58 protein-coding genes (2 of these 58 cut by a window edge) are annotated in these 53,761 nt (G+C 64.8%); 28 read left to right on the top strand and 30 right to left on the bottom strand.

Annotation, left to right across the window (positions count from 1 at the left end; genetic code table 11):
* From GTK01_RS04290 to GTK01_RS04270, 5 genes are all read right to left on the bottom strand, one after another.
* Nucleotides 1-172: the 5' portion of a hypothetical protein gene (locus GTK01_RS04290; protein WP_252924612.1), read on the bottom strand. The gene continues 392 nt to the left of window position 1, outside the view; 172 of the gene's 564 nt are visible here — the first part of the coding sequence; it begins with the start codon at nt 170-172; the stop codon falls past the left edge of the window.
* Nucleotides 169-471 (bottom strand): hypothetical protein, encoded by a 303-nt coding sequence (locus tag GTK01_RS04285; protein WP_252924611.1) that lies wholly within the window; start codon nt 469-471, stop codon nt 169-171. Before GTK01_RS04285 ends, GTK01_RS04290 begins: the two co-directional genes overlap by 4 nt.
* Complete coding sequence (locus GTK01_RS04280; protein WP_252924610.1) at nt 468-749, bottom strand: DUF6074 family protein; 282 nt, start codon at nt 747-749, stop codon at nt 468-470. Before GTK01_RS04280 ends, GTK01_RS04285 begins: the two co-directional genes overlap by 4 nt.
* A complete protein-coding gene (locus GTK01_RS04275; RefSeq protein ID WP_252924609.1) occupies nt 746-1,543 on the bottom strand; it encodes a hypothetical protein in 798 nt (265 codons plus the stop codon). Before GTK01_RS04275 ends, GTK01_RS04280 begins: the two co-directional genes overlap by 4 nt.
* Before the next feature lie 157 nt (nt 1,544-1,700).
* A complete protein-coding gene (locus GTK01_RS04270; RefSeq protein ID WP_252924608.1) occupies nt 1,701-1,886 on the bottom strand; it encodes a DNA-binding protein in 186 nt (61 codons plus the stop codon).
* Between the two features lie 102 nt (nt 1,887-1,988).
* Between GTK01_RS04270 and GTK01_RS04265 the strand changes: the two genes are divergently transcribed.
* The 3 genes from GTK01_RS04265 to GTK01_RS04255 all read left to right on the top strand — a co-directional run bounded on the left by GTK01_RS04265 (nt 1,989) and on the right by GTK01_RS04255 (nt 4,165).
* The gene (locus GTK01_RS04265) at nt 1,989-2,588 is read left to right on the top strand and encodes an Arc family DNA-binding protein (protein WP_252924607.1); all 600 of its coding nucleotides are present in this window, start codon (nt 1,989-1,991) and stop codon (nt 2,586-2,588) included.
* Nucleotides 2,585-3,781 (top strand): site-specific integrase, encoded by a 1,197-nt coding sequence (locus GTK01_RS04260; protein ID WP_252924606.1) that lies wholly within the window; start codon nt 2,585-2,587, stop codon nt 3,779-3,781. Before GTK01_RS04265 ends, GTK01_RS04260 begins: the two co-directional genes overlap by 4 nt.
* Before the next feature lie 183 nt (nt 3,782-3,964).
* The gene (locus GTK01_RS04255) at nt 3,965-4,165 is read left to right on the top strand and encodes a hypothetical protein (RefSeq protein WP_252924605.1); all 201 of its coding nucleotides are present in this window, start codon (nt 3,965-3,967) and stop codon (nt 4,163-4,165) included.
* 47 nt (nt 4,166-4,212) lie between these two features.
* Here the strand turns inward: GTK01_RS04255 and GTK01_RS04250 are convergent, their stop codons facing one another.
* From GTK01_RS04250 to GTK01_RS04240, 3 genes are all read right to left on the bottom strand, one after another.
* Nucleotides 4,213-4,713, bottom strand: a complete 501-nt coding sequence (locus GTK01_RS04250; RefSeq protein WP_252924799.1) for a ferritin-like domain-containing protein — start codon at nt 4,711-4,713, stop codon at nt 4,213-4,215.
* Nucleotides 4,714-4,812: 99 nt separating this feature from the next.
* Nucleotides 4,813-6,366: an exodeoxyribonuclease VII large subunit gene (xseA, locus tag GTK01_RS04245; protein ID WP_252924604.1), complete on the bottom strand. Its 1,554-nt coding sequence runs from the start codon at nt 6,364-6,366 to the stop codon at nt 4,813-4,815.
* 63 nt (nt 6,367-6,429) lie between these two features.
* Complete coding sequence (locus GTK01_RS04240; RefSeq protein ID WP_252924603.1) at nt 6,430-7,395, bottom strand: LysR substrate-binding domain-containing protein; 966 nt, start codon at nt 7,393-7,395, stop codon at nt 6,430-6,432.
* Between the two features lie 193 nt (nt 7,396-7,588).
* On the opposite strand from GTK01_RS04240, the gene GTK01_RS04235 reads away from it, so the two are divergent.
* Complete coding sequence (locus tag GTK01_RS04235) at nt 7,589-7,876, top strand: DUF1127 domain-containing protein (protein WP_252924602.1); 288 nt, start codon at nt 7,589-7,591, stop codon at nt 7,874-7,876.
* A 199-nt stretch (nt 7,877-8,075) separates the two neighbouring features.
* Here GTK01_RS04235 and GTK01_RS04230 read toward each other — a convergent pair whose 3' ends face one another.
* On the bottom strand, nt 8,076-8,882 hold the full coding sequence (locus GTK01_RS04230) for a DUF937 domain-containing protein (RefSeq protein ID WP_252924601.1): 807 nt from the start codon (nt 8,880-8,882) through the stop codon (nt 8,076-8,078).
* 142 nt (nt 8,883-9,024) lie between these two features.
* Between GTK01_RS04230 and GTK01_RS04225 the strand changes: the two genes are divergently transcribed.
* Nucleotides 9,025-9,708, top strand: coding sequence for a hypothetical protein (locus GTK01_RS04225; RefSeq protein WP_252924600.1), 684 nt, complete (start codon nt 9,025-9,027; stop codon nt 9,706-9,708).
* Between the two features lie 9 nt (nt 9,709-9,717).
* Here GTK01_RS04225 and GTK01_RS04220 read toward each other — a convergent pair whose 3' ends face one another.
* The 4 genes from GTK01_RS04220 to GTK01_RS04205 all read right to left on the bottom strand — a co-directional run bounded on the left by GTK01_RS04220 (nt 9,718) and on the right by GTK01_RS04205 (nt 13,372).
* Nucleotides 9,718-11,091, bottom strand: a complete 1,374-nt coding sequence (locus GTK01_RS04220; protein ID WP_252924599.1) for a glutamate--cysteine ligase — start codon at nt 11,089-11,091, stop codon at nt 9,718-9,720.
* Between the two features lie 346 nt (nt 11,092-11,437).
* On the bottom strand, nt 11,438-12,172 hold the full coding sequence (locus tag GTK01_RS04215) for a 16S rRNA (uracil(1498)-N(3))-methyltransferase (RefSeq protein ID WP_252924598.1): 735 nt from the start codon (nt 12,170-12,172) through the stop codon (nt 11,438-11,440).
* Nucleotides 12,173-12,228: 56 nt separating this feature from the next.
* Complete coding sequence (locus GTK01_RS04210) at nt 12,229-12,651, bottom strand: hypothetical protein (RefSeq protein ID WP_252924597.1); 423 nt, start codon at nt 12,649-12,651, stop codon at nt 12,229-12,231.
* A 73-nt stretch (nt 12,652-12,724) separates the two neighbouring features.
* On the bottom strand, nt 12,725-13,372 hold the full coding sequence (locus GTK01_RS04205; protein ID WP_252924596.1) for a DNA-3-methyladenine glycosylase I: 648 nt from the start codon (nt 13,370-13,372) through the stop codon (nt 12,725-12,727).
* Between the two features lie 172 nt (nt 13,373-13,544).
* On the opposite strand from GTK01_RS04205, the gene GTK01_RS04200 reads away from it, so the two are divergent.
* Nucleotides 13,545-14,315 (top strand): L,D-transpeptidase, encoded by a 771-nt coding sequence (locus GTK01_RS04200; protein WP_252924595.1) that lies wholly within the window; start codon nt 13,545-13,547, stop codon nt 14,313-14,315.
* A gap of 101 nt (nt 14,316-14,416) precedes the next feature.
* On the opposite strand, the gene glcF is transcribed toward GTK01_RS04200, so the two are convergent.
* Genes glcF through GTK01_RS04185 form a run of 3 tightly spaced genes read right to left on the bottom strand, consistent with a single transcriptional unit; the run spans nt 14,417 to nt 18,502 of the window.
* Nucleotides 14,417-15,796, bottom strand: a complete 1,380-nt coding sequence (glcF, locus tag GTK01_RS04195; protein WP_252924594.1) for a glycolate oxidase subunit GlcF — start codon at nt 15,794-15,796, stop codon at nt 14,417-14,419.
* Nucleotides 15,796-16,998 carry an FAD-binding protein gene (locus GTK01_RS04190; protein WP_252924593.1) on the bottom strand — a complete coding sequence of 401 codons (1,203 nt, stop codon included), beginning with the start codon at nt 16,996-16,998 and terminating at the stop codon, nt 15,796-15,798. Before GTK01_RS04190 ends, glcF begins: the two co-directional genes overlap by 1 nt.
* Nucleotides 16,999-17,005: 7 nt before the next feature.
* Nucleotides 17,006-18,502, bottom strand: coding sequence for an FAD-linked oxidase C-terminal domain-containing protein (locus GTK01_RS04185; RefSeq protein WP_252924592.1), 1,497 nt, complete (start codon nt 18,500-18,502; stop codon nt 17,006-17,008).
* Nucleotides 18,503-18,623: 121 nt separating this feature from the next.
* Between GTK01_RS04185 and GTK01_RS04180 the strand changes: the two genes are divergently transcribed.
* From GTK01_RS04180 to GTK01_RS04165, 4 genes are read left to right on the top strand one after another with little or no spacing between them, the layout of a single operon-like run.
* Complete coding sequence (locus GTK01_RS04180) at nt 18,624-19,397, top strand: (Fe-S)-binding protein (protein WP_252924591.1); 774 nt, start codon at nt 18,624-18,626, stop codon at nt 19,395-19,397.
* Nucleotides 19,397-20,833 (top strand): LutB/LldF family L-lactate oxidation iron-sulfur protein, encoded by a 1,437-nt coding sequence (locus GTK01_RS04175; protein ID WP_252924590.1) that lies wholly within the window; start codon nt 19,397-19,399, stop codon nt 20,831-20,833. The genes GTK01_RS04180 and GTK01_RS04175 overlap by 1 nt, the downstream gene beginning before the upstream one ends.
* Nucleotides 20,830-21,498, top strand: a complete 669-nt coding sequence (locus GTK01_RS04170) for a lactate utilization protein (protein WP_252924589.1) — start codon at nt 20,830-20,832, stop codon at nt 21,496-21,498. The genes GTK01_RS04175 and GTK01_RS04170 overlap by 4 nt, the downstream gene beginning before the upstream one ends.
* Nucleotide 21,499: 1 nt before the next feature.
* Nucleotides 21,500-22,240: a metallophosphoesterase gene (locus tag GTK01_RS04165; RefSeq protein WP_252924588.1), complete on the top strand. Its 741-nt coding sequence runs from the start codon at nt 21,500-21,502 to the stop codon at nt 22,238-22,240.
* Between the two features lie 3 nt (nt 22,241-22,243).
* Here GTK01_RS04165 and GTK01_RS20945 read toward each other — a convergent pair whose 3' ends face one another.
* Both GTK01_RS20945 and GTK01_RS04160 read right to left on the bottom strand, forming a co-directional pair.
* On the bottom strand, nt 22,244-22,378 hold the full coding sequence (locus tag GTK01_RS20945) for a hypothetical protein (RefSeq protein WP_256483505.1): 135 nt from the start codon (nt 22,376-22,378) through the stop codon (nt 22,244-22,246).
* A 236-nt stretch (nt 22,379-22,614) separates the two neighbouring features.
* The gene (locus tag GTK01_RS04160; RefSeq protein WP_252924587.1) at nt 22,615-23,319 is read right to left on the bottom strand and encodes a type 1 glutamine amidotransferase; all 705 of its coding nucleotides are present in this window, start codon (nt 23,317-23,319) and stop codon (nt 22,615-22,617) included.
* Between the two features lie 70 nt (nt 23,320-23,389).
* On the opposite strand from GTK01_RS04160, the gene GTK01_RS04155 reads away from it, so the two are divergent.
* Complete coding sequence (locus GTK01_RS04155; protein ID WP_252924586.1) at nt 23,390-24,022, top strand: hypothetical protein; 633 nt, start codon at nt 23,390-23,392, stop codon at nt 24,020-24,022.
* Here GTK01_RS04155 and hisG read toward each other — a convergent pair.
* The 9 genes from hisG to groES form a co-directional block, all read right to left on the bottom strand.
* Nucleotides 24,017-24,712, bottom strand: a complete 696-nt coding sequence (gene hisG / locus GTK01_RS04150; RefSeq protein WP_252924585.1) for an ATP phosphoribosyltransferase — start codon at nt 24,710-24,712, stop codon at nt 24,017-24,019. The genes GTK01_RS04155 and hisG overlap by 6 nt on opposite strands.
* Before the next feature lie 214 nt (nt 24,713-24,926).
* Entirely contained in the window at nt 24,927-26,045 is a 1,119-nt protein-coding gene (locus GTK01_RS04145) for an ATP phosphoribosyltransferase regulatory subunit (protein ID WP_252924584.1), read from the bottom strand.
* The gene (gene hisS, locus GTK01_RS04140) at nt 26,042-27,490 is read right to left on the bottom strand and encodes a histidine--tRNA ligase (protein WP_252924583.1); all 1,449 of its coding nucleotides are present in this window, start codon (nt 27,488-27,490) and stop codon (nt 26,042-26,044) included. The genes GTK01_RS04145 and hisS overlap by 4 nt, the downstream gene beginning before the upstream one ends.
* Before the next feature lie 172 nt (nt 27,491-27,662).
* Nucleotides 27,663-28,037, bottom strand: coding sequence for a DoxX family protein (locus GTK01_RS04135; protein ID WP_252924582.1), 375 nt, complete (start codon nt 28,035-28,037; stop codon nt 27,663-27,665).
* Nucleotides 28,038-28,282: 245 nt separating this feature from the next.
* Nucleotides 28,283-29,674 (bottom strand): class II fumarate hydratase, encoded by a 1,392-nt coding sequence (fumC, locus tag GTK01_RS04130; RefSeq protein WP_252924581.1) that lies wholly within the window; start codon nt 29,672-29,674, stop codon nt 28,283-28,285.
* 47 nt (nt 29,675-29,721) lie between these two features.
* Nucleotides 29,722-30,159 (bottom strand): YqaA family protein, encoded by a 438-nt coding sequence (locus GTK01_RS04125; RefSeq protein WP_252924580.1) that lies wholly within the window; start codon nt 30,157-30,159, stop codon nt 29,722-29,724.
* Between the two features lie 114 nt (nt 30,160-30,273).
* On the bottom strand, nt 30,274-30,444 hold the full coding sequence (locus GTK01_RS04120; RefSeq protein ID WP_252924579.1) for a CsbD family protein: 171 nt from the start codon (nt 30,442-30,444) through the stop codon (nt 30,274-30,276).
* A gap of 290 nt (nt 30,445-30,734) precedes the next feature.
* The gene (gene groL / locus GTK01_RS04115; protein ID WP_252924578.1) at nt 30,735-32,387 is read right to left on the bottom strand and encodes a chaperonin GroEL; all 1,653 of its coding nucleotides are present in this window, start codon (nt 32,385-32,387) and stop codon (nt 30,735-30,737) included.
* Between the two features lie 62 nt (nt 32,388-32,449).
* On the bottom strand, nt 32,450-32,746 hold the full coding sequence (gene groES / locus GTK01_RS04110) for a co-chaperone GroES (protein WP_252924577.1): 297 nt from the start codon (nt 32,744-32,746) through the stop codon (nt 32,450-32,452).
* Nucleotides 32,747-32,924: 178 nt separating this feature from the next.
* Here groES and GTK01_RS04105 point away from each other — a divergent pair, with 178 nt between their 5' ends.
* The 6 genes from GTK01_RS04105 (at nt 32,925) to GTK01_RS04080 (ending at nt 40,286) form a co-directional block, all read left to right on the top strand.
* Nucleotides 32,925-33,317 carry a hypothetical protein gene (locus GTK01_RS04105; RefSeq protein ID WP_252924576.1) on the top strand — a complete coding sequence of 131 codons (393 nt, stop codon included), beginning with the start codon at nt 32,925-32,927 and terminating at the stop codon, nt 33,315-33,317.
* Nucleotides 33,318-33,386: 69 nt separating this feature from the next.
* Nucleotides 33,387-34,238, top strand: coding sequence for a TIGR01459 family HAD-type hydrolase (locus tag GTK01_RS04100; RefSeq protein WP_252924575.1), 852 nt, complete (start codon nt 33,387-33,389; stop codon nt 34,236-34,238).
* 5 nt (nt 34,239-34,243) lie between these two features.
* A complete protein-coding gene (locus GTK01_RS04095; protein ID WP_252924798.1) occupies nt 34,244-35,236 on the top strand; it encodes a bifunctional riboflavin kinase/FAD synthetase in 993 nt (330 codons plus the stop codon).
* A gap of 69 nt (nt 35,237-35,305) precedes the next feature.
* Nucleotides 35,306-36,106 carry a MipA/OmpV family protein gene (locus GTK01_RS04090; RefSeq protein ID WP_252924574.1) on the top strand — a complete coding sequence of 267 codons (801 nt, stop codon included), beginning with the start codon at nt 35,306-35,308 and terminating at the stop codon, nt 36,104-36,106.
* A gap of 364 nt (nt 36,107-36,470) precedes the next feature.
* Nucleotides 36,471-39,473: an isoleucine--tRNA ligase gene (gene ileS, locus GTK01_RS04085; protein WP_252924797.1), complete on the top strand. Its 3,003-nt coding sequence runs from the start codon at nt 36,471-36,473 to the stop codon at nt 39,471-39,473.
* A gap of 168 nt (nt 39,474-39,641) precedes the next feature.
* Entirely contained in the window at nt 39,642-40,286 is a 645-nt protein-coding gene (locus GTK01_RS04080; RefSeq protein ID WP_252924573.1) for a hypothetical protein, read from the top strand.
* 4 nt (nt 40,287-40,290) lie between these two features.
* On the opposite strand, the gene GTK01_RS04075 is transcribed toward GTK01_RS04080, so the two are convergent.
* The gene (locus GTK01_RS04075) at nt 40,291-40,722 is read right to left on the bottom strand and encodes a nucleoside deaminase (RefSeq protein ID WP_252924572.1); all 432 of its coding nucleotides are present in this window, start codon (nt 40,720-40,722) and stop codon (nt 40,291-40,293) included.
* Between the two features lie 97 nt (nt 40,723-40,819).
* On the opposite strand from GTK01_RS04075, the gene GTK01_RS04070 reads away from it, so the two are divergent.
* From GTK01_RS04070 to GTK01_RS04050, 5 genes are all read left to right on the top strand, one after another.
* Nucleotides 40,820-42,652 carry a pseudouridine synthase gene (locus GTK01_RS04070; RefSeq protein ID WP_252924571.1) on the top strand — a complete coding sequence of 611 codons (1,833 nt, stop codon included), beginning with the start codon at nt 40,820-40,822 and terminating at the stop codon, nt 42,650-42,652.
* Nucleotides 42,649-43,203, top strand: a complete 555-nt coding sequence (gene rsmD, locus GTK01_RS04065; protein ID WP_252924570.1) for a 16S rRNA (guanine(966)-N(2))-methyltransferase RsmD — start codon at nt 42,649-42,651, stop codon at nt 43,201-43,203. The genes GTK01_RS04070 and rsmD overlap by 4 nt, the downstream gene beginning before the upstream one ends.
* Nucleotides 43,204-43,317: 114 nt before the next feature.
* Nucleotides 43,318-44,700 (top strand): pitrilysin family protein, encoded by a 1,383-nt coding sequence (locus GTK01_RS04060; protein WP_252924569.1) that lies wholly within the window; start codon nt 43,318-43,320, stop codon nt 44,698-44,700.
* Nucleotides 44,697-46,091: an insulinase family protein gene (locus GTK01_RS04055; protein ID WP_252924568.1), complete on the top strand. Its 1,395-nt coding sequence runs from the start codon at nt 44,697-44,699 to the stop codon at nt 46,089-46,091. Before GTK01_RS04060 ends, GTK01_RS04055 begins: the two co-directional genes overlap by 4 nt.
* Before the next feature lie 8 nt (nt 46,092-46,099).
* Complete coding sequence (locus GTK01_RS04050) at nt 46,100-46,993, top strand: patatin-like phospholipase family protein (RefSeq protein ID WP_252924567.1); 894 nt, start codon at nt 46,100-46,102, stop codon at nt 46,991-46,993.
* Nucleotides 46,994-47,120: 127 nt separating this feature from the next.
* On the opposite strand, the gene GTK01_RS04045 is transcribed toward GTK01_RS04050, so the two are convergent.
* Entirely contained in the window at nt 47,121-48,575 is a 1,455-nt protein-coding gene (locus GTK01_RS04045) for an MATE family efflux transporter (protein ID WP_371924264.1), read from the bottom strand.
* Nucleotides 48,572-48,988, bottom strand: coding sequence for a VOC family protein (locus tag GTK01_RS04040; protein WP_252924566.1), 417 nt, complete (start codon nt 48,986-48,988; stop codon nt 48,572-48,574). Before GTK01_RS04040 ends, GTK01_RS04045 begins: the two co-directional genes overlap by 4 nt.
* A gap of 148 nt (nt 48,989-49,136) precedes the next feature.
* Here GTK01_RS04040 and GTK01_RS04035 point away from each other — a divergent pair, with 148 nt between their 5' ends.
* From GTK01_RS04035 to lpxK, 6 genes are all read left to right on the top strand, one after another.
* Nucleotides 49,137-50,477: a TldD/PmbA family protein gene (locus tag GTK01_RS04035; protein ID WP_252924565.1), complete on the top strand. Its 1,341-nt coding sequence runs from the start codon at nt 49,137-49,139 to the stop codon at nt 50,475-50,477.
* Nucleotides 50,464-51,261 (top strand): 3'(2'),5'-bisphosphate nucleotidase CysQ, encoded by a 798-nt coding sequence (locus GTK01_RS04030; protein WP_252924564.1) that lies wholly within the window; start codon nt 50,464-50,466, stop codon nt 51,259-51,261. Before GTK01_RS04035 ends, GTK01_RS04030 begins: the two co-directional genes overlap by 14 nt.
* 103 nt (nt 51,262-51,364) lie before the next feature.
* Nucleotides 51,365-51,598 (top strand): DUF4170 domain-containing protein, encoded by a 234-nt coding sequence (locus tag GTK01_RS04025; RefSeq protein WP_252924563.1) that lies wholly within the window; start codon nt 51,365-51,367, stop codon nt 51,596-51,598.
* Between the two features lie 12 nt (nt 51,599-51,610).
* Nucleotides 51,611-52,393: a lysophospholipid acyltransferase family protein gene (locus GTK01_RS04020; RefSeq protein WP_252924562.1), complete on the top strand. Its 783-nt coding sequence runs from the start codon at nt 51,611-51,613 to the stop codon at nt 52,391-52,393.
* Entirely contained in the window at nt 52,390-53,718 is a 1,329-nt protein-coding gene (gene waaA, locus GTK01_RS04015) for a lipid IV(A) 3-deoxy-D-manno-octulosonic acid transferase (protein WP_252924561.1), read from the top strand. The genes GTK01_RS04020 and waaA overlap by 4 nt, the downstream gene beginning before the upstream one ends.
* Before the next feature lie 3 nt (nt 53,719-53,721).
* On the top strand, nt 53,722-53,761 hold the start of the coding sequence (gene lpxK / locus GTK01_RS04010; RefSeq protein WP_252924560.1) for a tetraacyldisaccharide 4'-kinase. 986 nt of this gene lie beyond the right edge of the window; 40 of the gene's 1,026 nt are visible here — the first part of the coding sequence; the start codon lies at nt 53,722-53,724; its stop codon lies beyond the right edge, outside the window.

Genomic DNA, 53,761 nt, shown 5'->3' with positions numbered 1-53,761 from the left:
CGGCGCACACTTTCCGTGCCGCCCGGATGAGCGAGACACGATGCTTTTTCTCCACCCGGTTGGCGCCGACGTAAACGACGTCGATTAAGTCTTCCGTCGTAAACGCCTCGTCAGGCTTCGCATCGAACGCCGCGGCTATCGCCCGCTCAATTCGCCCCGGTCCTCTGCTCATAAGTGTTTCCCTTCCGCCGACGTTTTCCGGATGGAAACAGTTACCTCTGGCCCGAACAGGTCCTCACCGCGCGAATGCAGGAGATTGTGGTGCTTGCGGCAGAGCCACCGCACCTTGAGCGGCTTCGAATAGTCGTCGTGGTGGGCATCGATGCGGCCCTCGGTTGTCTGGCAGACCTCGCAGGGCTGCTTGACCAGTTCACCCCGAGCCAAGGCTTTGCCGACCGCGACATGCGCCCGGTAGCGGCTTGGGTTCTCGTTCCGCCAGCGCGTCTGGCGCGTATCGCTGGTGAGGTTCATGCAGCACCTCCGGTTTCCCGGTTCTCGCCGGCCATGCGGACCATTTCGCGCTGGACGGCGTAGAAGAACTCGCGAAGCTCGCGCCGGATGTCGTCTTGGTTGACGCCGTTCCGATCCATCTGGTTGGCAATGGTCGCGACCGTCTGTTTCCAATAGGCCTCAGCAGCACTGCCGTTCTTGCCGGCTAGGGTGGTCGCCACCGCCCGAATTTTCCCGATGCGCCGGGTGAGCGGGAAGGCGACAATCGCCGCCGATTTCGTCTCGATGAGGTTCGTCATGCTGCCCGAAGCCTCCGCTGTTCTTCGACCATGTTCATGGTGAGCCGACCTGCCAGCAGTTCCTGCTTGAAGTAGGTCACCACGACAGGCGAGCAGCCGATCATCACGAAGTCCGCGATGGCACTCGCCAGTTCCTCGTCGGTTTCTGGGATTGGGAAGGGCTCGTCAGGGTCGAGGTCGGGGACCTGACCGTACGACTGCACGTTGAGGTCGAGGACAGTGTTGTCCTTCTTCGGAGCCATATCCTGAGGGGTATCTGCGGGGATATTACCAGCACTCGTTGCGGGGACGTCACACTCACCTAGCGACTGTGACAGGGCATGGTCTGTATCGGCAACGGCTGCGGAGACACGCTTCAGCCTACGTCGCTCGGCTTGCCGTTCAGCCTGTGACTCCCGAAAATGTTCAGTCCTAATGGCGACGTGCTGGCGGCAATCCTCCCGCCATGGGTTTTCGATCCGGAACACCTGCGTCAGCCCCGACTTGCGGACCGGCTTGAGATACACGCGGTTCATTTCGTTTTTGCCGCTTAGACGGCGTCGGCTGTCCGTAACCGCTCTCTCCGACAAACCCGTCATGGCGCGTGCCCGACTGGTCGATAGCCATGCCTCCCGCTTTGGCCACTGCATGAGCGCAGCGTAAGCAGCGATTAGCTTCAGGTCGCTCGGCTCCATCATCGGGTCTGCGTTCACCGTCTCGATCAGGTCGAGCTTGAACGACGCCTTGGAGGCGTTCTCGGCGCGAGTGCCAGCGGTGTCCTCGTGGATGACACCATCCTCATCGACATACTCCATTAGCACCCCCTCATTCGCGGGGGCCGGGTTGCCGACTCGGCAGCGGCGGCGCTATAACTGCCGACGTTCAGAATAATATCCTTTTGGGAGGGATTGTTTGAACACCGGCTCGGCATTGAGGCTGCAACCTCTGCCGGGCCTTTTGTTTTCGCGAGCATCAAGCAGCGTCCTCCATGAAGAAGGCGACGAGCTTGCCGCGCTCAGCGACCCAGCGATTACCAACCTGTTTTGCCGGCAGATTGCCTGTGCGCAGCATATGATAGGTCTGGCGCTCGGTGCGGCCAATCAGTCGGGCGATTGCTTCTATGCCCCAAACCAAATCGAGGGCGGTTTCCGTTTGCATTTGCGTCTCCGTTAGCTACCGTACCCCTGTAATGTCCAATGGCAATCATTGCGGGTCAAGGGGTGATCGTGTCATTTGGACATCATTCACAGGAAGAGTTCGATGAACGCGAAAAGAACGAAGTCAGACGGCTTCATGCTGCGGCTTCCAGACGGTATGCGCGACCAGCTTCGAGAAGCGGCCGATAACAACGGGCGCTCTATGAATTCAGAGATTATCGCGAGGATTGACCGCAGCTTTGAAGACGGTCTTCCAATGCCGATCGGACTCAAACTTCAACTCAAGTCGGCGGCTGAAGTGAACGAGCGCCCTGTGCGGGATGAAGTAGTCGCTCGGCTTGAAGCCAGCTTCGAAGAACGGTCGCAGGCTGATATCAGCGCTCTAAATGAAGCCAACGCCCGGGCGGAGAAATTCGAGAGGCTCATGCGACAGGCGCGCAGCCGGTTGGGGCAACTGCGATATGAGCGCGATAGACTTGCTGCCTACGTCAAGGTCGTCAACGAAGGCATCGAAGAGGACTTCATGGGCCAACTCAAGGTCCGCGATCTGGACGAAAAGAGCCTTCTTCTGAAAACGTACTTTCAGGTTATGCGACTGAACACTGAACTGCTCATGCAGCGAGGGTTCGTTCCCCCGGCCGGACCCGACGTCGCGCAAATTGAGATGTGGGAACGTGAAGCCGACCAGGACGCAGAAAAATGAGCGTCCGCAAGCGAACTTGGACAACGCCTAAGGGCGAAGAGCGCAGCGCCTGGGTTGTCGACTACACCGACACTGCCGGCAAGCGTCGCCTGAAAAGCTTCAAGCTGAAAAAGAAGGCGGACGAGTTCGCGGCCACCGCGTCCGTCGAGGTGAGAGAGGGTATTCACGTCGCGGACAGCGCCAGCGCGACCGTCAAGCAAGCTGGTGCATTCTGGATAACCAGTGCCGAGTCGGCAGGCTTGGAGCGGACAACCGTTGACAGCTACCAGTCGCACCTCAAGCTCCACATCACGCCTTTCATCGGCGACCTGAAGCTGACAGCGCTCAACATCCCGGCCGTTCGCCAATTTGAGGACCAGTTGCGCGACGGCGGCAGGTCGCAGGCCATGGTGCGGAAGGTGATGGTCAGTCTGGGATCGCTGCTTGCCGACGCACAGGAGCGTGGCCTGACCGGCCGGAACGTAGTGCGCGATATACGCGGCCGGCGCAAAGGCGGCGACAGGCGGCAGGAGAAGCGTCAGAAGGGGCGGCTGAAAGTCGGCGTTGACATTCCAACACGCGAAGAGGTCAAGGCGATTGTCGGCGTCCTGGAAGGGCGCTGGCGACCGCTGCTGCTCACGGCCATCTTCACAGGCCTGCGCGCTTCCGAGTTGCGCGGGTTGCGTTGGAAGGATGTCGATCTCGACAAGCGGGTTATCCACGTTCACCAGCGCGCAGATCGCTTCAACGAGATCGGCAAGCCGAAGTCGATTTCGGGGGAGCGCGCGGTGCCGGCCCCGCCGATGGTCATCAGCGCCTTGCGTGAATGGAAGCTCGCCTGCCCGAAGGGGAAGGCCGATCTTGTATTCCCAAATGGCTTGGGGAAGGTCGAGCAATTGAACAATATCGTCCGGCGTGGCTTCCAGCCGGCGCAGGTCGCGGCCGATGTAGCGGATGAAACAGGCGAGACCGACAAGGACGGAAACCCGATCAGCGTGGCGCGGTATAAAGGCCTTCACGCCCTCCGGCACTTCTATGCGTCGTGGTGCATCAACCGGCCAGCGGACGGCGGGCTCGGGCTACCCCCGAAGGTGGTGCAGGAGCGCATGGGGCACTCATCCATCACGATGACCATGGACGTCTATGGACACCTGTTCCCGCGAGGCGATGACGCCGAGGAACTGGCCGCCGCCGAGGCCGCATTACTCGCTTGATGCAACATGGACGCAACATGCGACCAAAAAGCACAATGGAAACAATGAGTGAATTCGGATTGTGGATCCGGAGGTCGCTGGTTCGACCCCAGCCAACCGTACCATTTCTTCTTTCTCCCATGTCGACAGTTGCCGCGCTTTGCGCTTTGCCCCATCTGGTCAGGGATCATGACGGAGCGATCAATGTCGGGTCTGGATCATCGTGTACGTATCAGCGGCGTCGCCATAATCCTCGCGGCGGCACTCGTCCTTACGGCGTGCGGCGCGGGCGGGATGGCGCGCGCGGTTACGAAAACGGGCGAGGGGTTCGATCGTGGCGAATGCCTGTCCGAACAGTTCCGCACCGGCGAGCCCTGCGATCAGGGCCAGTTCTCGGACGACTAAAAAGAAGGGCGCCACTTGGGCGCCCTTCACTTTCAGATCGTCGCGTCTCAGGCCGCTTTCATGGCGGCGGGATTTGCCGTCTTGTCGGCGAGCGCGGTCAGATCCTCGTCGGTCTGCGATTCTTCCTGAAGCGTCGCGTCGAGAAGCTTGGCGGCGTCCTTCATGCCGAGCGTTTCCGCCCAGCGCTTCAAGGTGCCGTAGCGCGTGATCTCGTAATGCTCGACCGCCTGCGCGGAGGAGATGAGACCGGCGTCGAGCGCGGCCGTTCCCTTGAACTCGTCGAGGATTTCCTCGCCCTCGGCGATGATGCCTTCGATCGCGTCACAGGTCTTGCCCTGCGCCCGCTTGCCGATGATGTCGAACACCTGCTGCAGGCGCTCGATATGCGTCTCGGTCTGCTCCTTGTGCTTCTCGAAAGCCTGCTTCAGCGCCGGGGCGGAAGCGCCCCGTGCCATCTTCGGCAAGGCTTTCAGAATCTTGCGCTCGGCGTAGTAGATGTCCTTGAGAGTATCGTGGAAGAGGTCTTCGAGTGTCTTTTCCTTGGCCATGCTCATTCCTTTCGCATCGGTCAGATTGCTCACGAGGCTGTGAGGAACCTCTCGAAGCGCCAGGAACGTGCGATGTTCCATGCTCATGATCCGATTGCCCTAGAAAAGCGATCCTTGTCCGCCGGCCGGTGGCTTCGGCCTGGATGACTTCGGCCGGGCAGCGGTTTCGTTGGCTGCGATCGCGTTCACCTCGCCATCGGCAAACCGGATGGCCAGCGCATCGCCGGTTGCGATGTCCGACGCGCGCTTGACGAGCTGGTCGTCGGCGTCGAGCACCACCGCGAAGCCGCGTTCGAGGATGCGCTTGTACGAGAGCGAGCCGGCCAGGCGCGCGGCCTGTTCGAAGCGCTGGCGCCGCCGCTCCAACGTGCGGTCGATGGACTGGCGCTGCCGTCGCTCGAAGGTTTCGAGCCGCTGGCGGGCCATCTCGATACGTTGCACCAGCGCATTCGCCGTCACCCGCGCGGCGTCACGCGCCAGCCGGTTGCGCCGGTTGGTCACCATCGCCGAAAAGCATCCGGGAAGACGCCCTGCCGCGCGCTCGCTGCGCAGCTTCGCATCCGCGAGCCGCCGCGACAGGACAACCGGCGACAGACGAAGACCGCGAAATTTCTGCTTCTTCGCCTCGGTGTTGGCGATCAGCGCCCGCTGCAGGCGGCTTGCCGCCTCGTCGAAGCGTCGGCGCGGCAGGGCCAGCAACGCGTCGGCAGACGGCAGCGCGCGTGCCGTCGCGCGCAGCGCGTCGCGCTTGCGCTGCGTGCAGCGCGAGACCGCGCCCTTCAGCCGCGCCGAAAGCCGCGCAACCGCAGCTTCCAGTTCCGCCTTGACCGGCACCGCCATTTCGGCCGCGCCCGTCGGTGTCGGCGCACGCCTGTCGGCGACGAGGTCGATCAGCGTCCAGTCGGTCTCGTGGCCGACCGCCGAAATGACCGGAATGGACGACGCCGCCACCGCGCGCACGACAGCCTCGTCGTTGAAGCCCCACAGGTCCTCGAGGCTTCCGCCGCCACGGGCGACGATCAGGATGTCCGGCCGCGCCATGCCTTCGGGCAGCGCATTGAAACCAGCCACCGCGTTCGAGACCTCCGCCCCCGTCGTCTCTCCTTGCACGCGCACCGGCCAGACGAGGACATGGACGGGAAACCGGTCCGTGATGCGATGAATGATGTCCCGTATCACGGCCCCGGTCGGCGAGGTGATGACGCCGATCGTGCGCGGCATGAAGGGCAGGGGCCGCTTGCGGCCCGTCTCGAACAGCCCTTCCGCGGCAAGGCGGCGTTTGCGCTCTTCCAGGAGCGCCATCAGCGCGCCGGCGCCCGCAGGCTCGATATTGTCGATGACGATCTGGTATTTCGACGATCCGGGATAGGTGGTCAGCTTCCCGGACGCGATCACCTCCATGCCCTCTTCGGGCCGGAATTTCAGCTTCGAGAACGTCCCCTTCCAGATCACGGCCTCGATCCGGGCCCGGTTGTCCTTCAAGGAGAAATAGGCGTGGCCCGAAGAATGCGGCCCGCGATAGCCCGAAATCTCGCCGCGCACGCGCACATTGCCGAACGTGTCTTCGACGACGCGCTTCAGTGCGCCGGAAATCTCCGAGACGGAATATTCGGCCGCGTTGGTTTTCGAATCGGTGGCGAGAAGATCAGACATGCCGCTATTGGTAATTCCTCGATGACCCGCTTACCAGCCCGCCCCGTCTGCCAGCCCGCCCGTCTACCAGCCCGGCAGCATCTGGCTTGGCCGCAGCCGCTTGCCGCGCCCATAGGCGACTCCGGCGAAGTCGAAATGCGCGCCGCTCTCCTCTGTCGCCGGCGGGACCACCGAGATGTTGTCGAGGCTTTCGGAAATGTGCCGCGCCAGCGCGTCGACGATGTGTGGCTGGCTGGAGTGTCCGCGCAATATGCCGATCCGGCAGTCGGGCAGGGCGCCGAACCCGTCCGATTCGCCAAGGATGCGCATGCCGGGCCTGAGCGCGCATTCGGGCAGCACGGAGACGGCAAGGCCGGAAAGCACCGCGGCCATAATGACCGTCGCCGACCAACTGGTGAAGATGATGCGGTAGTCGCGGTTCATCTGGTCGAGCACGTCGCAGGCCGTGCGCCGCCACAGGCAACTCGGCCGTCCGAGCGCCAGCGGGAGGACGTCTTCCTGGTGCACCTCGTGGTTCATCGATCCGACCCACAAGAGCGGCTCGCGCCGCACCACTTCCGAGCCCCGCGCATCGTCATGCGTGATCAGCGCAATGTCGAGCTGCCCGCGCTTGATCTGCTCGACCAGATTGGCCGTCGGCTCGCACACGACCGACAATTCGACGCGCGGGTTGGAGCGCAGGAACCGTGCCATGATCTCCGGCAGGAACCGGTCGGCATAGTCGTCCGGCGTACCGATGCGGATATGACCTTCCAGCGAGGCGTCGTCGAAAGCGGCCAGCGTCTCGCGGTTCAGCCGGATCAGCCGGCGCGCATAGGCAAGCAGCCGCTCGCCATTCTCGGTCAGCCGGTTGGTCCGGCCGTCCTTTTCGAACAGCGGCTTGCCGACGCGCTCCTCAAGACGCCGCATCTGCATGGAAACGGCCGATTGTGTGCGGTGGACTTCCTCCGCGGCACGCGTGAACGAACCCATGTCCGCGATGGTGATGAAGGTCTGAAGCTGGTCGAGGTCGAGCGGGGCGGCAGGCATCGGATCAATCCATCATGATTGTTGATGCTAAATATTAGAAACATTCGTTCGACTAATCAATCGAAGCGGCTCATCTTCCCGTTCGTAAGCACAACTTCACCCGCTTGGCTTTCATTGCCCGGCCGCGCCCTCTCGGGGGTCGTCCGAATGACAAGCCGTGCTCCATCGACGACTGACGAAAAGGAGACCAGTCATGACCGCCCTCGATCACCAGACCGCATATTCCGCCGTCGCCCCGACGCGCACGGATGTGACGTCGCGCGTGGCGAAGGGCCTCAAGACGGTCTTCCGCGCGTTCTTCAATCGACGTCATATCGGCAATCTGGCGGAGCTTTCCGACCATCACCTCGCCGATATCGGCCTCTTGCGCACCGATCTTCATCAGGCAGCGCGCACCGGCATCGTCGCCGATCCGACGGCCACGCTGGCGACGCTGCGCCGCCGGCGCGAGGACGAACGCTTCGCGCGGCATGTCTGCTGACGCAGAGCGACCCGCCGGCCTGATAGCCACCCATATTGCGGGCGCTCCCACTTCCCGCCGATCCCCATCGGCCGCCTGCATCCTTGCCCGGTCTCTTCGCGAGGCCGGGCCTTTTCCATAGTGGCGCGTCCCATGAAGCCGTGACCCGCGTGCTTGGCACAAGGGCCAGTTGCGGGCGATCGAACCCGACGTGTCAAGCTTACGACGTCTTGCCCGCTCGTCCCTGCGCGAGGAAGTCGTCGACGAGCTTCGTCATCGCCTTCTGGTAATCCGCTTGCTGCTTTCGGCCGGTCTCGAACATCTCGCCGAAAAAATTCTCGAACGGGAATGTCTGGGCGTCGGTCACCTGCTCGGATGCGGCATTGGCACCGGGCTGGCCCATCTGGACCATCTCTTCGAACATCTTCATGAACGGGTTGTGCGCATAGGGATCGGGCGCCGCCTTCGGCTTTTCAGTCGCCTTCGGCGCGAACATCTCCTGCATCATCTTCGCATATGGGTTGGCGAACGGATCGGCGCCTGGCGTCTGCGGCATCATCTGACGGAACGCGTCGAGGAAGGGATTGGGGCCGGCACCCGGCATCTGGCCGGTCGCCTGCTTGAAGAACCCGCCCATCATCATGGCGGCGAGCGGCGGCATCATCTGGCGGTAGGCCTCCTGCGCGATGCCGGTCGCCTGCGCGGCCTGCGCCGCCACCGCGCTTGCCAGCTCGCTGGAGCCGAAGATCTTGCCGAGCGCATCATTGCCCGCCGACATGCCCTCGGGTGTAAAGGCCCGTGCCGCGTCCTCGAAATATTTCGCATATTGCCCGCCGCCCATGGCGGTCATGAACTGCGAGAAGCCGAACGGGTCGGCCGTGTTGCGTTTCAGCGCCTCCGAAAAGGCCGGCAGCAGCGCCTCCAGCGCCAGTTCCCCTTGCTGGCGCGTCAGGTTCATCTGCCGCGCGAGAAGATCGGCAGCCCGCCCGTTCTGCGCCTTCATCATCATGTCGTAGAGCGGCAACATGTCGTCCTCCCGGGTTTGTGTCGGGAAAGACTAGCTGAACCGGCGGACGACACAAGTTGCGGAATTGCCGGCCTTGACCTCTGGGGCCGTAGAACGCACACGTCGCGGCACAACAGCAAAGTTTCTGGGAACAATTATGCGAATGGGTTGGGCGCAGGCTGCAATACTTGGAATTTCGATGCTGGTCCTTTCGCTAGGACCTGCCGCGCTGCTTGTTTATGCGGGCTACATCGAGCGCATCGATCTGGCAAATCTGGATTGGACAGGCGTTGGATCGCTTGCGGCGATTGTGACGATCCTGATCAATCTCGTCCTGCTTGCTTCCGTGGTTGTTGGCTTTCAAACCGTCCGCGAGGGACAAAATACGCGTACGGCGGAGCTCATGCGTTGGGCAATGGAACAGATGGACAAGGTCAAGGATGACGAGAGGGTTGTGAAGACCTTCTCGACGACGCCGTACTCAACCTGGAAGAACGATCCCGCAGCGACCAGGAGCGCCCAGCAAGTGACGAACGCCTATTCGCGAATGGCTTATTTCGTCAATCATCAGCTTGTCGACATCTCCCACTTCCGCAAGCTGTGGGGCGTCAACATCTGTCTCTACTGGCTCTTGCTCGAAGAGCACATTTGCTCCGAGAGGGAAAAATTCTCCGACAAGAAGACTGCCGGAGAGGGGGCTTTCGTGCGCTCCGATTTCGAACTTCTTGCGCACCGGCTGATCGCGCATTTCGACCGAACCAATCCCAAGATGCTCGACGCTTATCTCAAAACGCTGGGAAGGAAGCGGAGCGGCAACCTGCTCCATCTCGAACCGATCGTCGAATAGGCGGCGTCCTCAATACGCATACTCGAGGAACGCCGGCTCGATCGATCCGCCCCAGCGGGTGTGGTAAGCCCGCACCATCTCTTCCGCGCTGGTCGTCCCGCGAGCGATCACCTCGTCGAGCGGCGCGAGGAAGCCGGTCTCGTCATAGCCTTCGTGGTTCTTGTGCGCCCGGTTTGTCAGGCCCATGCGCGAAATTGCCAGAACCTCTCGACCGATCTCGCGCAGCGTGTGGTTGCGGAACGGCGTCGCCAGTCCCTGAGCCGGCACGGCGTCGCGCTGGGCAAGGCATTCCTGATAGGTCCAGTCGGCCGTCAGTTCTTCGGCGGCGTCGAGCGCGGCGTCGTCGTATAGCAGCCCGACCCAGAAGGCCGGCAACGCGCAGATGCGTCGCCACGGTCCGCCATCGGCACCACGCATTTCAAGAAAGCGCTTCAGCCGCACATCGGGGAAGAGCGTGGAAAGGTGGTTCGCCCAGTCGCCCATCGTCGGCAGCCCGTTCGGAATCTCGTCCTTCAGGGCGCCGTCCATGAACTGGCGGAATGTCACATGCGTGACGTCGAAATAGCGGCCCTCACGAATGAGGAAATACATCGGCACGTCGAGCGCCCATTCGACATAGTTCGCAAAGCCGAAATCGGGCGAGAAGCACATTTCAAGCATGCCGGCGCGCTGATTGTCCGTGTCGCGCCAGATCTCGCCGCGCCAGCTTTGCAGCCCGTTTGGCTTGCCTTCGGTGAAGGGAGAGTTGGCGAAGAGCGCGGTCGAAAGCGGTTGCAGCTTCAGCGAAACCTGCATCTTGCGGCGCATGTCTTCTTCGGAGGAGAAATCGAGATTCACCTGGATCGTGCAGGTCCTGTACATCATGTCGAGGCCGTGGCTGCCGACCTTCGGCATGTAGGCGGTCATGATGTCGTAGCGCGACTTGGGCATGCGCGGCGTTTCGGCCAGCGTCCATTTCGGGCTGCCGCCAAGGCCAAGAAAGCGGATGCCGAGCGGCTCGGCGATCTGGCGAAGCTGCGCGAGATGCGCGTTGCCCTCGCGGCACGTCTGATGGATCGTTTCGAGCGGCGCGCCGGAAAGTTCGAACTGCCCGCCCGGCTCAAGCGAGATCGCGCCCTGTCCCGTCGGCTCGACGAGCCCGATGATATGCCCGGCATCCACGATCGGGTCCCAGCCGAGCGTCTTCTGCATCCCTTCCAGCAGCGCCCGGATGCCGTTGTCTCCGCCATAGGGCACCGGCGCGTTGCCATCGACATAGAAGGGGAACTTCTCATGCTCGGTGCCGATCCGCCATTTCTCCTTCGGCTTAGAGCCTTCGGCGAGATGAGCGACGAGCTCCGATTTTTCTTCGATCGGCCGGAAATCGGTCGTGTCGCGTGCCATGAAATGTCCCCGGGTCCCGAGCCTTGCGTAAGAATGTGGGTGTGTTGGCCGCAAATGCCATCGACGATCAAGCGAAAAATCCTGACCGCTGCGTCAATGGCGGTTGATGGATCGGCCAGTGCGATGCTGCGTCGTCTCGAAACGGCGGCGATGCGTCGGCGTCGGGCCACGTTCGGAACCCGTCGCGTGACATTCAAATTCGCGGAATGGATCTCGCTTCGCTCGATCTCGGCCGGCTGTCGATGTACCTGCCTGCCTTAATCGTCGCGAATGCCGCTGGCCGCATATTCGACCTAGAAGGGTGGGGTCACTTCGTGAAGAACGGCAGCATTTCACCGCCGCTGCCCTACCAATCCCCGATCGTCGCCTGGATCACTGCCAGCGCCGCGACCGCCGCCGTATCCGCCCTCAATATCCTCGGCCCGAGCGGAATGGCGGTGACGAAATCGAGCGCGTGCAGCTGCCGCCGCTCGCCGTCGGAAAACCCGCCCTCCGGCCCGACGATCAACGCCAACCTGCGCCCCTTCAAGCGAATCAGCGTCTCCACCGGATTGTCCCCGGTCGCGCTCTCGTCGCAGAAGATCAGCGCCCGGTCCGTGTCCCACTCCGCAAGCAAGCGGTCGAGCTTCATCGGTTCGCGAATCTCTGGCACCGCGAGCACTCCGCATTGCTCGGCTGCCTCGATCGCATTGGCCTGCAGCCTTTCCGTGCCGATCTTTGCCATTTGCGTATGCTGCGTGATGACTGGCTGCAGCGCGCCTGCGCCCATCTCCACCGCCTTTTGCACCATGTAGTCCAGCCGTCCGGCCTTGATCGGCGCGAAACAGTAGATGAGATCGGGGGTCGCCGGTTGCGGACGTGTCTGCTCGGCGAGCGACAGTGTCACGCTCTTTTTCGAGATCGCCGCCACGCTCGCGCGCCATTCGCCGTCGCGCCCGTTGAAGACCAGCAACTCGCCGCCTTCACGCATGCGTATGACATTGGTCAGGTAGTGGCTCTGCTGCGCGGAAAGGGCGACCGTCCCGTCACCGGAAAGGCCGCCCTCCACGAAGAGCCGTTGCATCTTGTAGTTCGCTCGCATGGCGAACCAGATGGGGCAGGGGCCGGCCCGCGGTCAAGTGGGGCCGGCCGCAGGCCTTATTCGGCCGGTGCGTCGTTCGTCCGCTCGGCCGGTGCCGTGCGCTCGGCCTTGTCGGCGCGCTGGCCGCGCTCGCCGCGCATCCCGCCGCGGAACGGACGGTCCTCGCTGGTCAGCATCCCGTCATCGTTACGATCCATCCGCGCGAACTGGCGCTCGACGCGGTTGTCGATGTTGGCCAGGAATTCCTCGCGTGAGATCTGCCCGTCGCCATCCGCGTCAAGCTGGTCGAATCGGGCTTCGGCGCGCGCGGTGACGACCTCCGCAAAACGCGCCTGGTCGACCCCGTCTGCGCGTATCTCCTTATGCAATTCACGCATCATTTGGCGCGGCGAACGGTCGGTCTGCGTTGCGTCCTGCGCGAAGGCGGCGGTGGAGGCCGCGAAGCTGGTGATCAGCAAGGTGACGATGGTGGTTTTCATGGCAAGTCCTCGTATGCGTTGTCCCTGAACGCAACTGTGCCTGCCGCAACCTTACCGCGAACTGTCCGCCGGGTTAATTCGCGGTAAGGGGCCGCTTCAGCTTCTGCCGCTCGCCCTCCACCTGCGCGCGGCAGAAGCAGCCCTCGATATGGTCGTTGACCAGCCCCATCGCCTGCATGAACGCATACACCGTGGTGGGCCCGACGAAGCTCCAGCCCTTCTTCTTCAGGATCTTCGAGATGCGCGTCGACACTTCTGTCTTCGGGGTCGCCTTGAGGGCGTCGAAGTCGAACACGTCCGGCCGTTCATGCGCCTGCGGTTCGAACGACCAGAAGAACGCGGCCAGCGAGCCGTGCTCGTTGACGAGTTCCACGGCCCGCCGCGCATTGTTGTAGACCGAGGCGATCTTGCCGCGATGGCGCACGATGCCGGCATTTTGCAGGTGCCGCTCGATCTCGCTTTGGGGACGCGTGGCCAGCACGCGGAAATCGAATCCCTCGAAGGCCTCGCGGAAGTTCTCGCGCTTTCTGAGGATCGTCAGCCAGGAGAGGCCCGACTGGAAACCTTCGAGGCACAGCTTCTCGAACAGCCTGATGTCGGCCGTCACCGGCCGGCCCCATTCGGTGTCGTGATAGGTCAGGTAGTCCGGCAGATTGCCATGCCAGGCACAGCGCAGCTTGCCGTCCCCGCCTTCGATCAGCCCCGCAACATCTTGCGCCATCGCCTTGTTATTCCTCGTTAACGCCGCATTCACCACCGTCATGAACCGGCCGGTAACCACACCCGAAGCTTTACGCCAGGACGGGCATTTTATGAAAGCGGATTCATGCTTTCGTGGCAGCGCATCCTGACAATGCGCGTTGAAACGACAGTCAATTCAGGTGAGACCGTCCATGAAATCCATTCTTCTTTGCGCGGCTCTGGCCGTGCTCCTGCCGGCATCGGCGATGGCGCAGGACCGCTATGGCGAGCGCCCGCCGCTGGTCGTCAGTCCCGATCTTTCGGCCCCTTGGGTCATGCAGTTGCAGCGTGCGCCGCACGGCGCCCCGATCCGCGAGCGCACCGTCCGGCGACACGTCGCCCCTGGTGCCCGCATGGCCGTCGCGCCGGCGCCGATCATCCGCCAGCGCTCGCTCGTCGTCGCGCCCGATCCGGTTCACACGGCTGCAATGGCGCCCGCCGCGCCGCGCGATTCCGCGCCGCAGATGGACCCGATCTTCCTGCCGCAGGAGGTCGCCTACACCGGCTCCCACAAGCCCGGCACGATCGTCATCGATACCAGCGCCAAGTTCCTCTACCTCGTGCAGGAAGGCGGCACCGCGCGGCGCTACGGCGTTGGCGTCGGCAAGGAAGGCTTTTCCTGGCGCGGCACGGAAACAATCACCCGCAAGGCCGAATGGCCGGGCTGGACGCCGCCGAAGGAAATGATCGCCCGCGAGCGTGCCAAGGGCCGCATCCTGCCGGCGCACATGGTCGGCGGCCCGGAAAACCCACTCGGCGCCCGCGCGCTCTATCTCGGCTCCACGCTCTACCGCATTCACGGCACCAACGCGCCCTGGACCATCGGCCAGGCCGTCTCGTCGGGCTGCATTCGCATGCGCAACGAGGATGTCACCGACCTTTACGAACGCGTCAAAGTCGGTACAAGGGTTGTGGTGAGCTGATCAATTCCCGGCACGGTGGAAACTGCGCCTGCTGACGAAGAATTCCCGGAGAGGGGATAGCGGACATCGGGGGACGGTGACCGCGGCGACGGGTCGAACGATCAGGACCGTCGCTTGAAGGGCAGTGCGATTCCTCGCGCTGCCCTTTCGCTTTTACTCCGCCGCTTCCATCGCCCGCGCCTCGGCAGCCCTGCCGGCTTCGGCCCGCCATACGCCCAATCGAGCAGTGACACCGTATGCACGATCGGCAGGTGCGAGCCAGACGCGATCTGGGTCATGCAGCCGATATTGCCGGTTGCAACCAGATCGGCCCCGGTCGCTTCGATGTTCGCCACCTTGCGGTCGCGCAGCTTGAGCGAAATCTCCGGCTGCAGGATGTTGTAGGTTCCGGCCGAACCGCAGCAAAGATGGCCCTCGCGCGGCTCGCGCACGGCAAAGCCCGCCGCCTGCAACAGCGTCTTCGGCAGGCCCGTGATCTTCTGCCCGTGCTGCATGGAGCAGGCCGAATGATAGGCGACGGTCAGCTCAGGCCGAACCACCGGTTCCGGCAAATCGAGGCTCGCCAGATATTCCGTCACGTCCTTTGCCAGCGCCGACACCCGCGCCGCCTTCTCGGCATAGACAGGATCGAGCCGCAGCATGAAGCCGTAATCCTTGATCGTCGTCCCGCAGCCCGACGCCGTGATGACGATCGCGTCGAGCCCGCCCTGGTCGATCTCGCGCGTCCAGGCATCGACGTTCCTGCGCGCAAAATCGAGTGCCTGTTCCTCGCGTCCCATGTGATGCGTCAGCGCCCCGCAACAGCCTTCGCCCGCAGGCACGACGACCTCGATCCCGAGCCGGGTCAAAAGCCGCACTGTCGCCTCGTTGATGCCGGGATCGAGCACCGACTGCGCGCACCCTGTCAGGATCGCCACGCGCCCGCGCTTCTGCATCGAGGCGCCATGCACTGCCGGCCTCGACACATCCGACGCCGGCGGAATGTTTTTCGGCGCCAGCTCCAGCATCGCCACGATCGGCTTCAACCCCGGCACGGCACGAAACACCCCGGCAAAGGCGCGGCCGACACCGGCCAGTTTCAGGCTCGCGCGCATCCGGTCCGGATAGGGTAGGGTGGCGGCGAGAAGCCCGCGCACCAGCCGGTCCATCAGCGGTCGCTTGTATGTCTTCTCGATATGCGCCCGCGCATGGTCGACGAGGTGCATGTAATGGACGCCCGACGGACAGGTCGTCATGCAGGAAAGGCAAGACAGACACCTGTCGATATGCGTCACCACCGTCTCGTCTGCCGGCCGGTCGTTTTCCAGCATGTCCTTGATCAGGTAGATGCGCCCGCGCGGACTGTCGAGCTCGTTGCCGAGTGTCACATAGGTCGGGCAGGTCGCGGTGCAGAACCCGCAATGGACGCAGGTTCGCAAGATTTTCTCCGATTCCGCCACATGCGGATCGGCGAGCTGTGCGAGGGAGAAAGAGGTTTGCATCAGCCCATCCTTCCCGGATTGAGAATTCCTTTCGGGTCGAACTGGTCCTTCAGCCGCCCCGCCAGTTGGCCAAGTGCGCCGGCCTGCGGCTGGAACACCTGCGTCGCCGCGCGCACCGGCACGCTTGCGCGCACCAGCGTCGCATGGCCGCCGCCGAAATGCGCGATCAGCGCCCTCAGCCCTTCGGCGTCCGGCTCGGCTTCCATCCGCGCCCAGATCAGCCCGCCCTGCCAGTCGTAGAAGACGTCCGCGCCGGCATGGAGCCGCAGTTCGGCGACCATCTTCCACCCCTGGCTCGGCGCCATCGAAATGCGCCACACCGGACGGCTGGTGCCGTCGGCGTAAGGCAGGCAATCGCGGATTTCGCGCCACACCTGCCGCGACTGCGCCTGTTCGAGAACCTCGATCTCGCCTTGCGCGGCGAGCAGCCCTGTGAGCGTCTTGAGGCGGTATTCGACCGATGGCCCGAACCCTTCCAGCCGCAGCAGCGTCGAAGCCGGTCCCTTCAGCGCGCCGTCGAGGACGCGCCCCGTCACGCTGGGCGGCAGATGCGCGGCCGACGAAACCTCGGCGCTCGATCCCATACCCGCCGCCATGGCGAAGGCAGCCGGCCCGTCGTCGAGCCCGCGAATGACGAAACTCTTCTCGGTCTCGGCTGCCGGAAGCACCTTGAACGTCAGATCTGTGACCACGGCCAGCGTGCCCCACGAACCCGCCAACCCCTTGGACAAGTCGTAGCCGGTGACGTTCTTGACCACCCGCCCGCCTGACTTGAACGCCTCGCCGCGCCCTGACACCGCATGGACGCCGAGGATGTGATCCCGCGCCGCGCCCGATTTCAGCCGCCGAGGCCCGGAAAGGTTCGCTGCCAGCGCCCCGCCAACCGTGCCGCGCCCCGGCTCGCTTCCAAGCAGCGGCCCATAGTCCATCGGCTCGAACGCAAACTCCTGCCGATGCTCTTTCAGCAGCGCCTCGATTTCGGCGATCGGCGTGCCGGCCCGCGCCGAAAGGACCAGTTCCTCGGGCTCGTAAAGCGTCACGCCGGTCAGTCCGGAAAGGTCGATGGCATGTTCGCTCTGCACCGGCCGCCCGATCCCGCGCTTCGACCCATGCCCGATGATCTCGAGCGGCGCTTCCTCGGAGACCGCCCATTGCAAGGCGTCCAGCGTCTCCGCTGCGGAGGAGGGGGTGAAGGTGGTCATGTGATGATCAAAACCTTGGAATATCCGGAAACGCCACTTGGCCGCGACTGATGTGCATCCGGCCCATTTCCGCGCAGCGATGCAGTTGCGGAAACACCTTGCCGGGGTTCAGCAGATGCTCCGGATCGAACGCGCATTTCACCCGGATCTGCTGGTTGAGGTCGATGTCGGAAAACATTTCCGGCATCAGATCGCGCTTTTCCACGCCCACCCCGTGCTCGCCGGTCAGCACGCCGCCAACCTCGACACACAGTCGCAAGATATCCGAGCCGAAGGCCTCGGCGCGGTCGAGTTCGCCCGGCTTGTTCGCGTCGTAGAGGATCAGCGGATGCAGATTGCCATCGCCTGCGTGGAAGACGTTGGCGACTTCCAGCCCGTATTTCTCCGATAGTTCGCGCATCCGCGCTAGGACGGTCGGCAGTTCCTTGCGCGGGATCGTCCCGTCCATGCAGTAATAATCGGGCGAAATGCGCCCCACGGCCGGAAACGCCGCCTTGCGGCCTGCCCAGAAGATGGCGCGCTCGGAATCCGACGTCGAAATCCGGCTTGTCGTCGCGCCGTTTTGCGCCGCCAGCCGCTCCACCTCGCCGATCAGATCGTCGATCTCGGCGACCGGCCCGTCGAGCTCGACGATCAGAAGCGCCTCGACATCGAGCGGATAGCCGGCATGGACGAAGGCCTCGGCGGCATGGATCGCCGGCCGGTCCATCATTTCCATCCCGCCGGGAACGATGCCCGCGCCGATGATGTCGGCGACGCACTGCCCCGCCTGTTCGGAGGACGGGAAACCGACGAGCATCGCACGCGCCGCTTCCGGCTTTTGCAGGATGCGCACCGTCACCTCGGTGACAACGCCGAGCAGCCCCTCGGAGCCCGTCATCAGGCCAAGAAGATCGTAGCCCTCCGCATCGAGATGCTTGCCGCCGAGCCGAATCACCTCACCGTCGATCAACACCATCTCGAGGCCGAGCACATTGTTGGCCGTCAGCCCGTATTTCAGGCAGTGCACGCCGCCCGAATTCTCCGCGACATTGCCGCCGATCGAGCAGGCGATCTGCGAGGAGGGGTCGGGCGCATAGTAAAAGCCTTCCTCTTCGACGGCTTTGGTGATGCCGAGATTGGTCACGCCCGGCTGCGCGGTCACCGTGCGGTTGGCAAAGTCTATGTCGAGAATGCGGTTGAACCGGCTCATGACGAGCAGAACGGCGTCGGCCAGCGGCAGCGCGCCGCCGGAGAGCGAGGTGCCCGAGCCGCGCGGCACGACGCGGATGTTTCGCTCGTTGCAGTATTTCAGGATGCGGGAAACTTGCGCCGTCGTCTCCGGCAGGACGACGACCAGGGGAAGTTGCCGATAGGCCGTCAGCCCGTCGCTTTCGAAAGCGCGCATGGCATGCTCCGCTTCCACCACGCCTTCGCCCGGGACGATGACGCGCATGTCGGCGACAATTTCCGCGCGCCGTGAAAGCGTCGCCTCGTCGGCGGCCGGCATGACGGGTCCTGACATTGAAAGCTCCTCCCGTTCGGCTTCCCTTCCCTGCACTTATAGCGGCCGGTAGCCGACTGGCCACTTGAAAAAACGCCTCCCGGGTCTATCGTGCCGCCCAACGGAAAGACGGGAAACGCTCTTGCAACATCAATCGACGAAGCGACCGACGGTGGGCCTGTTCGTCACCTGCCTGGTCGATCTGTTCCGGCCCAGCGTCGGATTTGCGGCCGTGAAGCTGATCGAGGAGGCCGGCTGCACGGTCGACGTGCCGATGACGCAGACCTGCTGTGGCCAGCCGGCTTACAATTCCGGCGACCGCGAGGACACGCGCGAGATCGCGAAGGCCACCATCGCCGCTTTCGAGGAGTTCGACTATGTCGTCGCGCCCTCGGGCTCGTGCACCGGCATGCTGAAGAAGCACTATCCCGCACTCTTCGCCGGTGATCCGGCCTGGGAAAGCCGCGCGGCGGAGTTTTCGAAGAAGGTCCACGAACTCGTTTCCTTCCTCGCCGACGAGATGAAGGTCGAGGGCGTCACCGCCAAGCTCACCGCCACCGCGACCTATCACGATTCCTGCTCGGGCCTGCGCGAACTCGGCATTCACGACCAGCCGCGCAAGCTGCTTGCCTCGGTCGAGGGGCTTAAGATCGCCGAGATGCAGGAAGCGGACGTGTGCTGCGGCTTCGGCGGCACCTTCTGCGTCAAATATTCCGACATCTCGAACGCCATCGTCACGAAGAAGACCGCGAACATCGAAACCGCCGGCGCCGACATGCTGCTGGCGGGCGATCTCGGCTGTCTGATGAACATGGCCGGCAAGCTGAAGCGCGACGGCTCGTCCATCGAGGTCCGCCACGTCGCCGAAGTCCTGGCCGGCATGACCGACCAGCCGCCGATCGGGGGAGCGAACTGATGCAGATACGCTCTCCGGAATTCAAGGCAAACTCCGTCAAGGCCCTCTCCGACGCTCAGCTTCAAAAGGCGCTGGGTAACGTTCGCGCGGGCTTCATCGACAAACGCAAGAAGGCAGTCGACGCGCTGCCCGAATTCGACGCGCTGCGCGAAAACGGCAAGGCGATCAAGGATCACACGCTCGCCAATCTCGATCTCTATCTGGAGAACTACGAGGCGCAGGTGAAGGCTGCCGGCGGCCATGTCCACTGGGCCGAGACGGCCGAGGATGCGCGCAGGATCATTCTCGATCTTTGCGCATCGCGCGGCGTGAAGACCGTCACCAAGGGCAAGTCGATGATCTCCGAGGAGATCGCGCTCAACGACGCGCTCGAGGCAGCGGGCGTGCGCCCGGTCGAAACCGATCTGGGCGAATACATCATCCAGCTTCGCGGCGAGCATCCGAGCCACATCATCGCGCCGGCCGTGCACCTGAACAAGGAGCAGATCGAGGCCGATTTCCGCCGCGTTCACACACATCTGCCGGCCGACCGCGAACTCGTCGAGCACGAGAAGCTTCTGACCGAGGCGCGCGCCGTCCTGCGCGAGCAGTATTTCAAGGCCGATCTCGGCATCACGGGCGCGAACTTCCTGGTCGCCGAAACCGGCTCTTCGATCATCGTGACGAACGAGGGCAATGGCGACCTGACGCAGATCCTGCCGCGCATCCACGTCGTCGTCGCCTCGATCGAGAAGGTCGTGCCGACGCTGGAGGATGCCGCGCAGATCCTGCGCCTTCTCGCCCGCTCGGCCACTGGCCAGGACATGAGCGTCTACACCACCATTTCGACCGGCGGACGCCGCGAGGGCGACCCGGACGGGCCGGACGAATATCATGTCGTCCTTCTCGACAATGGCCGCTCTTCGATGCTTGGCACCGAGTTCCAGGAGATGCTGCGCTGTATCCGGTGCGGCGCCTGCATGAACCATTGCCCGGTCTATCACGCCGTCGGCGGCCATGCGTATGGCTGGGTCTATCCTGGTCCGATGGGCGCGGTGCTCACCCCCTCGCTGATCGGCGTCGACAAGGGCGGGCATCTGCCCAACGCCTCGACCTTTTGCGGCCGCTGCGAAAGCGTGTGCCCGATGAAGATTCCGCTGCCCAAGATGATGCGGCATTGGCGCGAGCGCGAATTCGAGCGCGGCCTGAACCCGGCCGCTGCCCGCTACGGCCTCAAGGCCTGGGCCTTCTTCGCCAGGCGCCCCTCGCTTTACCGCTTCTTCGCCTCGCTCGGTATTCCCGTCCTGTCGGCCGCCGGCGGCGCGAAGCACCGCTTCTCCTGGCTGCCCTTTGCCGGCGGCTGGACGAAATATCGCGAACTGCCAGCGCCGGAAGGCCGAACCTTCCTGCAGCAATGGGCACAGCGCGAAGCGAAGAAGCAGGAGCCGGTTCGATGAGCGCCCGCGACGCGATTCTGAACAAGGTCCGCGCCTCGCTTGGCGCCGGCAATGGCCCGCGTGCCAAGGTGGTCCGTGAGCGCCTCGACGGCGCCCCGCGCGGCCTCATCCCCGAACGCGGACAACTGCCCGATGCGGCCCGGATCGACCTCTTCGCCGCTCAGGCGGAAAAGGTCCATGCGACGACCGAGCGCCTTGCGTCCTACGCCGATCTCCCGGCGGCGGTCACCGCCTATCTGCGCTCCAAGAACCTGTCGGCCTCGATCCGCATGGGCGACGACCCGCGACTGAACGGTGCCGACTGGTCGATGCAAGCCGCGCTCGAAATCCGGCGCGGGCCCTCGGACGGCAATGACGAGACCGGCCTCAGCCACGCCTTCGGAGCCGTCGCCGAAACCGGCACGCTGGTGCTTCATTCGGGCGCGGAAAATCCGACGACCGTCAACTTCCTGCCCGAGCATCATCTTGTCATCGTGGATGCGAAGGATGTCGCGGGCGACCTCGAAACCGTGCTCGCCCGTGTCCGCGAGACGTTCGGCAAGGGGCAGATGCCGCGCACCTTGAACATGATCACCGGCCCCTCGCGCTCCGGCGACATCGAGCAGAAGATGCTGCTCGGCGCGCATGGCCCGCGCGCGCTGCACATCATGGTCGTCGGCAGCTAGGATGGAGCCGGGCGTCCGATACGAGGACGCCTGCGCCCCTGAAGGCATGCGCCTTTACGCCATCGGCGACATCCACGGCCGTGCCGATCTGCTGGCGAAGATGCTGGCACTGATCGAGGGCGAGATCGTCCGCGACAGACCCGCCGATTGGCGCGTCATCTATCTGGGCGACTATGTGGACCGCGGGGCCGACAGCGCCGGCGTGATCGACCGGATCGCCCGGCGCGTGGCGGCCAACGTGCGCCATGTCGCTCTTCTGGGCAATCACGACAAGGTGCTGGCCGAATTCCTCGCCGATGCCGAAACGTGGTGGCGGTTCGCGGATTTCGAGGGCGAGACGACCGCGCGTTCGTACGGCGTCAAAGTGGACTTTTCGTCAGACGCCGCCATCCGCCGGAGCCGCGACGCGCTGATCGGCGCCGTTCCGCCCGCGCACATCGCCTTCCTCAGCGGCCTCAAGCTCTCGCTTTCGATCGGCGATTTTTTCTTCTGCCACGCCGGTATACGCCCCGGCGTCCCGCTCGACGCCCAGGACCCGCTCGACCTGATCTGGATCAGGCGTGAGTTCTCCGACTATCGGGGGCTGCATCCCAAGCTGATTGTCCACGGCCACACGCCGCACGCCGAGCCCGAACTGCGCGCCAACCGCATAAATATCGACACATATGCTTTCGCCAGCGGCCGATTAACGGCGCTGGCGATCGAGGGTCGCGAGAAGCGGTTTCTTGAGGTGACCGGCTAGGTCTTAGTCCGCGACGACGCCATAGCCGTCGACCACGACGAAGTCACCGGCTGCGTCGGCCGTGTAGATGCCGGCGCCCCAGAACACGATTGCGGAAAGCATGGAGAGGGTGATCAGGGCGGTGCGCACGTGGTTCATCTCGGTTGGGTCCTGCAACTCTTACAACGGGTTCCGTTACAAATCGGTTTCAGTAGGAGAATCCATGGCGCAAAATTTCGTTCCCCGCGATTTGTTTCACGGTGGTTTCGAAAAGGCGCGTTTGGGCGGAATTTCCGTCTGATGCGGCCGCTGATCTAGGCTTCCAATCGGGCGAAAGCCAGACGCTGCAAGGCTTTGCCACGCCTATTTTTCATCAGTTGCATTTCTGCAACTTCTCAGCCCCGGATGGTGGAAACCCAGGCCTTCGCAAGCGCGGAGCCGGCCGCGTCCGCGTCAGGGCCGAAGCGCTCGGCCTCTGCTTTGTGGCGGCTGCCCCAATCGGGCTCGCGTTCCGCGATCCAGCCGGCGAATCGCTCGCTCCACTCGGCGACGAGCGACCGGTCGGCCTCGAAATGGAATTGGATTCCATAGGCCCGTTCACCGATCCGGAAGGCCTGGTTGTGCGAGACGAGGTTGCCGGCAAGGCGCGATGCCCCGCGTGGCAGCATGTAGTGGTCGTCGTGCCACTGGAAGATGGGGAAGCGCGCAGGCAGGGCGCCCAGGACCCGGTCTTCGATGCCTTCGGGCGTCAGCGCCACTTCGCGCCAGCCGAATTCGCGTGCCCCGCCGATCAGGTTCTGCGCCCCGTGCGCGCGGGCGAGAAGCTGCGCCCCGAGACAGATGCCGAGAACGGCCCGGCCGCTGGCGGTGAAATCGCGGATGAAATCGACGAGCTTCGGCAGGTAGGGATGCTCGTCGTCGGCGAGCGCGTTCTGCCCGCCTCCCAGCACGATGAGCGCGTCGTGACCGTCGATCCGCTCGGGCAGAACGCCGCCATCGTGCAGCGCGCGCATGTCGATTTCGGCGCCGGCCTCCTCGAGCGCGGTCCGCATCTGGCCAAGCCCGGTGCCGTCGAAATTCTGGATGACGAGAACGCGCATCTGCCTGCCTGATTTGCCCATCGATGTCCGGCGGTTAACATGGACGGCAAAGTTCTGCCAAGGGATCGAAATGACGCTCCAGAACCGTGCCGATCCCTTCGGCGCCCTTCACGCCGTGCCCGCGCGCGGGTTGTTCACCGGCAATCGCGGCATCCTGCACGATCCCGACGCCCGAGAACCCTCCGGTCGTCGCTGGACGACCCGCGCGTGGATCGTATGCTCCTGCGACTGGAAGGGAAGGCGGCGCGACGTTTGGGGCCGTAACGGCCGAGACGGCGGCGCGGGCTGGACCGAACTCTTCTTTGCCGACGAGGTCACGGCGCTCGCCGCCGGCCACCGCCCCTGCTTCACCTGCCGCCGCGACGATGCCCGCGCCTTCCAGTCCGCATTCGGGGCCGGAAACGATCTGGCCTCCGTCACCGCCCCGCAGATGGACGAGCGCCTTCACGCCGAGCGTCGCCTCTCGTCTCGGGCCACTCCGGTTCCTGTTGCGCCCGACGAACTCCCGGACGCCGCTATGATCGAAGTTGCCGGCCAGCCGTTCGTTCGCCGTGAAGGAAACTGGCTGCGCTGGACCTTCGAAGGCTACGTCCCGTCCCCCCGGCCAACGGCGCCCGCATTCGCCATCACGCCACCCTCGACCATCGCCGCGCTGCGCGACGGCTACCGTCCGGTTTGGGCAAGTGTCGAGGTTCGGCTATAAGCCCGCGACCGCGGTCACGATCTCGTCGACGATCGCCTGGTCCTCAGCGCCGCGCTGCTTGTTCGCGGAAAACAGGCACGCTTCCGATTTCAAGATGACGCCGTCGGCCAGCACCTTGAGATGATTGGCCTTCAGCGTCGAGCCGGTGGTGGTGATGTCGACGATGATGTCCGCCGAGCCCGCCGCCGGCGCACCCTCGGTCGCTCCCAGGCTCTCGACGATCCGGTAGACCTGGATGCCGTGGGTGCGCGAGAAGAACTGCTGCGTCAAACGCCAGTATTTGGTGGCGATCCGCAGCCGCCGTCCGTGCCGTTGGCGAAACTCGGCGGCGACGTCTTCGAGGTCCGCCATGGTTTCAACATCGAGCCAGGCATCGGGCACCGCGACCACCACGTCGGCGCGGCCAAAGCCCAGCCGCGCCCCGATTGCGACGCGGTCCTGCCAGCTTGCAATCCCTTCGCAAACGAGGTCTTCCCCGGTGACGCCAAGGTCGATCGACCCTTGCGCAAGCTCGCGCGAAATCTCCGAGGCGGAGAGGAACGCGACCTCGATATCGTCGCGTCCGTCGATCCGCGCGCGGTAGCGGCGGTCGTCGTCCGGCGTCGCGACCTTGAAGCCGGCAGCGGCGAGCTTTTCGAGCGCGGCATCCTTGAGACGGCCCTTGGAGGGGAGTGCGAGCGTGATGGTCATGCTGCGGGTCCCGTGTGCGTCGGTTCGGTTGCGGCGGCGCTGTACCCCCACCCTTTATCCCTCCCCACAAGGGGGAGGGAGTCGTGATCGTCGAGCCTCCAATTTGAATGGCGGGCCGGGCAAGTTATGCGCGACGCGGACGGCTTCCCTCCCCCTTGTGGGGAGGGATGAAGGGTGGGGGTCAATTCGGAAAAACCCTTCCGCCGCCTCCGCATCAAGCCTCTCCCTTCAAGGCTTCGATCCTGTCGAGCCAGACGGAAAAGCCGACGCCGGGGATCGGCGACTTGGCGCCGAGAAGCGTCAGCAGACGGTCGTAGCGCCCACCGCCGGCGAGCGGACGGTCGCGACTGCCGGCGGAGATCTCGTAGACGAGGCCGGTATAGTAATCGAGCGGGCGGCCGAAGCCGGCGTCGTAGTGGATCGCGGCTTCGGGCAGGCCAAGCTCGGAAATGCACCGCGAGCGGGCGGAGAAGATGTCGAGCGCCGCGCCGAGCGAAATGCCTGCATCGCCGGCGAAATCGCGCAGCGCGTTGCCGGCCTGGCGCAGCGGCGCGTGGATCGCGAGAAAGGTCTTCAGCGCGCCGAGCGCCTCTTCGGACAGCCGCACCGACCGCAGTTCGGCTTTCTCGATCAGCCGGTTGGCGATCTCGGTCGACGTGCGACCGGCGCTTTCGGCAAGACCCGTATCCGCCATCAAGCCGGCGACGTAGGACGCAAGCCCCTCACGGTCGCGCTCGGCGACGAGCGAGGCGACGGGTTCGTCGAGCGTCAATTTGCGCGCCGGATTGGCAAGGTCGTCGAGCGCGGCGTCGAGCATGTCCTTCGACCCGAAGGCGCGGGCAAGGCGCTTTTGCCAGCCGCGCGGCAGGCCCAGGGCGGCAAGCACGGCCTCGAAAACACGCTGGTCGCCGAGGGTGATCGTCAACTCGTGGGCGGGCAGGACCCCGGCGAGAAGGGCATGTGCATCGGCGATCGACCGGGCGTCGGCGCGTGCGATGTCGGTTTCGCCCAGATCCTCGATGCCGGCCTGGAAGAACTCGTTCCCCCCCTCGCGCCGCTGGCGGAAGACTTCGCCGAGATAGGCATAGCGCCGCGGTGTCCCTGCCTTGGAAGCGATATGGTCGATGCAGACGGGAATGGTGAATTCCGGCCGCAGGCACAGCGCCGCGCCGGTTTCGCTTTCGGTCAGGAAAATCCGGCGGCGAAGGTCTTCGCCGGCCATATCGAGAAACGGATCGGCCGGCTGCAGGATCGCAACGTCGACCATGCCAGCCCCGCGCGCAGCGAAGATGGCGCGGATGTCGTCGGCGATCTGGGGGATGCGGGACGTCATTCCCGCTCTGCCGCCTGGCCTTCGAGCACCTTGCGCACGGCAGCGACCAACTCGCTCTCCGGCACGGAGAACTGCGCGGGGCGGCTTTCGCGCCATTCGGTGTTGTCGGTGATGCCTTCGGCGGCCTTGGCGCCCGCGATTAGATCCTTGATCTGGACCTCGCCCGCCGCGCGCTCGTCGCCGCCCTGGATGACGACGCAAGGGGCGCCGCGCCGGTCGGCATATTTCATCTGCGCCTTCATGCCCGCGCCGCCCAGATACATCTCGGAGCGGATGCCAGCAGCGCGCAAATCCGCGACCATTTTCTGATAGCGACCGAGGGATTCGGTGTCCTTGTCCATGACGAGGACGACGACCGGCGCAACGACGTTGGCGGAATCGAGCTTGCCGAGGTTCTTCAGCGCCGTGACGAGGCGCGAGACGCCGATGGAAAAGCCCGTCGCCGGTACCGGCTCGCCACGAAAGCGCGAAACGAGGCCGTCATAACGACCGCCGCCCGCGACCGAGCCGAAGCGCACGACCTGCCCGTCCTCGTTGGTGACGTCGAAGGTCAGTTCGGCTTCGTAGACGGGGCCGGTGTAGTATTCGAGGCCGCGCACGACGGAGGGATCGATCTTGACGCGACCGTCGTCGTAACCGGCGGCAGCACAAAGAGCACGGATCTGCTCGAGTTCCGCAACGCCCTCATTGTCCTCGATTTCACCGGTCTCGATATAGGCGAGAACCCTGGCAACCGCGTCGTCGTTCAGCCCCGCGCCCTTGGTGAAATCGCCGCTTTCGTCGAGACGGCCCTTGCCGAGAAGCGCACGCACGCCTTCCGGCCCGAACTTGTCGAGCTTGTCGATGGCCCGTAGAACGCCCAGCCGCCGGCCGGCATTCTCGTCGCCGCCGAGGCCGATCGCCTCGAGAACGCCGTCGAGAACCTTGCGATTGTTCACGCGGATGACGTAATCGCCGCGCTTGATGCCGACGGCTTCGAGCGTGTCCGCCATCATCATCGCCATCTCGGCATCTGCCGCGACGCCGGGCGTGCCGACGATGTCGGCGTCGAACTGCATGAACTGGCGGAAGCGGCCGGGGCCGGGCTTTTCGTTGCGAAAGACCCATCCGGAGCGGTAGGAACGGTAGGGCTTGGGCAGGCGCTCGAAGTTTTCGGCGACGAAGCGGGCGAGCGGCGCCGTCAGGTCGTAGCGCAGCGACAGCCACTGCTCGTCATCGTCCTGGAAGGAAAAGACGCCCTCGTTCGGCCGGTCCTGATCGGGCAGGAACTTGCCGAGCGCATCGGTGTATTCGATCATCGGCTGCTCGACCGGATCGAAGCCGTAAAGCTCATACACCTCGCGGATTTTCGCGGTCATGGCGTCGACGGCCCGGATGTCGTCGGCATGGCGGTCGACGAAGCCCCGCGGGAGCCGCGCCTTCATTTTCTCCGCCTTGTCGACCATGTCTGAAATCCGCCTGCGATGATTGGAAATGCGCCCGAACCGGGCGCGCCGTGTCGTAACCGATAGGAACGAAGGCGGCAAGTGTCGGGGCTGGATCGCACCGACCCACCGCCAAACGGAAAAGGCGGGCCGAAGCCCGCCTTTGGCGACTGGAGATCGCCGCTCGAAAGGCTTAGCGGCGAACCGAGATCGCGCCGGGGCCCGAGACCGACAGCGCCAGGAAGCCGCCAGCCATCGAGAGGTTCTTGAAGAAGTTGTTGAACTGGTTCTGATCGGCGAAATCCATGTGGCCGAGCAGCGCGGTGGCGACGCAGAAGAGCGCGAAGGCATACGCCACGTAGCGCGTCTGGAAACCGACGACGATGGCGATGCCGCCGAGAACCTTGAGCGCGATGACGAGCCAGGTGATGAGCATCGGCGCGGGCAGGCCGAGCGAGCCCATATAGCCGGCAAAACCGCCCGGCGCGGTGAGCATGCCGAAGCCGGAAATGAGGAAGAGCGCAACCAGGAGGATGCGGGCGACAAGAAGGACGGCGTCGTTGGACATGAAAGGTCTGTTCCTTGGGAGGAGGAGTGGATGACCTCTATTTACGTGTGGCGCTGCGATTGCGCGAGCCGTCCGGTATGCGACGCTGCGTTCATGATTGGTGAACGATCTGGGGGAGGGTGTTCACATTGATAGGGCCGTTCAGACCGCTTCTCGCGAAGACGACCCCCACCCTGTATCCCCCCACAAGGGAGAGGGATTAAGGGTGGGGTAAATTCGGAAAAGCGCCTAATTCCGTCCAAACCTCATCCCGGATGGATCATGTTCTCCGGCCGCACGATACGGTCATAATCTTCGGCGCTGACGAGCCCGCTGGCGATGGCTTCCTCACGAAGGGTCGAGCCGCTCTTGTGCGCGGTCTTGGCGATTTTGGCGGCCGCGTCGTAGCCGATGGTCGGAGCCAGCGCAGTAACGAGCATCAGCGATTTCTGGACGAGTTCGGAAATTCGCTCCTCGTTCGCCGCGATGCCCGCGACGCAATTGTCGGCGAAGGAGTGCATCGCGTCGCCGGCAAGGCGGACCGACTGGAGGACGGCGTTGGCGATGACGGGCTTGAACACGTTGAGCTCGAAATGGCCTTGGCTGGCCGCCATCGAGACGATGGTCTGGTTGCCGAGAATCTGCGTCGCCACCATCGTCAGCGCCTCTGCCTGGGTCGGGTTGACCTTGCCGGGCATGATCGACGAGCCCGGCTCGTTTTCGGGCAAAAGGAGTTCGCCGAGGCCCGAGCGCGGGCCGGAGCCGAGAAAGCGGATATCATTTGCGATCTTGAACAGATCGGCGGCGAGGGCGGAAAGGCTGCCGTGGAAATGCACCGCCGCGCCGTGGCTGGCCAGCGCTTCGAATTTATTCTCCGCCGTGCGGAAGGGCAGGCCGGTCAACTCGGCGACGCGGGCGGCAAAGCCCTCGTCGAAGCCGGCGGGCGCGTTGAGGCCGGTGCCGACCGCGGTGCCGCCCTGCGCGAGGGCATGGACATCGTGCAGGCTCTCGACGATGCGGCGGCGGCCGGCGACGAGGGCGGCGACATAGCCGGAAAACTCCTGGCCGAGCGTCAGCGGCGTTGCGTCCTGCGTGTGCGTGCGGCCGATCTTGATGATGTCGGCGAAAGCGGCCGCCTTTTCCTGCAGGGCAGCGATCAGATGGTCGAGGCCCGGCAGCAGCGTCGCATGCGCCTCGCGCACGATCGCGATGTGGATCGCGGTTGGGAAGGTGTCGTTGGACGACTGGCTCATATTGACGTGATCGTTGGGATGGACCGGCTTCTTGGAGCCCATCTGGCCGCCAATCAACTCGATGGCGCGGTTGGCGATCACCTCGTTGGCGTTCATGTTGGACTGCGTGCCCGAGCCGGTCTGCCAGACGACGAGCGGAAAATTGTCGTCGAGCTTGCCGTCGATCACTTCCTGCGCGGCTTCGACGATCTTGCCCGCGCGTTCCGCATCGAGGATGCCCAAGGAAAGGTTCGTCTCCGCAGCCGCGCGCTTGACGAGGCCGAGCGCGTGGACGAGCGGCAGCGGCATCTTTTCCGTGCCGATGCGAAAGTTCTCGATCGATCGCTGCGTCTGCGCGCCCCAGTAACGGTCCGCCGGAACGTGGATTTCGCCGAATGTATCAGTCTCGGTGCGGGTCGTGGTCATTCATTGCTCCCTGAGTTGGTTGGGATATGGGGCATCGGCGGCGCAGTTCAAAGGAGCGATGCAAGACCGAGGACGAAGGCGTAGCGCCCGGTCTTTGCAATGGCGACGATGACGAGAAAGACGGGGAAGGGCACGCGCAAGATGCCGGCGACGACGGTCAGCGGGTCGCCAATGATCGGAACCCAGGAAAGGAATAGCGACCAGAGGCCATAGCGCGCGTACCAGCCTTCCGCCCGTGCGATCTGGTCCGGCGAGGCGGGAAACCAGCGTCGGTCGCGAAAACGCGCGACGAGGCGTCCGAGCACCCAGTTCACGGCCGAGCCGGCCGTGTTTGCGAGGCTGGCGACGAGAAGGAGGGACAGCGGCTCGGCGGCGCGGGCCGCATGCAAGCCGGCGAGCACGGCCTCGGACGTGCCGGGCAGCAGCGTGGCGGAGGTAAAGGCCGAGACGGCGAGCGCCCAAAGCGCAGCAAGCTCGGCGGTCATGCGGGGAAGCGGGATGCGATCATGGGCGCTTCGTGCCCGCCGCGGGGCGAACTGGCAAGCGCCCACGAAAAAGGGCGCCGCGGGGCGCCCGGAATTCGGTCGTGATGAAGCTTGCTACTTCACGCGTTCGCGCGCGTTGCCGACTTCTTTCTGGGCCTTGCCGGCGGTCTTCTCCGCCTTGCCCTTCATTTCGGTCTTGGTCGAGCCCGTTGCCTTGCCGACAGCTTCCTTGCCGGTGCCCGTGGCCTGCTTGGCGGCGCCCTTGACCTGATCCTTGTTCACCATCGTCATCTCCTTGGGAAATACCGACGAAATGTCGAGCGCGAAGTGAACGTGGCATGTGACCACTGGTTGCAGTGTGCGCGATCACGAAATCAAAAAGGGCGCCCCGAGGGACGCCCTTTCCGAATGCACCTGAGCTTGGACCTGGAAGTCCATACCGCCCCCGAGGCCGCTCGCGGGCCTCGGCACTTTGATGTTGGGCGAGCTTTGTGGACTTCTTGGAAGTCCATGCGGCCCCCGAGGCCGCTTGCGGGCCTCGGCACTTTGATGATGGGCGAAGCTTTATGGACTTCTTAGAAGTCCATGCCGCCCATGCCACCCATGCCGCCGGGCATGCCGCCAGGCATACCGCCGCCGGCCGATTCCTTCTTCGGAGCCTCGGCGATCATCGCCTCGGTGGTCACGAGAAGGCCGGCAACCGAAGCGGCGTCCTGCAGGGCGGTGCGCACGACCTTGACCGGGTCGACGATGCCCATCTGGATCATGTCGCCATATTCGCCGGTCTGGGCGTTGTAGCCGTAGGTCTCCGAACCGTTGTCGAAGATCTTGCCGGCGACGATCGAGGCTTCGGCACCTGCGTTGGTCGCGATCTGGCGGGCCGGAGCCTGCAGCGCGCGGCGCACGATGTTGATGCCGGCTTCCTGATCGGCGTTTTCGCCCTTGGCGGTGATCAGCTTGGAAGCGCGCAGAAGAGCGGTGCCGCCGCCGGGGACGATGCCTTCTTCCACGGCCGCGCGGGTCGCGTTGAGGGCGTCGTCGACGCGGTCCTTCTTCTCCTTGACCTCGACTTCCGTCGAACCGCCGACGCGGATGACGGCAACGCCGCCCGCGAGCTTGGCAAGACGCTCCTGCAGCTTCTCGCGGTCGTAGTCCGAAGAGGTCTCTTCGATCTGCGCCTTGATCTGCGCGACGCGGCCTTCGATTTCCGACTTCTGGCCGGCACCGTCGACGATCGTCGTGTTTTCCTTCGTGATGGAGACCTTCTTGGCGCGGCCGAGCATGTCGAGGCCGACATTCTCGAGCTTGATGCCGAGGTCTTCCGAGATCACCTGCCCGCCCGTGAGGATTGCGATGTCCTCGAGCATGGCCTTGCGGCGATCACCGAAGCCCGGTGCCTTGACGGCAGCGATCTTGAGGCCGCCGCGCAGCTTGTTGACGACGAGCGTGGCAAGAGCCTCGCCTTCGACGTCTTCCGAGATGATGACGAGGGGCTTCGACGACTGGACGACGGCTTCGAGAACCGGCAGCAGCGCCTGGAGGTTCGACAGCTTCTTCTCGTGGAGGAGGATGTAGGCGTCTTCCAGCTCGGCGACCATCTTGTCCGGATTGGTCACGAAGTAGGGCGACAGGTAGCCGCGGTCGAACTGCATGCCTTCGACGACTTCGAGCTCGGTCTCGGCGGTCTTGGCTTCCTCGACCGTGATAACGCCCTCGTTGCCGACCTTCTGCATGGCTTCGGCGATCATCTCGCCGATTTCCTTCTCGCCATTGGCCGAGATGGTGCCGACCTGGGCGACTTCAGCCGAGGTGTTGATCTTGGCAGCCGACGAGACGAGGTTCTTGACGACTTCCGACACGGCCATGTCGATGCCGCGCTTCAGGTCCATCGGGTTCATGCCGGCAGCAACGGCCTTGGCGCCTTCCTGGACGATCGACTGCGCCAGAACGGTCGCGGTCGTGGTGCCGTCGCCGGCGATGTCGTTGGTCTTCGAGGCCACTTCGCGCACCATCTGGGCGCCCATGTTCTCGAACTTGTCCTCGAGTTCGATCTCCTTGGCGACGGTGACGCCGTCCTTGGTGATGCGCGGAGCGCCGAACGACTTGTCGATGACGACGTTACGTCCCTTGGGACCCAAGGTGACCTTCACCGCGTTGGCGAGAATGTCCACGCCGCGCAGCATGCGCTCGCGGGCGTCGCGGGAAAACTTGACTTCTTTTGCAGCCATTTGTCTCTGCTCCCGGGCCTAGTGGCCCATTGAATGAGTGGATGGTTGAACGGGACCGGCTATCAGCCGATGATGCCCATGATGTCGGCTTCCTTCATGATCAGAAGGTCTTCGCCGTTGAGCTTGACTTCGGTGCCGGACCACTTGCCGAACAGCACGCGGTCGCCCTGCTTGACGTCCAGGGGAACGAGCTTGCCGGCTTCGTCACGGGCGCCCGAGCCGACGGCGATGACTTCGCCTTCCTGCGGCTTCTCCTTGGCGGTGTCCGGAATGATGATGCCGCCCTTGGTCTTTTCCTCGGACTCGACCCGGCGGACAACCACTCGGTCGTGAAGCGGGCGGAACGTCGACTGTGTCATGTGACTTTGATCCTCGATACGGATGATGTAAGGGGTTCCCTCCGTCCGGAGAACCGGACTTTGTTAGCACTCTCTAGGGAGGAGTGCCAACACGGAGCAGGTAAGCGCCATGCACGCAGGAGTCAAGAAGATCGCTCCGCGCGGCGCCGAATATTTTAGCCAGGAAGTGTGACGGGATATGCGACGACGGTCCTCCTTCGGCTTTTTCGGCATGTTCGGCCGCTCGTCGGACCTTCGCCAGCTCGACGCGGCGCTGCGTGGCGTCGACCTCCATCCCGCCCTGGTGCCCGAAGGCGTCAAGATGACCATCGTCAACCTGATGAAGGACCATGGCATCGACGAGATGCCGGAAGCCTATCCGGCAGTGGCGGAGATGTTCGGCTATAGCGTGATGGGTGCCAACGCGTTCGAGGCCGTGCACGGCCGCGACCGGCTGGAAGCGATCGAGACGCGGGTGGAAAAGGCGCTCGATGCGGGCGAGGGGATGGACGCGCAGCTTCTGCTTTTGGCCGTCCATGCAAAGCTGATCCAGCCCGAGATCGTCGAGCGGTACGGCATCGAGGCGACGTGAAAGCGGATGACTCGGGCGCGGCGTTCGGCTAGATGCGGGGCCATCTCCAATCGCGCGGACGAGCCTGAAATGCCAAATCTGATCGACACCCTGGACGACCTCGCCGACGGCTACTCCGTTATTTTGAGCGACGTCTGGGGCGTGGTCCACAACGGCGTCGACCCATTCCCGGACGCGTGTGCGGCCCTGAAGCGCGCGCGCCAGAACGGCAAGATCGTCATCCTCATCACCAATTCGCCGCGCGTGCGCGACGATGTCGAGGACCAGCTCGCCGCCATCGGCGTGCCGCGCGATTGCTGGGACTATCTGGTGACCTCAGGCGACGTGACGCGCGACCTGATCGCAGACGGCCCGCGCCGCATCTTCCATCTCGGGCTCGACCGCGACCTCTCGCTCTATGACGGGCTCGATGTGGAATTGGTCGAGGAGCAGGAAGCCTCCGGCGTCGTGTGCACCGGAATGTTCGACGATGAGACCGAGACGCCCGAAGACTATGCGGAAATGCTGCAGCGCTTCCGCTCGCGCGACCTGCCCTTCATCTGCGCCAATCCCGATATCGTGGTGGAGCGCGGCGAAAAGCTTGTCTGGTGTGCCGGCGCGCTTGCCCGCGACTACGCGCAGCTTGGCGGCCGTTCCTTCGTGGCCGGCAAGCCGCACCAGCCGATCTACGTCGCAGCGCTCATCCTCGCCGCCCAGGCGCTCGGCCGCCAGGTCAAGCCGAGCGACGTTTTGGCGATCGGTGACGGCGTGATGACCGACGTCAAGGGCGCAGCATCGAACGACATCGACGTCTTGTTCGTCACGGCCGGCATCCACGCGCGCGAGTACGATGCCGACGGCGCACCGGACGTGGAGCGTCTGGCGACCTTTCTCGACAGCCACGGCTATGCGCCCGTGGCCTCGATCCCGCGGTTGCGTTGATCCGTATGGGCGGCGACTTCGTCCACATCAGCGGAAGCGACGCCTTGCCGGAGCATTTGCGCGGCGCCGTCGTCGCCATCGGCAATTTCGACGGGGTCCATCGCGGCCACCGCGCCGTGCTCGACCGGGCGCTGGACGAAGCGACGCGGCTCGGCGCGCCGGCGCTGGTGCTGACATTCGATCCGCATCCACGCCTGTTCTTCCGGCCGGACGTGCCGCTCTTTCGCCTGACCTCGTCGGCGATGAAGGCCAGGCTGATCGGCGCCTGCGGCTTCGACGGCATGGTCGAGCAGTGCTTCGACGCCAATTTCGCCGGGCTGACCGCGGAGGCGTTCGTGGCTCAGATACTGGTCGGGCGGCTTGGCATCGCGCACGCGGTGACCGGTTTCGATTTCCATTTCGGCAAGAACCGAGGCGGCGGTCCGGCCTTCCTGATGGAGGCGGGTGGGCGTCATGGCTTCGGCGTGACGCTGGTCGATGCCTTTCGCGACGAGGGGGCGCAGATCGTCTCGTCAAGCCGCATCCGCGAATTGCTGGCCGAAGGCGACGTGACCGAGGCCGCCGGACTGCTCGGATACCGCTTTGCGGTGGAGGCCAGGATCGTCGGCGGAGAAAAGCTCGGGCGCACGCTCGGCTATCCCACCGCCAACATGATGCTTTCGCCGGACATCCATCTTGCCCACGGAATCTATGCCGTTCGGATGAAGCGCGCGGACGGCTCCTTGCATGACGGCGTCGCAAGCTTCGGGCGACGTCCGACCGTCACCAAAGACGGTGCGCCGCTGCTCGAGACATTCCTTTTCGACTTTTCCGGCGACCTTTACGGCGAGATTTGCCAAGTCGGCTTCTTCGCCCGGCTGCGCGGTGAGGAAAAATTCGACAGTCTCGACGCGCTGACCGCGCAGATGAAGCGCGATGAGGCAGAGGCGCGCGCCGTGATGGAAAAGGCACAGCCCGTGGGCGAACTCGACGCGGCGCTCCACTTCGCCGCGCTCTGAACATTTGTTTACTTGTGAAGGTGCCTCATAGCGGGCATGGGCGGTCATGCGCGTGACGAGGAGATCATAATGTCAAAATTTGCAGTTGCCGGTCTGGTTCTTTCCGTCTCGACGATGTTGGCGACGCCCTCTCTCGCGCAATCGGGCTGGTTCTCCGGCGACTGGAGCCTGACGCTCGGCGTCGCGGCGATCTCGCTTCCCGAATATGAAGGCGACGACAAGTATCGTTTCGTCGCCCAGCCGATCGTCTCCTTCGGCCGGCAGGGCACCGAACGGCGTTTTTCCTCGCGCAACGACAATATTTCGATCGGCCTGATCGACACCGGCACCTTCCGCGCCGGTCCGACCGGCAAGTTGGTATTCGAGCGCGATGGCGGAGATTCGGACGACCTCGTCGGACTCGACCCGATACGCTTCGGTGCGGAACTTGGCGGTTTCGCGGAAGTCTATCCGACCGACTGGCTGCGTGTGCGCGGCGAGGTGCGCCACGGCATTCGCTCGCATGACGGCATCATCGCCGACCTTTCCGCCGACGCCTTCATGAACGTTTCGCCCACCGTCCAGATCTCGGCGGGCCCGCGTGTCTCAATGGCGTCGAGCGACTATTTCGACGCCTATTATGGCGTCTCGGCAGCCGAGTCGCTCGCCTCGGGCCTGACGCCCTACACGCCCGACGGCGGCTTCCGCTCGGTCGGCGTCGGCGCGGCGATCAGATGGGATGTGACCGACACGATAGAGACCAGCCTTTTCGGCGAATATTCGCGTCTCGTGGGACCGGCGGCGGATTCGAGCCTCGTACGTGAGCGCGGCGACGAGAACCAGTTCCTGATCGGCGTTTCGGCGACCTATCGCTTCGACTTCTCGCTATAGGATCATCGCGATCGAAGGCTAAGACGTCCTTCGAAATGCTGGAAGTCGCGATCATTGCGGAGAAGCTCGCGTCCACTCTCGATACAGAACGTCCCGATGATGACATCGATGGTCTTGCGAACGAGCATCATCACAGGAAAGTCCTTTATTCCCGTCCAAGCCTCCGCTAAAAGCGCGGTCGATGTCTGACTTGCTGACCATGATCGCGCGGACGATACGAATTATTGGCCCGGCTGTCCGGGTGGCCTGATGGCTGCCGGACGGTCCGGGTTGCTGCCGTTTGCCGCGCCGCCAGTTTGCGCGCGCTCCCCCTACCGACATTGATTGACGCGCGAACCTTGCCGTTCGCCACAGGGCCATGACGATGACCGACGCTGCCGAGAAGATCGACTATTCGAAAACGCTTTATCTGCCGCAGACGGAGTTTCCGATGCGCGCGGGCCTGCCCGACAAGGAGCCGCAGATCGTGGCCCGCTGGCAGGAGATGGGCCTCTACAAGAAGCTGCGCGAAGAGGCTGAGGGCCGTCCGCTCTTCGTGCTTCATGACGGCCCGCCCTATGCCAATGGCAACATCCATATCGGCCATGCGCTCAACAAGATCCTGAAGGACGTCATCACGCGCTCCTTCCAGATGCGCGGCTACGATTCCAACTATGTTCCCGGCTGGGACTGCCACGGCCTGCCGATCGAATGGAAGATTGAGGAGCAGTATCGCGCCAAGGGTCTCGACAAGGACCAGGTGCCGGTCAACGAGTTCCGCAAGGAATGCCGCGAGTTCGCGCAAAAGTGGATCGACGTTCAGTCGGCAGAGTTCAAGCGCCTCGGCGTCGAAGGCGATTTCGACAATCCCTATACGACGATGAACTTCCACGCCGAGGCGCGGATCGCCGGAGAGCTGTTGAAGTTCGCCGAGTCCGGCCAGCTCTATCGCGGCTCGAAGCCGGTGATGTGGAGCGTGGTCGAGCGCACAGCGCTGGCGGAGGCCGAGGTCGAGTATCAGGATTACGAGTCCGACACGATCTGGGTGAAGTTCCCGGTGGCTCGTCGAGTGACCACGACAACTGGCTTAATGGGCGTAGCCGGTGAGGGGGAGATTGATGCGATCGCTAGGCAGGCGGTTCACCTCGCGAATGCGGCAGATGAACTGAACGGCGCACACGTCGTCATCTGGACGACCACCCCGTGGACGATCCCCGGCAACCGTGCGGTCGCCTACTCGCCGCGTATTTCCTACGGCCTCTACGAGGTCACCTCGGCCGAAAACGACTTCGGCCCCCAGCCGGGCGAGAAGCTGATCTTCGCCGACGCCCTGGCCGAGGAGTCGTTCGCCAAGGCCAAGCTCGGCTTCAACCGTTTGCGCGATGTTTCAGCCGAAGCCCTTGGTGCGATTCAGCTTTCGCACCCGCTCAAAGGTCTTGGCGGCGGCTACGACTTCGTCGTGCCGATGCTTCCTGGCGACCATGTCACCGACGACGCAGGCACCGGCTTCGTCCACACCGCGCCAGGCCACGGCCGCGAGGATTTCGACGCCTGGATGGATGGCGCGAAGGATCTGGAAGCGCGGGGCATCTCGTCCAAAATCCCGTTCACCGTCGACGACGCCGGCTTCTTCACCAAGGACGCGCCGGGCTTCGGGCCGGACCGCGAGGGCGGTGCGGCGCGTGTCATCGACGACAATGGCAAGAAGGGCGATGCCAACAAGGCCGTTATCGAAGCGCTGATCGGCGCGAACATGCTCTTCGCGCGCGGCCGGCTGAAGCACTCCTATCCGCATTCCTGGCGCTCCAAGAAGCCGGTGATCTTCCGCAACACGCCGCAATGGTTCGTCCATATGGACAAGGAACTGGGCGACGGCACCACGCTTCGCTCCCGCGCGCTGAATGCCATCGACGACACGCGTTTCGTCCCCGCCGCCGGCCAGACGCGCCTGCGTGCGATGATCGAGGACCGGCCCGACTGGGTGCTTTCCCGTCAAAGAGCGTGGGGCGTGCCGATTTGCGTCTTCGCCGACGAGAATGGCGAGGTGCTGATCGACGATGCGGTCAACCAGCGCATTCTCGATGCCTTCGAGGCCGAGGGCGCGGATGCATGGTTTGCGGAAGGTGCGCGCGAGCGTTTTCTCGGGTCGCGCGCCAACGAGTCGTGGACGATGGTCACCGACATTCTCGACGTCTGGTTCGATTCAGGCTCGACCCACACCTTCACGCTGGAGGACCGACCGGACCTGAAATGGCCGGCCGACGTCTACCTCGAAGGCTCCGACCAGCATCGCGGCTGGTTCCATTCCTCGCTTCTGGAAAGCTGCGGTACGCGCGGCCGCGCGCCCTACGACACCGTCGTCACGCATGGATTCACCATGGACGAAGACGGCCGCAAGATGTCGAAATCGTTGGGCAATACCGTCACGCCGCAGGACGTTATGTCAAAGTCCGGCGCCGACATCCTGCGCCTGTGGGTCATGACGACCGACTATTGGGAAGACCAGCGGCTCGGCAAGAACGTGCTGCAGACCAATATCGACGCCTACCGCAAGCTGCGCAACACGATCCGCTGGATGCTCGGCACGCTCGCCCATGACGAGGGCGAACAGGTCGCGTTCGCGGACATGCCGGAACTCGAGCGGCTGATGCTGCATCGCATGTCCGAACTCGACGAGGTGGTGCGCAAGGGCTACGACGCGTTCGATTTCAAACGCATCACCCGCGCGCTGATCGACTTCATGGTGGTCGAGCTCTCGGCCTTCTATTTCGACATCCGCAAGGACACGCTCTATTGCGACGCGCCGTCGAGCACCCGCCGCAAGGCGGCGATCGTGGTCGTGCGCAAGCTGTTTGACAATCTGGTGAAATGGCTCGCGCCGATGTTGCCCTTCACGTGCGAGGAAGCATGGCTCGAAAGGTACCCGGATGCCGTGTCGGTTCATCTCCAGCAGTTCGACGCGGTTCCCGTCGAGTGGCGTGACGCGGCGCTGGCGGAAAAGTGGCGCAAGGTGCGCCAGGTTCGCCGCGTCGTGACCGGCGCGCTCGAAATCGAACGCAAGAACAAGACGATCGGCTCCTCGCTTGAAGCGGCTCCGCTCGTCTACGTCGCCGACGCGGACCTGCTCGCTGCAATCGCCGACCGCGACATGGCGGAGATCTCGATCACCAGCGGCATCGAGATCGTCGAAGGTCCGGCGCCCGATGGCGCGTTCGTGTTGGACGACGTCAAAGGCGTCGGTGTCGTGTTCAAGCGGGCGTCCGGTGCGAAATGCGCGCGCTCCTGGCGCTTCACCGACGATGTCGGGTCCGACCCGGAATTCCCGGACGTGTCCGCGCGTGATGCGGCCGCGCTGCAGGAATTGCGCAGGCTCGGCCGCTTGGGTTGATGGCGGTGCGCCGCTGACGGCGAAGTGTGTTGGCAAGCGGCGTCGTGCCGTTGCGTGAAAAGGCGCGTCATGCGATACAGGCACCCCGAGATTGGACGCCTTGTTGTCGCCGCGTTTGCGGGCGAAGGCGCGCTCTGGGGCCAATAGTCAGTGACGGAAGAGGGTGCGATGAGCAATGCAAGACTGACGGCGAACCGGATGCTGCCGGCCGGACTGGCCATTGCTTCCGCCTTGACGCTCGCCGGTTGCATGGGGCCGACCTACGGCACCGGCACGCCCTCCGATCAGCAGCTTCTCGAAGACGTGACGGGTATCCTGTCGCTGCAGCCCGAACAGCGTGAGCCGATCAACTATCAGCCGCGCGGCGATCTCGTGCGCCCGGCGTCCACGGCCGTCCTGCCCCAGCCGCAGCAGAGCGCCTCGAGCGGCGAGGCATGGCCGGAATCGCCTGAGGCGCGGCTTGCCCGCGTTCGCCAGGAAGCGACGCTGAACCAGGACGACAATTCGTACAGCTCGGGCCTCACCGGCCCGCGCAGCGCCCCCAGCGTGGCCAACCTGGACAGGCACAAAGGCGTCGATTCGATGAGCGTCGATCGGGCCGCGCAGCGCGAGGAGTTCAACCGCCGCCTGGCTCTGTCACAGGCGCGAGACCCCAATCAGCGCAGGTTCCTGTCCGAGCCGCCGACGCAGTACCGCCAGCCCGCAGCCGGCGCACCGGTGGGCGATGTCGGCGAGGATGAGTGGCGCAAGGAACGCGCAGCCAAGCAGGCCCAGGGCAAGGTCACCTGGCGAGACATGATTCCCGGTCTTTGACCGGTCACAAGCGCTGCGACCTGAAGAAACTGCGCAGAAGTTCAGCGGATTTCCGCTCTGAAAAGCCCGAGTAAGTCTCGGGCGCGTGGTGACAGGTGGGTGCCGAAAAGAAGCGCGGCCCGTTGACGACGGCGCCGCCTTTTTCGTCTTCGGCGCCGAAATAGAGCCGGCGGATGCGCGCGAACGAGATGGCCGCCGCGCACATCGCGCAAGGCTCCAGCGTGACATAGAGATCGAGCCCGGTCAGGCGCTCCTGGCCGAGCGCCGCGCAGGCCTCGCGGATGACCAGCATTTCGGCGTGGGCGGTCGGGTCGTTGAGTTCGCGCGTACGGTTGCCGGCGCCGGCGACGATCTCGCCGTCGCGCACGATGACGGCGCCGACAGGCACCTCGCCGCGCGCGGCGGCGGCCTCGGCTTGCGCGAGGGCGAGGGCCATGAAGTCTGGCCGCGCCGATTGGGTCTGGTACTGAGACATTTCACTCGCAGAGCTGAAAACGCTCTGATAGTTACCCGCGCTGAAAGGCAAAGGCCACATGACCGACGACAATAAGAACAAGGGCCGCTCCGGCGACCGAACGGGCAACCGCAAGCCTTATGCGGGACGGGAAGGCGAGCGTCCGCAGGGCGCACGCGGCAAGCCGTTCGTCAAGCGCGAGGGCGCCGGAACCGGCGAGGATCGCCCGAAGCCGCGCTTCGATGGCGACAGGAAGCCTTTTTCCAAGCGCGAGGATGGCGAACGCAAGCCGTTCCAAAAACGCGACGGGGACCGCAAGCCTTACGCCCCCCGGGATGGCGAGAAGAAGCCGTTCGTGCGCCGCGAGGGCGACGACCGGAAGCCTTTTGCCAAGCGCGAGGATGGCGAGCGCAAGCCGTTCCAAAACCGCGACGGGGACCGCAAGCCTTACGCCCCCCGGGATGGCGAGAAGAAGCCGTTCGTGCGCCGCGAGGGCGACGACCGGAAGCCTTTTGCCAAGCGCGAGGATGGCGAACGCAAACCGTTCCAAAAACGCGACGGGGATCGCAAACCCTATGCCGCGCGTGATGGCGACAAAAGGCCGTTCGTGAAGCGCGACGGCGACCGCAAGCCCTTTCAGATGCGCGATGACGACCGTCGCCCGCAAGCCGAAAATGTGGCCGAGGCCGCGCGTGGCGAGGAGCGGATCGCCAAGCGTCTGGCGCGCGCCGGCGTCGCCTCCCGCCGCGATGCCGAGGACATGATCGCCGCAGGTCGGGTCTCCGTGAACGGCAAGGTGCTCGAGAGCCCTGCGCTGAACGTCACCGGCAAGGACCGCATCGAGATCGACGGCGCGCCGATCCCTGTGATTGAGCGCACCCGCCTTTTCCTGTTCCACAAGCCCTCCGGCGTCGTGACCACCAACAAGGACCCGGAAGGCCGGCAGACCGTCTTCGACGTGTTGCCAAAGGGGTTGCCGCGGCTTCTGACCGTCGGCCGTCTCGACATCAACACCGAGGGCCTGCTGCTGCTGACCAACGATGGCGGTCTGGCGCGCACGCTGGAACTGCCCTCGACGGGCTGGCTGCGCCGCTATCGCGTTCGCGTCCATGGCAAGGTCGAGCCTGAAAAGCTGGAAGCGCTGAAGGACGGCATCGCCGTCGACGGCGTGTTCTACGGTTCGATCGAGGCGGTGCTGGAGCGCGAACAGGGCACCAATGCCTGGATTTCCATCGGCTTGCGCGAAGGAAAGAACCGCGAGGTCAAGAACGTGATGGGCGCGCTCGGCCTCGAGGTCACGCGCCTGATCCGCGTCTCCTACGGACCGTTCCAGCTCGGCGAACTCGCCGAGGGCGAAATCCAGGAACTGCGGGGACGCCACCTGCGCGACCAACTCGGCGACAAGCTGATTGCCGAATCGGGCGCGGATTTCGACGCGCCCGTGATCAAGGAATTCTCCAACCAGCCAGTGGCGCAGCGCGTTAGCGAGGAAGAGGTGCGCAAGGCGGCCCCGCGCAAGCGCGACAAGGACGAGCGGCGCGAGGATGCGCTGGGGCGTCTGCAGACCTCCAGGCCCGGCGGGCGAGGCGGCCCGAAGGGAGCAGGCTTCAAGAGTGCCGGCGCCAAGGGCGCGGATGCAAGGGGCGGCAAGGGCGGCTTCGAGAAGAAGGCCGAGCCACAGCGCTCGCGCACCGCCAATGTCTGGATGGCGCCCGGCGCCAAGGCGCTCGGGCCGAAGAAAGCCGCCAGGCGCGCCGAGGAGACCGAGGGCAAGCGCTATGCCGGCAAGCCGCGCCCGCAAGGTGCGGACGGTCCGAAGGGACCACGCCGCGATGATCGGGGCGGACGTCCCGATGGCAATAAGCCGGCCGGTGGCCGTCCGGTTGGAAATCGCCGAGATCGCGAGCGATGAGGATCGTCGGCGGCGCGTTTCGCGGCCGGCCTCTTGCCACGCCGAAGACGGATGCGATCCGGCCGACGACCGACCGCGCACGCGAGGCCGTCTTCAACGTGATCGCGCATCGCTATGGCGAGCATCTCGACGGTGCGCGCGTGCTGGACCTTTTCGCCGGCACCGGGGCGCTCGGGCTCGAAGCCCTCTCGCGTGGTGCGTCCTATGGCGTCTTCATCGAGGAATCGGCGGAAGGGCGCGGACTGATCCGCACCAATGTCGAGGCGTTCGGCCTTTCGGGGCGAACAAAGATCTTCCGCCGCGACGCGACGGGGCTTGGCGATGCCGGTACGCTCCAGCCCTTCGACCTCGTCTTCGCCGATCCGCCCTACGGCAAGGGGCTCGGCGAGCGCGCACTGGCCTCGGCGCGCGACGGCGGCTGGCTGAAGCCCGGCGCGCTCTGTCTCGTCGAGGAAGCGGCGGCGACACCGTTCCAGCCGCCGGCCGGTTTCACGCTCGACGAGCGCCGCGACTATGGCGACACGACCATCGCCTTTTGCCTCGCTGCCTGATTTCGGCCTCTCTCGGTCTCCAGACATGACGAAGATTTAATCGGCGCGCCGGTTCTTCGCCGTGGGCGAACGCGCTATCTGTCGTCCAACGCATATCAAACCGAGGACAAGCGAATGCACCTGATGCCCGCCGCAATGGCGAGAGGTCTGGCAGGAACGGCGATCGGTCTCGCGCTCCTGTCGGGCGCAGCGTCCGCACAGGACCAGAACGCCGCTCCGGCCGAAAACCAGATTGTCGACTTCACGCTCGACAACGGGCTGGAAGTGGTGGTGATCCCCGATCGCCGCGCGCCCGTCGTCACCCACATGATGTGGTTCAAGGTTGGGTCCGCCGATGAGGAGCCGGGCAAGTCGGGCATTGCCCATTTCCTCGAGCATCTGATGTTCAAGGGCACGGACGATCACCCGCAGGGCGAGTTCTCCGCCCGCATCGCCGAGGTGGGCGGGCGCGAGAACGCCTTCACCTCCTATGACTACACCGCATACTACCAGCAGATCGCGCCCGAGCATCTGGAAACGATGATGGAGTTCGAGGGCGACCGGATGACAGGTCTTGTGCTGACGGACGCCGTGGTCGACCCCGAGCGGCAGGTGGTGATCGAGGAGCGCAACTCGCGCATCGAAACGCAGCCGAATTCGATCCTCGGCGAATCCGTCAACGCCACGCTCTACCAGAACCACGGCTACGGCGTGCCGATCATCGGCTGGATGCACGAGATCGAGAAGCTGAACCGGGCCGACGCGCTAGAGTTCTACCAGCGCTACTACGCGCCGAACAATGCGGTGCTGGTCGTCGCTGGCGACGTCGACGTCGAGGAGGTGCGGGAACTGGCGACCGAGTACTACGGCGCAATCCCGTCGAACCCGGAACTGGGCCCGCGCACGCGCACCGAGGAGCCGCCCCAGCGCACCGCTCGCACGGTGACCTATCGCGACGAGCGCGTGACGGTTCCGGGCTATTCCAAGTCCTGGGTCGTGCCGTCCTATACGACCGCCGAGGACGGCGAGGCAGAGGCGCTTGACCTTCTCGCCGAAATCCTTGGCGGAGGCATTCGCTCGCGCCTTTACCAGTCTCTGGTGGTGGAGCAGGGCATCGCGTCGTCGGCCGGCGCCTATTTCCGCGGCACCTCGCTCGATGCGACCGTGTTCGGCGTCTACGGTGCGCCGCGCGGCGAGGCGACGCTGCAGGATGTCGAGCGCGCCGCCGATGCCGAGATCGAGAAGATCGCCGAGGACGGCGTGACCGCCGAGGAACTGGAGGCGGCGAAGAACCGCTATCTGCGCTCCATCATCTTTGCGCGCGACGACCAGTCGGGCATGGCGAACCTCTACGGCTCGGCGCTGACGACGGGTTCGACCGTGGCGGACGTGGAGGCTTGGCCAGAGCGCATCCGCGCGGTCGAGGCCGATGCCATCAAGGCCGCCGCCGCACGCTATCTCGACCAGAACCGCTCGGTGACGGGCTATCTTCTGCCGCAAGAGGAGGGCCGCTCGTGAGCTTCCCGTTCAAGGCATCGACTTTTACCACGGCGCTGGCGAAGGCCGTCGGCGCGACGGCGCTGGCCCTGACCATCGCATGGCCGGCTTCGGCCGCCGTCGACATCCAGCAAGTGCGCTCGGATTCGGGCGTCACGGCATGGCTCGTCGAGGACTACACGATCCCCATGATCGCCATCAACTTCGCCTTCGAGGGCGGATCGATCCAGGACCCGGACGGCAAGGGCGGCCTCGTCAATCTGATGAGCGCGCTCTTCGACGAAGGGGCGGGCGATCTGGAATCGAACGAATTCCAGGAGGCGCTCGACAATGCCGGCGCCGAAATGTCGTTCGAGGCCTCGACGGATGCGCTCTACGGCTCCATGCGCCTTCTGTCCGACAACAAAGACGAGGCGCTCGACCTTCTGGCGCTGGCGGTCAACGAGCCGCGCTTCGATGAGAACCCGGTCGAGCGCATGCGCCAGCAGATCCTGACCGGCATTCGCGCCAATTCGCGCGATCCGCAACGCCAGGGCATGCGGCAGTTCGCACGCGCGCTCTACGGCGCCCACCCCTACGCGCAGGAGCGGGAGGGTACGGAAGAGACGATCACGACGGTAACGCCGGATGATCTGCGCGCGGCTCATGGCGACCTTCTGGCGAAGTCGAACCTCCACGTCGCTGTCGTCGGCGCGATCGACGCGGAGACGCTGAAGGCCGATCTCGACCGCATTTTCGGCGGCCTGCCCGACGAGGCGGACCTGAAGGGTATCGACCATGTCGAGCCGAAGCTCGGGCAGGAAGTGCTCTACGAATACGCCCTGCCGCAAAGCTCTCTGCAACTCGTCTATCCGGGCATCGAGCGCGACGATCCGGAATTCTTCGCCGCCTATCTGATGAACCACATTCTCGGCGGCGGCACCTTCTCCTCGCGCCTTTTCAACGAGGTGCGCGAAGTGCGCGGCCTGACCTACGGCATCGGCTCGTATTTGCAGAACCGCGAGCTCTCCAACGCCATGGCAATCTCGACCTCGACGCGTGCCGACCAGGTCACGGAAGCGCTCGACGTGATCAAGAGTGAGGTTGAAAAGTTCATCGCCGAGGGACCGACCGAGGAGGAACTGGCCAAGGCCAAGACCTACGTCGTCGGCGCCTATGCGATCAACAATCTGGACTCCTCCGCCTCGATCGCACGCACGCTTCTCGAACTGCAGCGAGACGATCTGGGCATCGACTATATCGAAACGCGCGTCGCCGACATCGAATCGGTAACGCTTGACCAGGTAAGAGCTTCGGCGCAACGCTTGCTCACCGCCGAGCCGTCGCTGCTGGTGATCGGTCCGCAGGCAAAGGAAACCGACACCGGTGACGGCGCGGCGGCTGGCGAGGAAAAGACCGACACGTCGAACTGAGACCTGCCATGAACGCGCCCGTGCCGACCCTGATCGAGAACGAGACGGCCCGGCCCGCAGCGCCAGGCGGACCGACATTCGCGCTGGCGCTGGGCGGCGGCGGCGCGCGTGGTCTTGCGCATATCCATATCATCGAGACGCTGGACGAACTGGGTATCCGCCCGACCATGATCGCCGGCTCGTCCATCGGCGCCATCATGGGCGCCGGCATGGCGGCGGGGATGAAGGGAACGGAGATTCGCGAGTATGGCCGCGCGGTGCTCGGCAGACGCGCGGAGGTGGCGAGCCGGCTCTGGCGCTCACGCCCGCACTCGCTGGCCGAAATGCTGGAAGGCGGGATCAGGCTCGGTCAGTTCAATCTCGAACGCATCCTGCGCTCCTTCCTGCCGGCGGAAATCCCCGAGACGTTCGAGCAGTTGCAGATTCCGCTGAAGGTGACGGGGACGGATTTCTTCGCCCATGACCTCGCCGTGCTCGACACAGGCGATCTGCGCTCCGCGCTCGCCGCCTCGGCGGCCCTGCCGGCGGTGTTCCGGCCGGTGCGGCGCGAGGGCAGGCTTTTGATCGATGGCGGGTTCTACGATCCGGTGCCGTTCGACCTCGTGCAGGATGCGGCCGATATCGTGATCGCGGTCGACGTCGTCGGCTATCCGACGAAGGAGACGCCCAAGGGGCCGGATTCGATCGATCTTCTGTTCGGCACGAGCCAGATCATGATGCAGTCGATCATAGCACTCAACCTGACGCGCTGCCAGCCCCAGATACTCATCCGCCCGCCAGTATCGGAGTTCCGGGTGCTCGATTTCATGAAGATGGAACTGGTGATGGCGGCGACGGAATCGATCCGGGATGAGTTGAAACGGTCGATCGATGCGGCGGTGGAGGCTCGGGAAGGGAAGTAGGGTTTTTGCTGAAGTGACCCCCACCCTTTATCCCTCCCCACAAGGGGGAGGGAGTTCGTCGGCGTCGAGTTCCAGCCTTTGAGTTCAGCGACAGGCTGAAGGGGTGGGGGTCCTCTTCGCAAAAACCCTACTGCAATGTCGAGGCCTTGCCCGTCGAGAATGCCGAGTTCGCAGCGGGAGGCGGGGCAGGGATCGGCTCGCCTGCCATCATGCGCGGCCCGATGCCGCGGACGGTGCGGAAGGCAAGGATGACGGCTGCGATGCCGAAGAAGACGGCTCCGAGCGCCCAGCCCGCGATGACGCCCTTTGAGCCCCAATATTGCGCACCGAGCCAGACGAACGGGATGACGCCAAGCGTCGAGCGGCCCCAGTTGAGGACGGTCGAATAGGTCGGGTAGCCGAGATTGTTGAAGGCGGCGTTGGCGACGAAGAGCGCGCCGTTGAACAGAAACGAGCCGGCGGCGAAGAGGCAGAAGAAGACGACGAGGTCGCGCGCCTCGCCGGTCGCGCCGAAAAGGCTGGCGATCGGGCCGGCGAAGATGGCAAGCAGCGCCCAGACGGCGAGGACATACAACGTCGTGAACAGAAGTGCATCGCGCAGCGCATCGTTGAGCCGGTCGTAACGGCGCGCACCGTAGTTCTGCCCAAGGATGGGACCGATCGCGCCCGAAAGGGCAAAGATGACGCCGAAGGCGACCGGCAGAAGGCGGCCGATGATCGCCCATCCGGCCACCGCCTCGTCGCCGAAAGCGGCCATTTCGACAGTGACATAGGCATTGCCGACGGGCGTCGCGATTTGGGTCAGCAGCGCGGGCACGCCGATGCCGAAGAAGGGGCGCAGCGCCGCCTTGAAGCCGGCAAGGTCCGGCAGCTTCATCAGCCGGTGGATTTTGTGGGCGCCGTAAAGGCCGACGGCGAGAAGGATCGCGCGCGAGATGACGGTCGAGATCGCCGCACCTTCAAGGCCAAGCCCGAAGCCGAAGATGAAGATGGGATCGAGGATCGCGGCCGCGATGCCGCCGGCGAGCGTGACATACATCGCGCGCCGGGCATCGCCGACGCCGCGCATGATGCCGGTCGTCGCCATGCCGACGGCGACCATGGGCATCGAGGGGATGACGATCTGTAGAAAGCGCGTCGCCATCTCCTGCGTTTCGCCCCGTGCGCCCAAGAACCCGACGAGCTGGTGCAGGAAGGGCCACGTCGCGGCGGCGATGAGGATGGTGGTGGCGGCCATGTAGAGGACCGACGCGCCGCCCATGCGCGCGGCCTCCTCACGGTCGCCGCGCCCCAGCGCGCGGGAGACCAGAGCCGAGGTCGCTATCGTGAAGCCGATCGCGACGGAGATGGTGAAGAACATCAGCGTCGATGCGAAGCCGATGGCCGCGGCGAGCTCCTGGACGCCGAGCATCGAGATGTAGAAAAGGTTGAGCGCGTCGACGAGGAAGACGGCGATGAGCCCCACCGAGCCCGTCGCCGTCATCGTTACGACATGGCGCATGGTCGAGCCGGTGACGAACTTGCCCTGCTCGGTCGAAGGCCGTGCGGCGGGAGCGGTTTCGTCGGCCGGCCCGGTCGTCAATGCGCGAAGACCTTGTCCATGGACTTGAAGCCCTTGAACTCGAGCGCGTTGCCCGAGGGATCGCAGATGAAGAGCGTTGCCTGTTCGCCCGGCTCGCCTTTGAAGCGCACCTGCGGCTTCTCGATCCAATTGATGTCGGCATTAGCTTCGAGACGTTCTGCAAGTGCGGTCCAGTCGGCCATTTCGAGGACGACGCCGAAATGCGGGATCGGCACGACGATGCCGCCGACCTGGCCGTCGCGCGCCGCCTCCTGGATGCCGGGGCGCAGATGCGCCGACATCTGGTGGCCGTAGAGGTCGAAATCGACCCATGTGTCGGAGGAGCGGCCGATGGCGCAGCCGAGCACGTCGGCATAGAAGGCGCGCGTCTCTTCGAGATCGCGAACCGGGAAGGCGAGGTGGAAAGGCGTCACGTCGATTGTCCTTGCATGTTTTCGTCTGCTGCGCCGAGCCGCCGCAAGGCGCCCGAACGCGGCTCAGCCATTGCACATGTCGGGCGCGAACAATAGATGGGGCGGATACGTCGCCCGCCAATGCCGTTTGACCAATCAGGACATTTCCATGAGCCAGATCGAGACCGCCAGGCTGCAAGACCTCGTCGCATCGCTGGTCGAGGCGGCAAAGCGCGCCGGCGCCGACGCGGCGGATGCGGTGGCGGTGCGCTCGCGCTCGGCCGACGTCACCGTGCGGCTGGGCAAGGTGGAGGGCACTGAAGCCGCCGAAAGTGACGACATTTCGCTGCGCGTCTTCATCGGCAGGCGCGTGGCGAGCGTATCGGCGGCAGCCGGCGCGAATGCGGACGAACTCGCCGCCCGCGCGGTGGCGATGGCGAAGGTTTCGCCGGAAGACCCCGTCCAGGGCCTGGCCGACGGGAACCGGCTGGCGCGCACGATCCGCGACCTCGACCTGTTCGACCCGACCGAAGTCGACGCGGCGCGCATGCGCGAGGACGCTCTTGCGATGGAAGACGCCGCGCGCGCGGTGACGGGCGTGACGAATTCCGGCGGCGCTTCGGCGAGCGCGGGCATGGGCGGCCTGGTGCTGGCCACGTCCGAGGGCTTTCTCGGCCAGTACATGGCGACGCGTTTCGGCCGCTCGGTGAGCGTGATCGCCGGCGAGGGCACCGGCATGGAACGCGACTACGACTTTTCCTCGCGCCTGCATTTCGCCGACCTAGAAGCGCCGGAAGCGATCGGACAGCGCGCGGGCGAACGGGCGGTACGACGGTTGGGCGCGACGAAGGCCAGGACCGGCCCGGTCGACGTGATCTTCGATCCGCGCGTTGCGCGCGGCATCGCCGGCCATCTGGCCGGTGCGATCAACGGCGCGTCCGTGGCGCGCAGGACGAGCTTCCTGCGCGATCGGATGGGCGAGAAGATCGCCTCGGCCGCGATCACCGTGACGGATGACCCGTTGCGCGTTCGCGGGCCTTCCTCTCGGCCTTTCGATGGCGAGGGCGTGGAAGGCGAAGTGCTGACCATGGTGGACCAGGGCGTGCTCAGGCACTGGCTCCTGTCCACTTCGGCAGCGCGAGAACTGGGGCTCGTCACCAATGGCCGCGGCTCGCGGGCCGGCACGTCGGTCAATCCGACCTCGACCAATTTTGCCATCGAGCCGGGAGCGGCGTCACCGCAGGACCTGATCTCGGGGCTGAAGCGCGGCTTCTACGTCACCGAGGTATTCGGGCAGGGCGTCAACATGGTGACGGGCGAATACAGCCGCGGCGCGTCCGGCTTCTGGATCGAGAACGGCGAACTGACCCATCCGGTCTCCGAAGTGACCATCGCCTCGAATTTGAAGACCATGTTCCTGGCGATGGTCCCGGCAAATGATGTCGATCGCAATTTCGGTACTGCGGCCCCCACGCTCCTGATCGAAGGAATGACGCTTGCTGGCGAATGACGATGCAGCCGAACTGGTGCTGATCCGCGAGGCCGCGCGCGAGGCGGGGCGCATCGCCATGCGCTATTTTGGCAAGACGCCGGACGTGTGGATGAAGACCGGGCAGTCGCCCGTCTCCGAGGCCGACATCGCGGTTGACCGTTTTCTCAAGGCCGAACTGCTGGCCGCGCGGCCCGGCTATGGCTGGCTTTCGGAAGAAACGGTCGCCGATACGTCGCGGCTCTCCGCCAAACGCACCTTCGTTGTCGATCCGATAGACGGCACGCGCGCCTTCATCGGCGGGCAGGACATGTGGTGCGTCTCGATCGCGGTGGTTGAGGATGGTCGCCCGATCGCCGGCGTGCTGGACGCGCCGGTGAAGGAGCAGGTCTTCGAGGCGACGCGCGACGGCCCGGCACTGAGGGACGGTGTCGCCATCAAGGTGCGCGAGGCGGGCGACGTGCCGATCGTCGCAGGCCCGAAGACGATGACGAAGACGCTCCTGCCGGGCATCGGCCAGACGGTGAAGGTGCCCTACATCCCCTCGCTCGCCTATCGCATCGCCATGGTGGCCGATGGCGAGATCGACGCGACGTTCGTCAAGCCCAACGCGCATGACTGGGATCTGGCGGCGGCCGATCTGATCCTGCGCCAGTCCGGCGGCGAGGTGCTGACGCCCCAGGGCGTCGCGCCGCTTTACGCCGGCACCAGCCCGCGCCACGGCTCGCTCGTCGCCGGGTCGGGCGCGCTTCTGGCCGCCATGGTCGAGCAGGCTCGCAATCCCGACTGGTCGCAGGGCTGGTAGCGGACTGACAGGTTTCAAAATCCGGCGAACTGATCTAAGCATTGCGCGCCGGGTGCTTCGCGCATCCGAACCCTTTTCACGGAAAAGCAGAAGCGATCGTCCGATGGCCGAAAACAACGCCGAAAAGCAACTCCTTCACCTCGTGTTCGGAGGCGAGCTGACCTCGCTCCAGGGCCTGCAGTTCAAGGATCTCTCGAGCCTTGATGTCGTCGGGATCTTCCCCGACTACAAATCCGCCGAGGCCGCATGGCGCGCCAAGGCGCAGGAAACCGTGGACAACGCACAGATGCGCTACTTCATCGTGCATCTGCATCGCCTGCTCGAGCCGCAGAGCTGATCTGTCCGACGGATGGGGAAGAATACCATCAGCAATGCCGACAGGATCGCGGCGCGCGCAACTCAGCGCCGCCGCCCGCTGAAAGCGGCATGGCAAAGACTGCGCGGGCCGCTGGCCGAGACGCCGGCCGCCAAGAACGCGCTTGCCGCGGGGATCGTCGCATTGATGCGCGCGATCAAAGCGACCAATCCGCTTGCAACCGGTTCGGACGATCCGCTCGCCGTCATCGGGCCGAAGGAGCCGGTGATCCTCGCGCTGTGGCACGGCCAGCATCTGCTCGCGCCGGCCTATCTGCCGCGCGAATTGCGGTTCACGGCGCTGTTCTCGAAAAGCCGCGACGCCGAATTGAACGCGCTCGTCGCCGAACGTCTCGGGTTCGGCATCGTGCGCGGCTCGGGCGGACGCGAGGGACATGACATTGGCAAGGGCGGCGCGCGGGCGCTGATTCTGCTGAAACGCGTGCTCGACGCCGGGCGCAATGTCGCGATGATCGCCGACATTCCGCACGGCACGCCGCGCGATGCTGGGCTCGGCATCGTCACCCTGGCGCGGATTTCCGGCCGACCGATCGTTCCCGCGGCGCTCGCGACCAGCCGCCGCAAGGTGCTGGAGAAGAGCTGGGACAAGACCGCCATCAACCTGCCCTTCGGCCGGGCGGCGATCGTTATCGGCGACGCCATAACCGTGCCCGCGAGTGCCGACGACGTGGCGATGGAAGATGCGCGTCGCGCTGTAACCGCCGGGCTCGACCGTGTGACGGCGAAGGCCTACGGCCTTGTGGGGGCGGCGGCATGAGCGAACGCTGGGCGCGAGCGCTTCTGACGACCTACCGGCTGGCCGGCGCGGCGGCCTACCCGCTGATCGGCGGCTATGTCGCCTATCGCGCCAGCCGCGGCAAGGAAGACCGTAAGCGCCGGCGCGAGCGCTATGGCGTGACGCAGGTTCCGCGCCCGGACGGCCCGCTTGTCTGGGTCCATGCGGCAAGCGTCGGCGAGACGCTGGCGGTGGTGCCGCTGGTCAAGAGGATCGTCGCCGACGGCATCCATGTCGTCCTGACGACCGGCACGGTCACCTCGGCGGGCGTGGCCGACGAGCGCCTGGGCGAGGCGATCATCCATCAATATGTGCCGCTCGACCTGAAACCGGCCATCGACCGGTTTCTCGACCATTGGCAGCCTGACCTTGCCATCATCGCCGAATCCGAAATCTGGCCGATGACGATTCTCGAACTTGGGGCGCGGCGCGTGCCGCAGGTTCTCGTCAATGGACGGCTTTCCGACCGCTCCTTCGCCCGCTGGAGCAAGCGCTCGCACCTGGCCGAGGCGCTGTTCGAGAACCTTGCCCACGTCGTCGCGCAGTCCGAAACCGACGGCGAGCGTTTCCTCGCCCTCGGCGCACGGCCGGTGACCGTATCGGGCAACCTGAAGGTCGACACCGTGCCGCCGCCCGCCGACCTCGCCGCACTGCAGGCGCTGAAGGGCGCGGTCAGCGCGCGTCCGACCTGGGCCGCCGTCTCGACCCATGAGGGCGAGGAGGAGATCGCGGCCAACGTCCATCTGGCGCTGAAGAAGCGGCACCGCTCCGTCGCGACCATCATCGTTCCGCGCCACCCCGACCGCGCCGACGCGGTCGCCGAACTGTGCGCCGCCAAGGGGCTGAAGGTCGCGCGGCGCTCGAAGAACGAGGCGATCGCGCCCGACACGGACATCTATCTGGGCGACACGATCGGCGAAATGGGGCTCTATCTACGCCTGACCGAGATCGCGTTCGTCGGCCGTTCGCTGACGGGCGAGGGCGGGCAGAACCCGCTCGAACCGGCGATGCTGGACACGGCGGTGCTGTCGGGCAAGAACGTGCAGAACTTCCGCGATGCCTATCAGACACTGACGCAGGCAGGCGCCGCGAAATTCGTGCGTGACGAAGCGATGCTGGCGGGCGCCGTGAACTATCTCCTGACCAACGATGCGGCGCGCGGCGAGATGATCCGCGCGGGCGCCAATGCCGTTGCAGACATGCGCGGCGCCCTGTCGAAGACGCTGGCTGCGCTCGATCCCTTCATCACGCCGCTCGTCGTCAAGGCGCGCCTGACGAACGGCGCGCGGTCGAACGGCAAGGGCTGAACGGTGAGCGAGGCGCCTCCCTTCTGGTGGCAGAACCCCGACT

It is taken from the genome of Aliihoeflea sp. 40Bstr573 (assembly GCF_024105655.1).
Lineage (GTDB): Bacteria > Pseudomonadota > Alphaproteobacteria > Rhizobiales > Rhizobiaceae > Aliihoeflea.
The sequence above is the reverse complement of the archived record's forward strand: the minus strand, read 5'-3'. Positions and strand labels throughout refer to the sequence as shown.

What these genes read in the sequence shown, in the direction of transcription:
- GTK01_RS04100 (WP_252924575.1), top strand. Translation starts at nt 33,387, where the DNA reads ATGCCAAATCTGATCGACACCCTGGACGACCTCGCCGACGGCTACTCC.
- glcF (WP_252924594.1), bottom strand. Translation starts at nt 15,796, where the DNA reads ATGCAAACCTCTTTCTCCCTCGCACAGCTCGCCGATCCGCATGTGGCG.
- GTK01_RS04120 (WP_252924579.1), bottom strand. Translation starts at nt 30,444, where the DNA reads ATGGTGAACAAGGATCAGGTCAAGGGCGCCGCCAAGCAGGCCACGGGC.
- GTK01_RS04145 (WP_252924584.1), bottom strand. Translation starts at nt 26,045, where the DNA reads ATGACGTCCCGCATCCCCCAGATCGCCGACGACATCCGCGCCATCTTC.
- GTK01_RS04050 (WP_252924567.1), top strand. Translation starts at nt 46,100, where the DNA reads ATGAACGCGCCCGTGCCGACCCTGATCGAGAACGAGACGGCCCGGCCC.
- hisG (WP_252924585.1), bottom strand. Translation starts at nt 24,712, where the DNA reads ATGACCATCACGCTCGCACTCCCCTCCAAGGGCCGTCTCAAGGATGCC.
- GTK01_RS04220 (WP_252924599.1), bottom strand. Translation starts at nt 11,091, where the DNA reads ATGGCACGCGACACGACCGATTTCCGGCCGATCGAAGAAAAATCGGAG.
- GTK01_RS04020 (WP_252924562.1), top strand. Translation starts at nt 51,611, where the DNA reads ATGGGGAAGAATACCATCAGCAATGCCGACAGGATCGCGGCGCGCGCA.
- GTK01_RS20945 (WP_256483505.1), bottom strand. Translation starts at nt 22,378, where the DNA reads ATGAACCACGTGCGCACCGCCCTGATCACCCTCTCCATGCTTTCCGCA.
- GTK01_RS04070 (WP_252924571.1), top strand. Translation starts at nt 40,820, where the DNA reads ATGACCGACGACAATAAGAACAAGGGCCGCTCCGGCGACCGAACGGGC.
- ileS (WP_252924797.1), top strand. Translation starts at nt 36,471, where the DNA reads ATGACCGACGCTGCCGAGAAGATCGACTATTCGAAAACGCTTTATCTG.
- GTK01_RS04160 (WP_252924587.1), bottom strand. Translation starts at nt 23,319, where the DNA reads ATGCGCGTTCTCGTCATCCAGAATTTCGACGGCACCGGGCTTGGCCAG.
- GTK01_RS04095 (WP_252924798.1), top strand. Translation starts at nt 34,244, where the DNA reads ATGGGCGGCGACTTCGTCCACATCAGCGGAAGCGACGCCTTGCCGGAG.
- fumC (WP_252924581.1), bottom strand. Translation starts at nt 29,674, where the DNA reads ATGACCACGACCCGCACCGAGACTGATACATTCGGCGAAATCCACGTT.
- GTK01_RS04185 (WP_252924592.1), bottom strand. Translation starts at nt 18,502, where the DNA reads ATGTCAGGACCCGTCATGCCGGCCGCCGACGAGGCGACGCTTTCACGG.
- GTK01_RS04025 (WP_252924563.1), top strand. Translation starts at nt 51,365, where the DNA reads ATGGCCGAAAACAACGCCGAAAAGCAACTCCTTCACCTCGTGTTCGGA.
- GTK01_RS04210 (WP_252924597.1), bottom strand. Translation starts at nt 12,651, where the DNA reads ATGAAAACCACCATCGTCACCTTGCTGATCACCAGCTTCGCGGCCTCC.
- GTK01_RS04235 (WP_252924602.1), top strand. Translation starts at nt 7,589, where the DNA reads ATGACCGCCCTCGATCACCAGACCGCATATTCCGCCGTCGCCCCGACG.
- GTK01_RS04125 (WP_252924580.1), bottom strand. Translation starts at nt 30,159, where the DNA reads ATGACCGCCGAGCTTGCTGCGCTTTGGGCGCTCGCCGTCTCGGCCTTT.
- GTK01_RS04170 (WP_252924589.1), top strand. Translation starts at nt 20,830, where the DNA reads ATGAGCGCCCGCGACGCGATTCTGAACAAGGTCCGCGCCTCGCTTGGC.
- waaA (WP_252924561.1), top strand. Translation starts at nt 52,390, where the DNA reads ATGAGCGAACGCTGGGCGCGAGCGCTTCTGACGACCTACCGGCTGGCC.
- GTK01_RS04075 (WP_252924572.1), bottom strand. Translation starts at nt 40,722, where the DNA reads ATGGCCCTCGCCCTCGCGCAAGCCGAGGCCGCCGCCGCGCGCGGCGAG.
- GTK01_RS04225 (WP_252924600.1), top strand. Translation starts at nt 9,025, where the DNA reads ATGGGTTGGGCGCAGGCTGCAATACTTGGAATTTCGATGCTGGTCCTT.
- GTK01_RS04090 (WP_252924574.1), top strand. Translation starts at nt 35,306, where the DNA reads ATGTCAAAATTTGCAGTTGCCGGTCTGGTTCTTTCCGTCTCGACGATG.
- GTK01_RS04215 (WP_252924598.1), bottom strand. Translation starts at nt 12,172, where the DNA reads ATGCGAGCGAACTACAAGATGCAACGGCTCTTCGTGGAGGGCGGCCTT.
- groL (WP_252924578.1), bottom strand. Translation starts at nt 32,387, where the DNA reads ATGGCTGCAAAAGAAGTCAAGTTTTCCCGCGACGCCCGCGAGCGCATG.
- GTK01_RS04105 (WP_252924576.1), top strand. Translation starts at nt 32,925, where the DNA reads ATGCGACGACGGTCCTCCTTCGGCTTTTTCGGCATGTTCGGCCGCTCG.
- GTK01_RS04285 (WP_252924611.1), bottom strand. Translation starts at nt 471, where the DNA reads ATGAACCTCACCAGCGATACGCGCCAGACGCGCTGGCGGAACGAGAAC.
- GTK01_RS04155 (WP_252924586.1), top strand. Translation starts at nt 23,390, where the DNA reads ATGACGCTCCAGAACCGTGCCGATCCCTTCGGCGCCCTTCACGCCGTG.
- GTK01_RS04250 (WP_252924799.1), bottom strand. Translation starts at nt 4,713, where the DNA reads ATGGCCAAGGAAAAGACACTCGAAGACCTCTTCCACGATACTCTCAAG.
- GTK01_RS04270 (WP_252924608.1), bottom strand. Translation starts at nt 1,886, where the DNA reads ATGCAAACGGAAACCGCCCTCGATTTGGTTTGGGGCATAGAAGCAATC.
- GTK01_RS04275 (WP_252924609.1), bottom strand. Translation starts at nt 1,543, where the DNA reads ATGGAGTATGTCGATGAGGATGGTGTCATCCACGAGGACACCGCTGGC.
- GTK01_RS04200 (WP_252924595.1), top strand. Translation starts at nt 13,545, where the DNA reads ATGAAATCCATTCTTCTTTGCGCGGCTCTGGCCGTGCTCCTGCCGGCA.
- GTK01_RS04230 (WP_252924601.1), bottom strand. Translation starts at nt 8,882, where the DNA reads ATGTTGCCGCTCTACGACATGATGATGAAGGCGCAGAACGGGCGGGCT.
- GTK01_RS04175 (WP_252924590.1), top strand. Translation starts at nt 19,397, where the DNA reads ATGCAGATACGCTCTCCGGAATTCAAGGCAAACTCCGTCAAGGCCCTC.
- GTK01_RS04240 (WP_252924603.1), bottom strand. Translation starts at nt 7,395, where the DNA reads ATGCCTGCCGCCCCGCTCGACCTCGACCAGCTTCAGACCTTCATCACC.
- GTK01_RS04280 (WP_252924610.1), bottom strand. Translation starts at nt 749, where the DNA reads ATGACGAACCTCATCGAGACGAAATCGGCGGCGATTGTCGCCTTCCCG.
- groES (WP_252924577.1), bottom strand. Translation starts at nt 32,746, where the DNA reads ATGACACAGTCGACGTTCCGCCCGCTTCACGACCGAGTGGTTGTCCGC.
- GTK01_RS04060 (WP_252924569.1), top strand. Translation starts at nt 43,318, where the DNA reads ATGCACCTGATGCCCGCCGCAATGGCGAGAGGTCTGGCAGGAACGGCG.
- GTK01_RS04255 (WP_252924605.1), top strand. Translation starts at nt 3,965, where the DNA reads ATGTCGGGTCTGGATCATCGTGTACGTATCAGCGGCGTCGCCATAATC.
- GTK01_RS04165 (WP_252924588.1), top strand. Translation starts at nt 21,500, where the DNA reads ATGGAGCCGGGCGTCCGATACGAGGACGCCTGCGCCCCTGAAGGCATG.
- GTK01_RS04260 (WP_252924606.1), top strand. Translation starts at nt 2,585, where the DNA reads ATGAGCGTCCGCAAGCGAACTTGGACAACGCCTAAGGGCGAAGAGCGC.
- GTK01_RS04205 (WP_252924596.1), bottom strand. Translation starts at nt 13,372, where the DNA reads ATGGCGCAAGATGTTGCGGGGCTGATCGAAGGCGGGGACGGCAAGCTG.
- GTK01_RS04190 (WP_252924593.1), bottom strand. Translation starts at nt 16,998, where the DNA reads ATGACCACCTTCACCCCCTCCTCCGCAGCGGAGACGCTGGACGCCTTG.
- rsmD (WP_252924570.1), top strand. Translation starts at nt 42,649, where the DNA reads ATGAGGATCGTCGGCGGCGCGTTTCGCGGCCGGCCTCTTGCCACGCCG.
- GTK01_RS04135 (WP_252924582.1), bottom strand. Translation starts at nt 28,037, where the DNA reads ATGTCCAACGACGCCGTCCTTCTTGTCGCCCGCATCCTCCTGGTTGCG.
- GTK01_RS04080 (WP_252924573.1), top strand. Translation starts at nt 39,642, where the DNA reads ATGAGCAATGCAAGACTGACGGCGAACCGGATGCTGCCGGCCGGACTG.
- GTK01_RS04035 (WP_252924565.1), top strand. Translation starts at nt 49,137, where the DNA reads ATGAGCCAGATCGAGACCGCCAGGCTGCAAGACCTCGTCGCATCGCTG.
- GTK01_RS04265 (WP_252924607.1), top strand. Translation starts at nt 1,989, where the DNA reads ATGAACGCGAAAAGAACGAAGTCAGACGGCTTCATGCTGCGGCTTCCA.
- hisS (WP_252924583.1), bottom strand. Translation starts at nt 27,490, where the DNA reads ATGGTCGACAAGGCGGAGAAAATGAAGGCGCGGCTCCCGCGGGGCTTC.
- xseA (WP_252924604.1), bottom strand. Translation starts at nt 6,366, where the DNA reads ATGTCTGATCTTCTCGCCACCGATTCGAAAACCAACGCGGCCGAATAT.